General features: G+C 69.9%; 55 protein-coding genes (2 of these 55 running past the window's edge). 29 read left to right on the forward strand and 26 right to left on the reverse strand.

Translation table 11 applies throughout. From position 1 onward, the window contains the following. The 3 genes in view from ACFORO_RS31045 to soxR are tightly spaced (at most 46 nt apart) and all read right to left on the reverse strand, a layout consistent with a single transcriptional unit that may run on beyond the window. On the reverse strand, positions 1-27 hold the 5' end (the start) of the coding sequence (locus ACFORO_RS31045) for a hypothetical protein (RefSeq protein ID WP_377872766.1). It extends 192 nt beyond the left edge of the window; the window shows 27 of its 219 coding nt (coding positions 1-27); the start codon lies at positions 25-27; the stop codon falls past the left edge of the window. A 35-nt stretch (positions 28-62) separates the two neighbouring features. Then, complete coding sequence (locus ACFORO_RS31050; RefSeq protein ID WP_354737656.1) at positions 63-611, reverse strand: RNA 2'-phosphotransferase; 549 nt, start codon at positions 609-611, stop codon at positions 63-65. A 46-nt stretch (positions 612-657) separates the two neighbouring features. After that, on the reverse strand, positions 658-1,119 hold the full coding sequence (gene soxR / locus ACFORO_RS31055; RefSeq protein ID WP_354737654.1) for a redox-sensitive transcriptional activator SoxR: 462 nt from the start codon (positions 1,117-1,119) through the stop codon (positions 658-660). Positions 1,120-1,173: 54 nt separating this feature from the next. On the opposite strand from soxR, the gene ACFORO_RS31060 reads away from it, so the two are divergent. Then, positions 1,174-1,872, forward strand: a complete 699-nt coding sequence (locus ACFORO_RS31060) for a thiamine pyrophosphate-dependent enzyme (protein ID WP_377872765.1) — start codon at positions 1,174-1,176, stop codon at positions 1,870-1,872. Beyond that, entirely contained in the window at positions 1,872-2,762 is an 891-nt protein-coding gene (locus ACFORO_RS31065) for a transketolase family protein (protein ID WP_377872764.1), read from the forward strand. Before ACFORO_RS31060 ends, ACFORO_RS31065 begins: the two co-directional genes overlap by 1 nt. A 33-nt stretch (positions 2,763-2,795) precedes the next feature. Here the strand turns inward: ACFORO_RS31065 and ACFORO_RS31070 are convergent, their stop codons facing one another. Continuing rightward, entirely contained in the window at positions 2,796-2,981 is a 186-nt protein-coding gene (locus ACFORO_RS31070; protein WP_377872763.1) for a hypothetical protein, read from the reverse strand. 131 nt (positions 2,982-3,112) lie between these two features. On the opposite strand from ACFORO_RS31070, the gene hisH reads away from it, so the two are divergent. Together hisH and priA are read left to right on the forward strand one after the other, a co-directional pair. Further along, a complete protein-coding gene (gene hisH, locus ACFORO_RS31075) occupies positions 3,113-3,736 on the forward strand; it encodes an imidazole glycerol phosphate synthase subunit HisH (RefSeq protein WP_377872807.1) in 624 nt (207 codons plus the stop codon). Between the two features lie 152 nt (positions 3,737-3,888). Further along, positions 3,889-4,620: a bifunctional 1-(5-phosphoribosyl)-5-((5-phosphoribosylamino)methylideneamino)imidazole-4-carboxamide isomerase/phosphoribosylanthranilate isomerase PriA gene (gene priA, locus ACFORO_RS31080; protein WP_116202272.1), complete on the forward strand. Its 732-nt coding sequence runs from the start codon at positions 3,889-3,891 to the stop codon at positions 4,618-4,620. Between the two features lie 29 nt (positions 4,621-4,649). Here the strand turns inward: priA and ACFORO_RS31085 are convergent, their stop codons facing one another. Beyond that, positions 4,650-4,967 (reverse strand): YdeI/OmpD-associated family protein, encoded by a 318-nt coding sequence (locus ACFORO_RS31085; RefSeq protein WP_377872762.1) that lies wholly within the window; start codon positions 4,965-4,967, stop codon positions 4,650-4,652. Continuing rightward, on the reverse strand, positions 4,961-5,389 hold the full coding sequence (locus ACFORO_RS31090) for a VOC family protein (protein WP_377872761.1): 429 nt from the start codon (positions 5,387-5,389) through the stop codon (positions 4,961-4,963). The genes ACFORO_RS31085 and ACFORO_RS31090 overlap by 7 nt, the downstream gene beginning before the upstream one ends. An 88-nt stretch (positions 5,390-5,477) precedes the next feature. Between ACFORO_RS31090 and ACFORO_RS31095 the strand changes: the two genes are divergently transcribed. Beyond that, the gene (locus ACFORO_RS31095; protein ID WP_377872760.1) at positions 5,478-6,404 is read left to right on the forward strand and encodes a helix-turn-helix transcriptional regulator; all 927 of its coding nucleotides are present in this window, start codon (positions 5,478-5,480) and stop codon (positions 6,402-6,404) included. 86 nt (positions 6,405-6,490) lie between these two features. After that, positions 6,491-6,835, forward strand: a complete 345-nt coding sequence (locus ACFORO_RS31100) for a DUF1330 domain-containing protein (protein ID WP_377872759.1) — start codon at positions 6,491-6,493, stop codon at positions 6,833-6,835. 1 nt (position 6,836) lies between these two features. On the opposite strand, the gene ACFORO_RS31105 is transcribed toward ACFORO_RS31100, so the two are convergent. Genes ACFORO_RS31105 through ACFORO_RS31120 form a run of 4 tightly spaced genes read right to left on the reverse strand, consistent with a single transcriptional unit; the run spans position 6,837 to position 9,180 of the window. Continuing rightward, on the reverse strand, positions 6,837-7,220 hold the full coding sequence (locus ACFORO_RS31105; protein ID WP_377872758.1) for a PPOX class F420-dependent oxidoreductase: 384 nt from the start codon (positions 7,218-7,220) through the stop codon (positions 6,837-6,839). A 19-nt stretch (positions 7,221-7,239) separates the two neighbouring features. After that, positions 7,240-7,677: a hypothetical protein gene (locus ACFORO_RS31110; protein WP_377872757.1), complete on the reverse strand. Its 438-nt coding sequence runs from the start codon at positions 7,675-7,677 to the stop codon at positions 7,240-7,242. Between the two features lie 16 nt (positions 7,678-7,693). Beyond that, on the reverse strand, positions 7,694-8,668 hold the full coding sequence (locus tag ACFORO_RS31115) for a hypothetical protein (RefSeq protein WP_377872756.1): 975 nt from the start codon (positions 8,666-8,668) through the stop codon (positions 7,694-7,696). Then, positions 8,665-9,180 carry a SigE family RNA polymerase sigma factor gene (locus tag ACFORO_RS31120; protein ID WP_354737632.1) on the reverse strand — a complete coding sequence of 172 codons (516 nt, stop codon included), beginning with the start codon at positions 9,178-9,180 and terminating at the stop codon, positions 8,665-8,667. The genes ACFORO_RS31115 and ACFORO_RS31120 overlap by 4 nt, the downstream gene beginning before the upstream one ends. 98 nt (positions 9,181-9,278) lie before the next feature. On the opposite strand from ACFORO_RS31120, the gene hisF reads away from it, so the two are divergent. Genes hisF through ACFORO_RS31135 form a run of 3 tightly spaced genes read left to right on the forward strand, consistent with a single transcriptional unit; the run spans position 9,279 to position 10,767 of the window. After that, positions 9,279-10,052 (forward strand): imidazole glycerol phosphate synthase subunit HisF, encoded by a 774-nt coding sequence (hisF, locus tag ACFORO_RS31125; protein WP_377872755.1) that lies wholly within the window; start codon positions 9,279-9,281, stop codon positions 10,050-10,052. After that, on the forward strand, positions 10,049-10,405 hold the full coding sequence (gene hisI, locus ACFORO_RS31130; RefSeq protein WP_377872754.1) for a phosphoribosyl-AMP cyclohydrolase: 357 nt from the start codon (positions 10,049-10,051) through the stop codon (positions 10,403-10,405). The genes hisF and hisI overlap by 4 nt, the downstream gene beginning before the upstream one ends. Further along, positions 10,405-10,767 (forward strand): DUF1304 domain-containing protein, encoded by a 363-nt coding sequence (locus tag ACFORO_RS31135; protein ID WP_354737626.1) that lies wholly within the window; start codon positions 10,405-10,407, stop codon positions 10,765-10,767. The genes hisI and ACFORO_RS31135 overlap by 1 nt, the downstream gene beginning before the upstream one ends. On the opposite strand, the gene ACFORO_RS31140 is transcribed toward ACFORO_RS31135, so the two are convergent. Next, entirely contained in the window at positions 10,764-11,369 is a 606-nt protein-coding gene (locus tag ACFORO_RS31140) for a TetR/AcrR family transcriptional regulator (protein ID WP_377872753.1), read from the reverse strand. The two genes, ACFORO_RS31135 and ACFORO_RS31140, sit on opposite strands and share 4 nt — an antisense overlap. Positions 11,370-11,465: 96 nt before the next feature. Here ACFORO_RS31140 and ACFORO_RS31145 point away from each other — a divergent pair, with 96 nt between their 5' ends. The 7 genes from ACFORO_RS31145 to ACFORO_RS31175 all read left to right on the forward strand — a co-directional run bounded on the left by ACFORO_RS31145 (position 11,466) and on the right by ACFORO_RS31175 (position 17,970). Further along, positions 11,466-13,028 carry an anthranilate synthase component I gene (locus ACFORO_RS31145; protein ID WP_354737622.1) on the forward strand — a complete coding sequence of 521 codons (1,563 nt, stop codon included), beginning with the start codon at positions 11,466-11,468 and terminating at the stop codon, positions 13,026-13,028. Between the two features lie 190 nt (positions 13,029-13,218). After that, positions 13,219-13,737, forward strand: a complete 519-nt coding sequence (locus ACFORO_RS31150) for a Trp biosynthesis-associated membrane protein (protein ID WP_377872806.1) — start codon at positions 13,219-13,221, stop codon at positions 13,735-13,737. A gap of 120 nt (positions 13,738-13,857) precedes the next feature. After that, positions 13,858-14,667: an indole-3-glycerol phosphate synthase TrpC gene (trpC, locus tag ACFORO_RS31155; protein WP_377872752.1), complete on the forward strand. Its 810-nt coding sequence runs from the start codon at positions 13,858-13,860 to the stop codon at positions 14,665-14,667. After that, complete coding sequence (gene trpB / locus ACFORO_RS31160) at positions 14,664-15,881, forward strand: tryptophan synthase subunit beta (protein ID WP_377872751.1); 1,218 nt, start codon at positions 14,664-14,666, stop codon at positions 15,879-15,881. The genes trpC and trpB overlap by 4 nt, the downstream gene beginning before the upstream one ends. Beyond that, complete coding sequence (gene trpA, locus ACFORO_RS31165; RefSeq protein WP_377872750.1) at positions 15,878-16,669, forward strand: tryptophan synthase subunit alpha; 792 nt, start codon at positions 15,878-15,880, stop codon at positions 16,667-16,669. The genes trpB and trpA overlap by 4 nt, the downstream gene beginning before the upstream one ends. Before the next feature lie 50 nt (positions 16,670-16,719). Next, positions 16,720-17,262, forward strand: a complete 543-nt coding sequence (locus ACFORO_RS31170; RefSeq protein ID WP_377872749.1) for a Uma2 family endonuclease — start codon at positions 16,720-16,722, stop codon at positions 17,260-17,262. 48 nt (positions 17,263-17,310) lie between these two features. Further along, a complete protein-coding gene (locus tag ACFORO_RS31175) occupies positions 17,311-17,970 on the forward strand; it encodes a peptidoglycan recognition protein family protein (protein ID WP_344268106.1) in 660 nt (219 codons plus the stop codon). Between the two features lie 6 nt (positions 17,971-17,976). Here the strand turns inward: ACFORO_RS31175 and ACFORO_RS31180 are convergent, their stop codons facing one another. After that, positions 17,977-19,284 (reverse strand): glutamine synthetase, encoded by a 1,308-nt coding sequence (locus ACFORO_RS31180; protein WP_377872805.1) that lies wholly within the window; start codon positions 19,282-19,284, stop codon positions 17,977-17,979. Positions 19,285-19,521: 237 nt separating this feature from the next. Between ACFORO_RS31180 and ACFORO_RS31185 the strand changes: the two genes are divergently transcribed. The 4 genes from ACFORO_RS31185 to lgt all read left to right on the forward strand — a co-directional run bounded on the left by ACFORO_RS31185 (position 19,522) and on the right by lgt (position 24,351). Next, positions 19,522-20,937 carry an APC family permease gene (locus ACFORO_RS31185; RefSeq protein ID WP_377872748.1) on the forward strand — a complete coding sequence of 472 codons (1,416 nt, stop codon included), beginning with the start codon at positions 19,522-19,524 and terminating at the stop codon, positions 20,935-20,937. Continuing rightward, the gene (locus tag ACFORO_RS31190) at positions 20,934-22,070 is read left to right on the forward strand and encodes an amidohydrolase family protein (RefSeq protein WP_377872747.1); all 1,137 of its coding nucleotides are present in this window, start codon (positions 20,934-20,936) and stop codon (positions 22,068-22,070) included. The genes ACFORO_RS31185 and ACFORO_RS31190 overlap by 4 nt, the downstream gene beginning before the upstream one ends. Then, positions 22,067-23,239: a M20 metallopeptidase family protein gene (locus tag ACFORO_RS31195; RefSeq protein WP_377872746.1), complete on the forward strand. Its 1,173-nt coding sequence runs from the start codon at positions 22,067-22,069 to the stop codon at positions 23,237-23,239. Before ACFORO_RS31190 ends, ACFORO_RS31195 begins: the two co-directional genes overlap by 4 nt. 95 nt (positions 23,240-23,334) lie before the next feature. Next, complete coding sequence (gene lgt / locus ACFORO_RS31200; RefSeq protein WP_377872745.1) at positions 23,335-24,351, forward strand: prolipoprotein diacylglyceryl transferase; 1,017 nt, start codon at positions 23,335-23,337, stop codon at positions 24,349-24,351. 146 nt (positions 24,352-24,497) lie between these two features. Here lgt and ACFORO_RS31205 read toward each other — a convergent pair whose 3' ends face one another. The 3 genes from ACFORO_RS31205 to ACFORO_RS31215 are packed head-to-tail and all read right to left on the reverse strand — an operon-like array spanning position 24,498 to position 27,526. Then, positions 24,498-25,304 carry a hypothetical protein gene (locus tag ACFORO_RS31205; protein WP_377872744.1) on the reverse strand — a complete coding sequence of 269 codons (807 nt, stop codon included), beginning with the start codon at positions 25,302-25,304 and terminating at the stop codon, positions 24,498-24,500. Between the two features lie 15 nt (positions 25,305-25,319). Next, positions 25,320-27,143 carry a hypothetical protein gene (locus ACFORO_RS31210; RefSeq protein ID WP_377872743.1) on the reverse strand — a complete coding sequence of 608 codons (1,824 nt, stop codon included), beginning with the start codon at positions 27,141-27,143 and terminating at the stop codon, positions 25,320-25,322. Positions 27,144-27,184: 41 nt separating this feature from the next. After that, positions 27,185-27,526, reverse strand: coding sequence for a hypothetical protein (locus ACFORO_RS31215; protein WP_344268093.1), 342 nt, complete (start codon positions 27,524-27,526; stop codon positions 27,185-27,187). 398 nt (positions 27,527-27,924) lie between these two features. Here ACFORO_RS31215 and gltB point away from each other — a divergent pair, with 398 nt between their 5' ends. The 3 genes from gltB to ACFORO_RS31230 all read left to right on the forward strand — a co-directional run bounded on the left by gltB (position 27,925) and on the right by ACFORO_RS31230 (position 34,403). Beyond that, positions 27,925-32,466: a glutamate synthase large subunit gene (gltB, locus tag ACFORO_RS31220; protein ID WP_377872742.1), complete on the forward strand. Its 4,542-nt coding sequence runs from the start codon at positions 27,925-27,927 to the stop codon at positions 32,464-32,466. Continuing rightward, positions 32,459-33,967: a glutamate synthase subunit beta gene (locus ACFORO_RS31225; protein WP_377872741.1), complete on the forward strand. Its 1,509-nt coding sequence runs from the start codon at positions 32,459-32,461 to the stop codon at positions 33,965-33,967. Before gltB ends, ACFORO_RS31225 begins: the two co-directional genes overlap by 8 nt. A 64-nt stretch (positions 33,968-34,031) precedes the next feature. After that, complete coding sequence (locus ACFORO_RS31230; protein ID WP_377872740.1) at positions 34,032-34,403, forward strand: MerR family transcriptional regulator; 372 nt, start codon at positions 34,032-34,034, stop codon at positions 34,401-34,403. Here ACFORO_RS31230 and ACFORO_RS31235 read toward each other — a convergent pair. Further along, positions 34,400-35,287, reverse strand: coding sequence for an NADP-dependent oxidoreductase (locus ACFORO_RS31235; protein ID WP_377872739.1), 888 nt, complete (start codon positions 35,285-35,287; stop codon positions 34,400-34,402). The genes ACFORO_RS31230 and ACFORO_RS31235 overlap by 4 nt on opposite strands. Positions 35,288-35,413: 126 nt before the next feature. Between ACFORO_RS31235 and ACFORO_RS31240 the strand changes: the two genes are divergently transcribed. Continuing rightward, entirely contained in the window at positions 35,414-38,599 is a 3,186-nt protein-coding gene (locus ACFORO_RS31240) for an ATP-binding protein (protein ID WP_377872738.1), read from the forward strand. A gap of 52 nt (positions 38,600-38,651) precedes the next feature. Further along, a complete protein-coding gene (locus tag ACFORO_RS31245) occupies positions 38,652-40,043 on the forward strand; it encodes a class II 3-deoxy-7-phosphoheptulonate synthase (RefSeq protein ID WP_354747996.1) in 1,392 nt (463 codons plus the stop codon). Between the two features lie 352 nt (positions 40,044-40,395). Here ACFORO_RS31245 and ACFORO_RS31250 read toward each other — a convergent pair whose 3' ends face one another. The 6 genes from ACFORO_RS31250 to pknB all read right to left on the reverse strand — a co-directional run bounded on the left by ACFORO_RS31250 (position 40,396) and on the right by pknB (position 47,340). Beyond that, a complete protein-coding gene (locus ACFORO_RS31250) occupies positions 40,396-41,310 on the reverse strand; it encodes a transposase family protein (RefSeq protein ID WP_377872737.1) in 915 nt (304 codons plus the stop codon). A gap of 176 nt (positions 41,311-41,486) precedes the next feature. Next, on the reverse strand, positions 41,487-42,767 hold the full coding sequence (locus ACFORO_RS31255) for a wax ester/triacylglycerol synthase domain-containing protein (RefSeq protein WP_377872736.1): 1,281 nt from the start codon (positions 42,765-42,767) through the stop codon (positions 41,487-41,489). A gap of 117 nt (positions 42,768-42,884) precedes the next feature. Further along, positions 42,885-43,568, reverse strand: a complete 684-nt coding sequence (locus tag ACFORO_RS31260; protein WP_354747992.1) for a hypothetical protein — start codon at positions 43,566-43,568, stop codon at positions 42,885-42,887. Continuing rightward, positions 43,568-45,043, reverse strand: coding sequence for an SPFH domain-containing protein (locus tag ACFORO_RS31265; protein ID WP_354747990.1), 1,476 nt, complete (start codon positions 45,041-45,043; stop codon positions 43,568-43,570). The genes ACFORO_RS31260 and ACFORO_RS31265 overlap by 1 nt, the downstream gene beginning before the upstream one ends. Before the next feature lie 66 nt (positions 45,044-45,109). Next, positions 45,110-45,319 carry a hypothetical protein gene (locus ACFORO_RS31270; protein ID WP_037809693.1) on the reverse strand — a complete coding sequence of 70 codons (210 nt, stop codon included), beginning with the start codon at positions 45,317-45,319 and terminating at the stop codon, positions 45,110-45,112. Further along, the gene (gene pknB / locus ACFORO_RS31275; RefSeq protein WP_377872735.1) at positions 45,316-47,340 is read right to left on the reverse strand and encodes a Stk1 family PASTA domain-containing Ser/Thr kinase; all 2,025 of its coding nucleotides are present in this window, start codon (positions 47,338-47,340) and stop codon (positions 45,316-45,318) included. The genes ACFORO_RS31270 and pknB overlap by 4 nt, the downstream gene beginning before the upstream one ends. 92 nt (positions 47,341-47,432) lie before the next feature. On the opposite strand from pknB, the gene ACFORO_RS31280 reads away from it, so the two are divergent. From ACFORO_RS31280 to ACFORO_RS31290, 3 genes are all read left to right on the forward strand, one after another. Then, positions 47,433-47,801, forward strand: coding sequence for an Rv2175c family DNA-binding protein (locus ACFORO_RS31280; protein WP_344268071.1), 369 nt, complete (start codon positions 47,433-47,435; stop codon positions 47,799-47,801). 151 nt (positions 47,802-47,952) lie between these two features. Then, positions 47,953-50,121: a hypothetical protein gene (locus tag ACFORO_RS31285; protein ID WP_377896687.1), complete on the forward strand. Its 2,169-nt coding sequence runs from the start codon at positions 47,953-47,955 to the stop codon at positions 50,119-50,121. Continuing rightward, positions 50,118-51,233 (forward strand): S53 family peptidase, encoded by a 1,116-nt coding sequence (locus ACFORO_RS31290; protein WP_377872733.1) that lies wholly within the window; start codon positions 50,118-50,120, stop codon positions 51,231-51,233. The genes ACFORO_RS31285 and ACFORO_RS31290 overlap by 4 nt, the downstream gene beginning before the upstream one ends. Here ACFORO_RS31290 and ACFORO_RS31295 read toward each other — a convergent pair. Beyond that, entirely contained in the window at positions 51,211-52,362 is a 1,152-nt protein-coding gene (locus ACFORO_RS31295; protein WP_377872732.1) for an MFS transporter, read from the reverse strand. The genes ACFORO_RS31290 and ACFORO_RS31295 overlap by 23 nt on opposite strands. Positions 52,363-52,384: 22 nt before the next feature. Here ACFORO_RS31295 and ACFORO_RS31300 point away from each other — a divergent pair, with 22 nt between their 5' ends. Then, the gene (locus tag ACFORO_RS31300; RefSeq protein ID WP_377872731.1) at positions 52,385-52,933 is read left to right on the forward strand and encodes a CGNR zinc finger domain-containing protein; all 549 of its coding nucleotides are present in this window, start codon (positions 52,385-52,387) and stop codon (positions 52,931-52,933) included. 60 nt (positions 52,934-52,993) lie between these two features. Here the strand turns inward: ACFORO_RS31300 and ACFORO_RS31305 are convergent, their stop codons facing one another. The 3 genes in view from ACFORO_RS31305 to ACFORO_RS31315 are tightly spaced (each overlapping or abutting the next) and all read right to left on the reverse strand, a layout consistent with a single transcriptional unit that may run on beyond the window. Continuing rightward, positions 52,994-53,911 carry a phytoene/squalene synthase family protein gene (locus tag ACFORO_RS31305; RefSeq protein ID WP_377872730.1) on the reverse strand — a complete coding sequence of 306 codons (918 nt, stop codon included), beginning with the start codon at positions 53,909-53,911 and terminating at the stop codon, positions 52,994-52,996. Further along, a complete protein-coding gene (crtI, locus tag ACFORO_RS31310) occupies positions 53,908-55,383 on the reverse strand; it encodes a phytoene desaturase family protein (protein WP_377872729.1) in 1,476 nt (491 codons plus the stop codon). The genes ACFORO_RS31305 and crtI overlap by 4 nt, the downstream gene beginning before the upstream one ends. Beyond that, on the reverse strand, positions 55,383-55,416 hold the final stretch of the coding sequence (locus ACFORO_RS31315; RefSeq protein WP_377872728.1) for a polyprenyl synthetase family protein. 1,058 nt of this gene lie beyond the right edge of the window; 34 of the gene's 1,092 nt are visible here — the last part of the coding sequence; its start codon lies beyond the right edge, outside the window — the gene reads right to left on this strand; its stop codon occupies positions 55,383-55,385. The genes crtI and ACFORO_RS31315 overlap by 1 nt, the downstream gene beginning before the upstream one ends.

The raw sequence follows: 55,416 nt of genomic DNA on the forward strand, positions 1-55,416 counted from the left end.
GCACTGGACGATCGTGTAATCCGGCATGGCCACCTCCTCAGGCGCGACAGGGTCAGTATGCGCTACTCGGACACCGTCAGAAACTCTGCCGGGACCGCCGAAGTAAGCCACACCCCGTTGTCACTCACCTGAAACGCGTGCCCGCGCGCGGCCATCTCCCCGGCCGCGACCGTCAGCACCACCGGTTTCCCGTGTCGCGACCCGACTTTCCACGCCGTTTCGCGGGTTGCCGACAAATGCACCGCGTGCCGTTTCATCGGCCGCAGACCCTCCGTCCAGATCGACGGCAGGAACCGCGTCGCCGTGCCGTGGAAGAGGGTTTCCGGTGGCACAGCGTCGGACAGGTCCAGATCCACGCGGACGCTGTGCCCCTGGCTGGCGCGGATCAACGTCCCCGTTTCGTCAAAGGAGAACCGCTGTTTCGCGCAGTTCGCGACGACCTCGTCCAGTTCCGCGCGGCTCACCGGGAACCGGTGCCGGGCCAGCGCCGCGAGCAGTTCGGCGACCGGGACCCAGCCGCCGGGGGACAAGGTCAAACCGAGTCCGCCGGGATCGTGGCGCAGGTGCCGGGACAGTCGTTTCGATACCCGGGTTCGATATTTCTCGTTCATTTCAACCCGCAGTAACCCACACCGACGCCCTGGCGCGCAACGGAATTCAGATGCCGCCCTCCAGGACCGGGCGCAACTTGCTGGCACCGGGGCCGAAGCGGGAGAGTTCGTCCTCCGCGTTGTACAGGCCGCAGCTGCGCAGCGACAGGCATCCGCAGCCGACGCATCCGGTCAGCCGGTCCCGCAGCCGTTGCAGCGCGTCGATCCGGGCGTCGAGTTCGGTCTGCCATTCGCGCGACAGCCGCGCCCAGTCCGCCTTCGTGGGGGCGTGGTCCGCGGGGAGCGTCTCCAGCGCCGCGCTGATGTCTTCGAGCGACAGCCCGACCCGCTGCGCGGCGCGGATGAACGCGATCCGCCGCAGCACCGAGCGCGCGTAGCGGCGCTGGTTGCCCGCCGAGCGCTCGGACGTGATCAGGCCGCGCTCCTCGTAGAACCGCAGCGCCGTGTGCGGGACCCCGCTGCGTTCCGCGACCTGCCCGATGCTCAGCTTGTCCGCCAACCTCGTCATTGCTTCAGGTTAGCCCTTGACCTTCAGTTTGGTCGAGGTTGCATTGTCGAGACCATGACCACGACGACGCACGAGCCGGGCTACGCGGACCTGCCCCGGCTGATCTCGCTGATGACCGGCGACGACAAACACCACGCGGCCGCGGAGTCCACAGTGGACGTCCTGTGGGTGCTGTTCGACCGCGTCCTGCGCCTCGGCCCGGAGACCGCCCGCCGGCCCGGGCGCGACCGGTTCCTGCTGTCCAAAGGGCACGGGCCGATGGCGTACTACGCGGTGCTCGTCGCGAAGGGCTGGCTGGGCGAGGACGAACTCGCCGACTGGAGTTCGGCGCGCTCGCGGCTCGGCCACCATCCCGACCGCGTCCGCGTGCCCGGCGTCGAGATCTCCAGCGGCTCGCTCGGGCACGGCCTGCCGATCGCCATCGGCGCCGCGCTCGGCCTGCGCGCCCGCCGGTTCAGCTCGCGCATCGTCACGCTGATCGGCGACGCCGAACTCGACGAGGGCTCCAACCACGAGGCGATCGTCGTCGCCGCGCGGCTCGGGCTCGACAAGCTGACCACCGTGGTCGTGGACAACCAGTCCTCGAGCCACGGCTGGCCGGGCGGCATCGCGCGCCGCTTCGAAACGGAAGGCTGGGCCGTGCGAACGGTGTCCGGCCGCGACCACGAAGCGCTGTACGACGCGTTCACCACCCCTCATCCCGGACGGCCGCTCGCGGTCGTCGCCGTCGTGGAACCGAAAGGCGCGCACTGATGCCGAACATGCGGGACACCTTCCTGTCCACCGCGGAAGAAATCGTCAACACCGACCCGGACGTGGCCGTCGTCCTCGCCGACATCTCGGCCGCGGCGCTCGCCGAGGCCGCGCGACGGCATCCGGACCGGGTGATCAACGTCGGGATCCGCGAGCAGTTGCTCGTGAGCACCGGCGCGGGCCTCGCGCTCGCCGGGCTGCGGCCGATCGTCCACACCTTCAACGCGTTCCTCGTGGAGCGCGCGTTCGAACAGATCAAATTGGACCTCAGCCACCAGGAACTCGGCGCGGTGCTGGTGTCCTACGGCGCTTCCTACGACATGCCGATGGAAGGGCGCACGCATCAGGCTCCCGGCGACGTCGCGCTGATCGATTCCCTGCCCGGCTGGTACGTCCACGTTCCCGGCCATCCCGAGGAAGCGCGGCGGCTGCTGCTCGATTCGGTGCCCGGGGACAGCCGGACGTACCTGCGGCTGTCCGCGCAGGAGAATTCCGCGCCGCACCTCGGGGTCGGTCTGCAGACGATCCGCACGGGCACGCGCGGCGTGGTGATCGCGGTCGGCCCGATGCTGGACCGGGTGCTGGAAGCGACCGAGGGCATGGACGTGACGGTGCTCTACACCTCGACGGTGCGTCCGTTCGACGCCGAGGGACTTCGTGCCGCGGTGACCGACGTCGCCGATGTGGCGTTGGTGGAGCCGTATCTCAAGGGGACGTCCGCGCATTGCGTCGCCGACGCGCTGGCCGACCGGCCGCACCGGCTGCTGAACCTCGGCACCCGCCGGGACACCGAGATCCGGATCTACGGCACGCTCGCCGACCACGATCTCGTGCACGGGCTCGACGCCGGTTCGATCGCGTTGTCCCTCAAGGAATTTTTCACCGGATAAGGCGGGACTCCGGCAGCGGGCAACCGCTCGCGGTCACCAGCCGGTGTCGGCGCGCCGCACGGGGTTCGCCGTGCGCGCGGCCGGCCGGCGCGCCAGGTCGATCTCCGCACGGGTCTTCTGCGGCGGGATGGTCAGCTCCCTGAACTGCGGGAACGGCACGCTGTCGATGTCTTCCCGCCACGCTTGGAACATCCGGCACAGCAGATCGGACTCGGACATCTCGTCCTCTTTCCGGGTCCGGGGGCACCGGCGGCGCCCACGCATAGCGTGATGGGTACCCGATCGGGGCGAGAACGAAACGGCCTCGGAACGAAATTCTCCAGGGGACTAGGCTCGGACGCGTGTCTCGTGTGGTGATCCTCGATTACGGTTCCGGAAACCTCCGCTCCGCCGAGCGCGCCGTCGCGCGCGCGGGCGCCGAGGTGGAGGTCACCGCCGACCCGCACGCCGCGGTCGAAGCCGACGGCCTCGTGGTGCCCGGCGTCGGCGCGTTCTCCGCGTGCATGAGCGGGCTGCTGGGCGTGCACGGGCACCGGATCATCGGCAAACGGCTGGCGGGCGGACGTCCGGTGCTGGGCATCTGCGTCGGCATGCAGATCCTGTTCTCGCGCGGCGTCGAGCACGGCGAGGAGACCGAGGGCACCGGCGAGTGGCCGGGCACGGTCGAGCGCCTGCACGCCGACGTGCTCCCGCACATGGGCTGGAACACCGTCCGCGCGCCCGCCGATTCGCAGCTGTTCGCCGGGATCGACCCGGAGGAACGGTTCTATTTCGTGCACTCCTACGCCGCGCGGAAGTGGGAGCTGGACTCCGGCCTCGCCGGCCAGCAGCCCAAGGTGACCTGGGCCAACCACGGCGAGGATTTCGTCGCCGCGGTGGAGAACGGTCCGCTGTGGGCGACCCAGTTCCACCCGGAGAAGTCCGGCGACGCGGGGGCGCGGCTGCTGCGCAACTGGCTCGGCACGCTGGCGTAAGAGGTCGGGAACTCCGCTGCGGCAGAAAGGATGTGCCGCTGCTCACGTTGTCGGCACAGGCCGCACGCCGTACCGCCCAGATCGCCGGTGCCGTCGGGGCGAGCGCATATCCCCCGGACGGTGCGCCCGACCCCGCCGCATAGTCTGTGCGCGTGACTTTCACGCTCCTTCCCGCAGTTGATGTTGCCGACGGCCAGGCGGTCCGACTCGTCCAGGGCGAGGCGGGCACCGAAACCTCCTACGGCAGCCCGCTCGAAGCGGCCCTGCAGTGGCAGCGCGACGGCGCCGAGTGGATCCATCTGGTGGACCTCGACGCGGCGTTCGGCAAGGGCAGCAACCGCGAGCTGCTCGCCGACGTCGTCAAGCGGCTCGACGTGCAGGTGGAGCTCTCCGGCGGCATCCGCGACGACGCGTCGCTCGAGGCGGCGCTCGCCACCGGCGCGCGCCGGGTCAACCTCGGCACCGCGGCGCTCGAGGACCCGGACTGGACGGCGAAGGTCGTCTCCGAATACGGCGACCGCGTCGCGATCGGGCTCGACGTGCGGATCACCGAGGCCGGGCACCGGCTGTCCGCGCGCGGCTGGACGTCCGACGGCGGAGACCTGTGGGAGGTCCTGGAGCGGCTCGACCGCGACGGGGCCAGCCGGTACGTCGTCACCGACGTGAGCAAGGACGGCACGCTGCGCGGCCCGAACCTGGAGCTGCTGCGCGAGGTCACCGCCCGCACCGACGCCCCGGTGATCGCCTCCGGCGGAGTGTCCAGTGTGGACGATCTGCGCGCGCTGGCCGGGCTTGCTTCGGACGGCGTCGAGGGCTCGATCGTCGGGAAGGCGCTGTACGCGGGCGCTTTCACCCTGCCGGAGGCTCTCGCCGCGGTTCGCTGACGGCGGGAATTGGTGCTGGGCAACGGAAATCACGCGGCCCGGTCGAGCGCGAGCTGTCCGGCGGGCCGCATCCGGCCTTCCCTCCGGAGCAGTTCCGCGCGGGCGAGGTTTCGTGCTGACCAAGGGCTTTTCGGCCGTCGCGGCGTGTACCGCTGGGTGTAGGTGGAGCTGTCGCGGCGGCGGGTCAGGCCGTCGATCCAGCCGTGGCAGAGCGCTTCTTGGAGCGCCTGCTCGTAGGTGAGGCCGGGCGCGCCCTTCTTCGCCAGCACCACCCACACCTCGGCGGCCGAATCGTGGTGCTCGGCCAGCCAGTCCCGCCACGACGCGGCGTCGCTGAAGATCAGCATGCCCGCACCAGCGTTTCCCGGACGGAGACGTAGTGCGGGTTGTACATCAGCCCGAGGACGTTGCCCCACGGGTCGATCACCGACGCGGTGATGAACCCGGTGCCGCGGTCGCGCGGGGTGTCGTGGACCTTCGCGCCCATCGCGACGACTCGCTCCAGCGTCGCCGCGACGTCCTCGACGTGCCAGAAAACGACCGCGCCCGCGGGCTGGCCGACGGTCGCGAGGTCAGCGGTCCGGGAGAGTTCGCTGGTGGCGTACGAGCTGTGCACGATGCCGAATTCGTGCTGGTAATCGCCGATGCGCCATTCCAGGTACGCCGGGGTGTCCAGGTACGGCGCGACGCCGAGAAGGTCGGTGTACCAGCGCTTCGCCGCCTCGAAATCGGGGGAGTAGAAGGTGACGGTGCTGAGTCCTCGAAGCATGTCTGATTCCTTGTCTGCTCGGTGATGGAACTAGCTTCTCTCTAAAAGTGCTCATCTTCTGAGCACTTTTAGAGAGAGAATCAAAACCATGCGAGCTGACCGTCTTGTCGCTGCCGTCCTGCTGCTGCAGGCTCGCGGCCGGGTGACCGCTGCCGAGCTGGCCGACGACCTGGAGATCTCCGTGGCGACCGCCCGCCGCGACCTGGAAGCATTGTCGGCGGCCGGGATCCCGGTCTACCCGCAGCCCGGACGCGGCGGCGGATGGTCGCTCGTCGGCGGGGCGCGCACCGATCTCAGCGGGCTGACCGCGGCCGAGTCCCAGGCGTTGTTCCTGATGCTGGGCCCGGCGGCGTCCGGCGGCCCGGAGTTGTCGTCCGCGTTGCGCAAGCTCGTCCGTGCGCTGCCCGCCACGTTCCGAGCTGATGCCGAAGCCGCCGCGCGAGCCGTCGTGTCCGATCCTGCGGGCTGGGGCGAGCGGGATCGCGAGCCGCCCGCGCTCGTCCAGTCGCTGCAGCAGGCCGTCGTGGGGCGGCGGAAGGTGCGGTTCGACTACAGCGGCAAAGGGCGGCTAGTCGATCCTTACGGCCTCGCCGACAAGGACGGGGTTTGGTATCTCATCGCCGGAACCGTTGCGGGACAACGGACTTTCCGCGTCGACCGGATCTCGGCGGCGGAAACCACGGACCTGCCTTCGCCGCTGCCGGACGACTTCGATCTCCGGGAACAGTGGGCGCGGGTCGTGGCGGAGATGGAGCAGCGGCGTTCGCTCGTGTCCGCGACGGTGCTGATCGACGCGCGGTACTTGTCCGTGCTGCGGACGCATTTCGGGCGGCACTGCGAGGTCGTCGGGGAGCAGGACGGGCGGGTTCGGGTGAAGGTGGCGGCGCACTGGGCGCGCTCGGTCGCGGAGCAGCTGGCGGGGTGGGGCGACCTGGCCGAGGTGGTGGGACCGGAGTCGGTCCGTGCCGAACTCGCCCGCATCGGACGGGAGCTGACGGCCCGCTACGGGAGCTGATCGATTACCCGCGAGGTAATCGACTCCGTGCCCCGGAGCGGACAGGATTGGCTGGCAGCCAACGAAATCGACCCGAGGAGCCGGACATGAACGCCTACGCCATCGCCCACCTGCGCCAGCCCGGAACCGTGGACCCCGAGGTCTACGAGTACATGGAGCTGATCCAGGCGACGCTCGACCCGTTCGAGGGCCGTTTCCTGATCCACGGCGGACGCACCCGCGTGCTGGAAGGCAGCTGGCCGGGCGGGACCGTCATGATCGAATTCCCGGACTTCGCCGCCGCTGAGGCGTGGTACGCGTCGGCGGACTACCGCAAGATCCTCCGCCTGCGCACCGACCACCTGGTGGGGGAGGTGATCCTGGTCGAGGGGTGCGGGCCGGACCACGATTCGGCCGCGATGGGCGCCCGGCTCCGCGCGGAGGCCCGGTGACTCACTCGGCGAGTTTGATCCCGATCCCGATGGTCCGCTCGGGTCCGCCGCGGAGGCGGCTGAAGAACATCGTGACCCGCCCGACGAGGCCGTAGTCCCGGGCGATCACGCCGCGGACGCGGTCGCTGTCGGCGGCGTCGAGCAACCGCGCTGTTCCGTTCACTTCGGCACCGTGCACCCGGCGGCCGCGGACGTCGCACGCCTGCAGCCGGACCTCGCCGTTGTTGCGGATCCGCTTGACCTTGCCCGCGGTGCGTTCGGAGAACAGCACCAGCTCGTCGCCGTCGCGGGAGACCCACACCGGGGTCGGGACCGCGCGGCCGTCGCGGCGGAAAGTGGTCAGCACGACGTACTTCTCGGCGCCGAGACGCTCCAGTTCGGACATAGCTCCACGGTAGACGGCGTCAGAGTCCTTGGCAGCGGTCGACAGGCTGCGGCCCGCCGGGCGGCGTCGTCGGCACGGAGACCGACGTGCCGTGATCGGCCACCTTGTGCATCACCACGTGGGTCGCCGCGACATAGCCCCAGGTGAACAGAATGACCAGAGCCGCGCAAATGCCGAGAGCCGCCTTTCGCACTCCGATTCGCCCGAGGAGCGCCGAGATTCCGGCTCCGGCGAGCAGGAACAGCACCAGGGAACTCACCTGCCACAGCGTCACGCCCAAGCCCGACCACGGCACGAGATTCCGCAACCGGCAGGTCAGCTGCTCGCCCGCGGTCAGCTGGGCCAGATAGTTGGCACCGACGCACCAGGCCACCAGAACGGCGATGATCGCCGCGCCGATCCCGACGGCGGTCGCTATCCGCGAGAACGTGCTCCGAGACTCCCCCAAGTCGGACATGCGTTCACGGTAGCGGTCAGCGGGTGCCGAGCCAGGCGTAATCCGGTGCCGAATCGAGCACGATCCCGTCCGCCACCGCGACGAGCTGTTCGCGCGGCAACCGGCCGGAGGCAGTCAGCCAGCGTCCGGCCGACAACCGCACGGTGACCTGCGCGTCGGCCGGTCCGGAGGCGGGCACGTAAGCCCCGGGCAAGCCGCGCACTCGCACCGGTCCGGACCCGCCGAGAGCCGGGGACCCGCTGCCGACCGTCACGCGCACCTTGCCCGCCGGGCCGCCGGCGTCGAGCACGGTCGTCGCGTTGCCCGAGTCGCTGCCGCGCACCGTCGTGGCTTCTTCGCGCATACCCGCGGGCAGCGGTCCGAACCGCGCCTCGCCGCGGACCAGCACGGGTTCCTGGGTGACCGAATCGGCCACTTGCTCAGCCGCCGCACGCGCGTCCGGGACGCCTTCCACCTTCGCGGTCAGCACGTGGCGGTCGTCCGGCATCCAGGTCAGCGTCGCGATCGTGTCGCTCGGCCCGGTCACCATGGCGACCCGTCCGTGCACCACGACCTGGTCCTTCAACGCCGAGATGCGCAGCGCGGTCTGCGCCCATTCCGGATCGGCCGTGGAGTGCGCCGCGATTTCCACCCGGCTCGCCCCGGCCTGCCATTGCCGCACCTGCGCGGTGTTTCCGGGCCCGCCTGAGCGGTACTGCTCGGTGAAGCCGTCCGGCAGCCAGCCCGGCGTGTACGCGAGCACCGGCCGTCCGGCGGCGGGCGTGAGCTGCGCGGGCACATCGGTGACGGCGTTGACCACCAGCGGCACCCCGGCGGCGACCGCGATCACCGCGGCGGCCGCGGCGGCGAGCGCGAGGCGAGGACGGCGCCGGTGCTGGCGTTGCCGGGCCCGCGCGAGCGCGTTGAGGACCTCATTGCCGTCCGGCGCCTGCTCCGCGAGCCGTTCGAGGCTGTCGCGCACCAGCGTCTCGGTCTCGTTCGACGGGGTCATTCTCCTGCTCCGGTGGTGAGGACGGACGGCAACGAGGGCATACCGGCGCGCAGTGTCGCCAGTGCGCGCGAGATTTGGCTGCGCACGGTCGAGACGCCGCAGCGGAGGAAGTCGGCGATTTCGGCGTCGGTGTAGTTCTCGTAGTAGCGGAGCACGACCGCGGCGCGCTGTTTCCGCGGCAGCGTGGCCAGCAAGGCGAGCATTTCGTCGCGTTCGTCGTAGGCGGTGCTGGGATCGGCGGTCGGCGGTCCCAGGGAATCGAGCACCGAATGGTTCGACGGGACCACGCGGCGGGCGGCGCGGCGGCGCCACGAGAGGTACTCGTTGGTGATCATCCGGCGGACGTAGGTGGGCGGCGAATCGATCTTCGACCAGCGCTGCTGGGCGCGCAGGAGCACGTCTTGGACGATGTCCTGCGCCAGATGCGGGTCGTCGGCGAGGACGGTCGCGTAGCGCAGCAGCCCGTCGAGGCGTTCCGCCACGAAATCGTCGAAACCGATGGTCACGATCATGAGACGCGCGAGGGTGCGGTTTTGATGCATCGGATCCGAAAATTAGTGACGAAGCCGTCGCGGCGGGCTTGGGTGAGCGGCCGACTAGGCTGGAGCACATGGCTGTGGCGGTTCGGGTGATTCCCTGTCTCGACGTCGACGCGGGCCGGGTCGTGAAGGGCGTCAACTTCGCCGACCTGCGCGACGCGGGCGACCCGGTGGAGCTCGCGCGCCGGTACGACGCCGAGGGCGCGGACGAGCTGACCTTCCTCGACGTCACCGCGTCCTCAGGCGACCGCGAAACCACCTTCGACGTGGTCCGCCGCACCGCCGAGCAGATCTTCATCCCGCTCACCGTCGGCGGCGGCGTGCGCTCGACCGACGACGTCAACCGGCTCCTGCGCACCGGTGCGGACAAGGTCAGCATCAACACGGCCGCCATCGCGCGCCCGGAGCTGCTGCACGAGGCGTCGCGCCGGTTCGGGGCACAATGCGTCGTGCTGTCCGTCGACGCGCGGCGCGTGCCCGAAGGCGGCGAACCGACGGCGTCCGGCTTCGAGGTCACCACGCACGGCGGCCGGCGCGGCACCGGAATCGACGCGGTGGAATGGGCCGCGCGCGGCGAGGAGCTCGGCGTGGGCGAGATCCTGCTCAACTCGATGGACGCGGACGGCACCAAAACCGGCTTCGACCTCGAACTGATCGACCTGGTCCGCAAAGCGGTGCGAGTCCCGGTGATCGCCAGCGGCGGCGCGGGCGCGACCGAACACTTCCTGCCCGCCGTGGAAGCCGGCGCCGACGCGGTGCTGGCGGCGAGTGTATTCCACTTCGGACAGTTGACGATCGGCGACGTGAAGGGCGCACTGCGCACCGGCGGGGTGGTCGTGCGATGAGCCTCTCGCCGGAACTTTCCGCCCGGCTGAAGTGGAACGCCGACGGACTGATCGCCGCGGTCGTGGTGGACCACGCGACGTCGGACGTGCTGATGATGGCGTGGATGAACGACGACGCGCTGGACTCCACGCTCACCACGCGCCGCGGGACGTACTGGTCGCGCAGCCGGCAGGAGCTGTGGGTGAAGGGCGAGACCTCGGGCCACGTCCAGCACGTGCGAGAGGTCCGCGTCGACTGCGACGGCGACACGGTGCTGGTGCGGGTGGACCAGACCGGCCCGGCTTGCCACACCGGGACGCACACCTGCTTCGACACCGGCGAACGGCTGCTGCTCGCGGACGAGAGCGCGTGATGACCGTCGTCGCGAACGTGCTGATCGGGCTCGTCGCCCTGATCCACCTGTACATCGTCGTGCTGGAGATGGCCCTGTGGACCACGCCGCGGGCGCGCGCGGCGTTCGGCACCACCGAGGAATTCGCCCGCGAGAGCAAGACGCTGGCGGCGAACCAGGGGCTGTACAACGGTTTCCTCGCCGCCGCGCTGATCTGGGGGCTGATCGCCGCTGACCCGGCGGGCTTCCAGCTGAAGCTGTACGGCCTGGCGTGCGTGATCGTGGCCGGTCTCTACGGCGCCGCGACGGCGTCGAAGCGGATTCTGTTCGTGCAGGTGCTGCCGGGTGGGCTCGCGCTGGTCTTTTTGCTGCTGTCGCGCTAGTCGATATCCCCGGTGAGATAACGCTGCAACGTCGGCGCCACTGCGGTAATCAATGTGTCCACCTCCGCCTCCACCATCGGCGGGAACCGGGCCACGTACCGGACCAGCCCCATCCCCACCAGCTGCGACGCGCACAACGCCACCCGCAGCTCCCGCCGGTCAACGCCGGTCTCGCTCAGCAGCGTGGTGAAAAACTGCGAAAAGAACTCCCGCAGCACCGTGCTCGCCGCCTCATGGCTGGCGATGCTGCGGATCAGCGCCTGGAACGTGTCGCCGCCGACGCCGTCCCAGCGGGTCAGAAAAGTGTGCGCGATCCGGGCCCCCAGCTCGTCGACCGGGCCGTCGCGCAGGACCGTGACCAGTTCCGCCGGTTCGAACGGCAGTTTCAGCACCGCTTGCGCGAACAGGCCTTCCTTGCCGCCGAACCAGTGGTTGACCATGGCCGCGTCGACGCCGGCGCGCGCGGCGATGGAGCGGACCGTCGCGCGTTCGTAGCCGTTCTCGGCGAATACCGCGCGGGCGGCTTCGAGCAGGACCGCGCGGGTGTCCTGACCAGCGGGGCGGCGGCCGCGGCGGCGGGCGGTAGTGTCTTCGGTGCTCACCAGTCCATCTTGACCGGTCGCCGCCTCGAATTCAACAGTCATTGAATTGAGAGCCCGCTGACCGGCGGACGCGGCCGTAGCGGCACAATGAGACGCATGGTCAGCTCAGCAGCCACGTCCACGGCCGGGCCCGGCCCGGTCAGCCCGTCCCGCGCCGACTTCCGCGCGCTGGCCGAAAGCCGCCGCGTGATCCCCGTGGTGCGCCGGGTGCTCGCCGACGGCGAGACCCCGCTGGGGATCTACCGCAAGCTCGCCGCCGACCGGCCCGGCACCTTCCTCTTCGAATCGGCCGAGAACGGGAAATCGTGGTCGCGCTGGTCGTTCATCGGCGTGCGCAGCCCGGCGGCGCTCACCGTCTCGGGCGGCAAAGCGGTCTGGACCGGCACCCCGCCGGACAACCTGCCCACCGAGGGCGACCCGCTGCAGGTGCTGCGCGCGACCGTCGAGGCGCTGCACACCGAACCGCTGCCCGGCCTGCCCCCGCTGACCGGCGGAATGGTCGGCTACCTCGGCTACGATTCCGTGCGCTGGCTGGAAAAGCTGCCCGAGCTGGCCGAACGGGACCTCGACATCCCCGAGCTGACCATGCTGCTCGCCACCGACCTCGCCGCGTTCGACCACCACGAGGGCACCGTCACGCTGATCGCCAACGCGGTCAACTGGGACGACTCGGCCGAGCGCGTGGACGCCGCGTACGACGACGCGCTGGCCCGGCTGTCCGCGATGACCGAGCAGCTGCGGGTGCCCGCGCCGCCGACCGTCGCGACGTTCGACCGGCCGGTGCCCGAGTTCCGCCGCCACCGCGCCAAGGAGGACTTCCACGCGGCCGTCGACAAGGCGGTCGAGGCGATCAAGGCCGGCGAAGCGTTCCAGGTCGTGCCGTCGCAACGGTTCGAGATCGAGACCGGAGCCGACGCGCTCGACGTGTACCGCGTGCTCCGCACCTCCAACCCGAGCCCGTACATGTACCTGCTGCGGCTGGAGGGCTTCGACATCGTCGGCTCCAGCCCGGAATCGCTGGTGACGGTCCGCGACGGCCGCGCCACCACGCATCCCATCGCGGGCACCCGCTGGCGAGGCGCGGATCCGGAGGAGGACGCGCAGCTGGCCAAGGACCTGCTCGCGGACGAGAAGGAACGCGCCGAGCACCTGATGCTCGTCGACCTCGGCCGCAACGACCTCGGCAAGGTCTGCAAGCCGGGCACCGTGCACGTGGTCGACTTCTTCCAGATCGAGCGCTACAGCCACGTCATGCACATCGTGTCCACGGTGACCGGCGAGCTGAAGGACGACGCCACAGCGTTCGACGCGGTCACCGCCTGCTTCCCGGCGGGCACGCTGTCCGGCGCGCCGAAGGTGCGCGCGATGCAGCTGATCGAGGAGCTGGAACCGGTGCGCCGAGCGCTGTACGGCGGCGTCGTCGGCTACCTGGACTTCGCGGGCGACGCGGACACCGCGATCGCCATCCGCACGGCGCTGATGCTCGACGGGACGGCTTACGTCCAGGCGGGCGGCGGCGTGGTCGCGGACTCGGTCCCGGACTACGAGGACACCGAATCGCTCAACAAGGCCCGCACCGTGCTGTCCGCGATCGCCGCGGCGGGCACGATGATCCCGGCGGGCGAGCTGGACCCGGCCGAGGACGCGGCCGGTGTCTGAGCGGTCCGGGGAGGCGGAACCACGGCGCGGCGGCGCCGAGGCGCGAGAGGACGCGGTCCGCCCGGCGGATGTCGGTGAAAAATCTTCTGGCGCGGGGAAAACCGCTGCCGAAGCGTCCTCGGACAGCGGGAAATCGCCGACGGCGCCCGAACCCGCCGCGGCGTCCGCCCGCCGTCCACTGTGGACGATCATCCTCGCCCTCCTGCTCGGCGCGCTGGCCCTCTGGGGCGCGTCCCGGATGGTGTGGTTCGCCGAATTCCGCGACGAGGGCGTGCGCGGCACCGTGCTGTACACCGAACCCGGCGAACAGCGCTCCACCGCGCTCGTGCCGCTCGCGATCCTCGCGCTCGCGGGCGTCGCCGGGGCCATCGCCACCGGCGGCTGGCTGCGCCGCGTGCTCGGGATCGTGCTGGTGCTCGCCGGTGCGGCGGGCGTCTGGAGCGGCGTCGACGGGATCGAGTTCGGCGGGTTCGCGCCCGGGCTGCCGGGCACGGAAATCGTGCTCGGCCACCTGATCGCGGTGCTGGGCGGAATTCTTGTCGCACTCGGCGGGTTGGCAGCGATCAAGTGGGCGGGAGCCGCGCGCAAGCTCGGCGCCCGTTACGCCGCACCGGGGGCCAAGGCGGCGCGGAAGGATCCGGACACCGAGCTGTGGGAGGCGCTGTCGGAGGGCGACGACCCGACCGACGGCGGGGATTCGCGGCGCTGAGCAACCCGGAACCGGCCGGTCCTCGAGCGGGGGTTAGCATCGTTTCGGCGGGAAGGGGAAGGTTTTTGTGAGCGAGCTTGCGAGTGGACCCAGGAGTGCGGCAGCGGGTAGGGGCGTCCGATGAGCGTGCTCGAAGACATCGTCGCCGGCGTGCGCGAGGATCTCGCGCAGCGGGAATCCGCCCTGCCGTTCGACGAACTGAAGGCCAGGGCGGCCAAGGCCGTCCCGCCGCGTGACGTGATGGCGGCGCTGCGCGAATCCGGCATCGGCGTCATCGCCGAGGTGAAGCGGCGCAGCCCGTCCAAGGGCGAGCTGGCCACGATTCCCGATCCGGCCGCGCTGGCGCGGGACTACGAGGACGCCGGCGCGCGCGTGATCAGCGTGCTCACCGAGCAGCGCCGCTTCGGCGGCTCGCTCGCCGACCTCGACGCGGTGCGCGCCGCGGTCGACATTCCCGTGCTGCGCAAGGACTTCGTCGTCAGCCCGTACCAGGTGCACGAGGCCCGGCTGCACGGCGCGGACATGGTCCTGCTGATCGTCGCCGCGCTGGAGCAGAACGCGCTCGCCGCGCTGCTCGACCGCGTCGAATCGCTCGGCATGACCGCGCTCGTGGAGATCCACAACGCCGAGGAGGCCGACCGCGCGCTCGAAGCGGGCGCGAAGGTCATCGGCGTCAACGCGCGCAACCTGCACACCCTCGAAGTGGACCGCGACGTGTTCTCCCGCCTCGCGCCCGGCCTGCCGATGGACGTGTTCAAGGTCGCCGAGTCCGGCGTCCGCGGCCCGGGCGACCTGATGTCGTACGCCGGCCACGGAGCGGACGCGGTGCTCGTCGGCGAGGGCCTGGTGGCCTCCGGCGACCCGAAGGGCGCGGTCGTCAAGCTCGTCACCGCCGGTTCGCACCCCGCCTGCCCGAGGCCCTCGCGGTGACCGACCGCGGCAAGCACGACCCGGACGAGCGCGGCTACTACGGCCCGTACGGCGGCCGGTTCATGCCGGAAGCGCTGATCGGCGTGGTCGACGAGGTCGCGGCGGAGTACGAGAAGGCCCGCCACGACCCCGGGTTCACCACTGAGCTGAACCGGCTGCTCGCCGAGTACGCGGGCCGTCCGTCGCTGCTCACCGAGGCCAAGCGCTTCGGCGAGCACGCCGGCGGCGCGCGGGTGTTCCTCAAGCGCGAGGACCTCAACCACACCGGTTCGCACAAGATCAACAACGTGCTGGGCCAGGCGCTGCTCACCGTCCGGATGGGCAAGAAGCGCGTCATCGCGGAGACCGGCGCGGGCCAGCACGGCGTCGCTACGGCCACCGCGTGCGCGCTGCTCGGCCTCGACTGCGTCGTGTACATGGGCGAGGTCGACACCGAGCGCCAGTCGCTGAACGTCGCGCGGATGAAGCTGCTCGGCGCCGAGGTCATCCCGGTGAAAACCGGGTCGCGGACGCTGAAGGACGCGATCAACGAGGCGCTGCGCGACTGGGTCACCAACGCCGACACCACGCACTACCTCTTCGGCACCGCCGCCGGCCCGTACCCGTTCCCGATGATGGTGCGCAACTTCCACCACGTCATCGGCGAGGAGGCGCGGGCGCAGATCCTGGAGAAGGCGGGCCGGCTGCCGGACGTCGTCGCGGCGTGCGTCGGCGGCGGGTCCAACGCCATCGGCATCTTCTCCGGCTTCTACGACGACCCGTCGGTGCGGCTGGTCGGCCTGGAGCCGGGCGGCGAGGGCATCGAGGGCAACCGGCACGGCGCGACGCTCACCAAGGGCACCCCGGGCAACCTGCACGGCGCGATGTCGTACCTGCTGCAGGACGAGGACGGCCAGACGGTCGAATCGCATTCGATCTCCGCCGGGCTCGACTACCCGGGAGTCGGCCCGGAACACGCGTGGCTCAAGGACTCCGGCCGCGCCGAATACCGCCCGGTCACCGACGCGGCCGCGATGGACGCCTTCCGGCTGCTGTCGCGCACCGAGGGCATCATCCCGGCGATCGAATCGGCGCACGCGCTGGCCGGGGCCCTGGAACTGGGCCGCGAGCTGGGCCCGGACGGGCTGATCGTGGTCAACCTTTCCGGCCGGGGCGACAAGGACATGGACACCGCGGCCCAGTGGTTCGGGCTCGTGGACGGGGAGGGCAAGTGAGCGGCCTCGACGAGCTGTTCGCGGCGACGCGGGCGGAACACCGGGCCGCGCTGGTCGGCTACCTTCCCGCCGGGTTCCCGTCCGTGGACGGCTCGAAAGACCTGCTGGCCGCCACCGTCGACGGCGGCGCAGACCTGGTCGAGGTCGGCGTCCCGTACTCCGACCCGGTCATGGACGGCCCCACCATCCAGGCGGCCGCCGAGGCGGCGCTGGCCAGCGGTTTCCGGCTGAAGCAGCTGTTCGAGGTCGTGGAATCGGTGTCGGCGCGCGGCGGTCGCGCGGTGGTGATGACGTACTGGAACCCGGTGCACCGCTACGGGGTCGACGCGTTCGCGCGCGACCTGGCGTCCGCCGGTGGCCTGGGCCTGATCACGCCGGATTTGATTCCGGACGAGGCCGACGAGTGGATGGCCGCGTCCGCCGAGCACGGGTTGGACCGGATTTTCCTGGTCGCGCCGTCGTCGTCGGAGGAACGCCTGGCGAAGACCACGGCGGCCTCGTCGGGTTTCGTGTACGCGACCGCGGTGATGGGCGTGACGGGTGCCCGCGACGCGGTGGGTGTGCACGCGGAGGACCTGGTGCGCCGGACTCGCGAGCACACCGAGCTGCCGATCGGGGTGGGCCTCGGGGTCCGTTCGCGGGAGCAGGCCGCGCAGGTGGCCGGGTTCGCCGACGCGGTGATCGTCGGATCCGCGCTGGTCACGGCTGCGGCGGACGGTCCGGACGGGGTGGCGAAGCTGGCTTCGGAGCTGGCGCAGGGCGTGCGCGAGGCGGTTGCTCCGGCCTGATCTCGGGTCGGTCGCCGGAAACTGTCGGTGGTCATTCGTACTCTCTCGGTATGCAGACCAACGACATCAACCCGGGTGAGGCTCCGGGGTTGGCGGAAGTACTCGCCCTGCCGAACGAACAGCTCCTCGGCAACCGGATCGAAGGAGTCGACGGGACCCTCGTGATGGGTCCGGCTCCGACAGCGCTGCACCAGCAGTGGCTCCAGCGATTGCAGCTCGCAGTGGTGCCAGCCTTGCCCAAAGGCACTGCGCTGCTCCCCGGCGTCGCGGTCCGCTGCGGTGAAAGCCGGTTGCTGATCCCGGACTTCGTGATCGTCACCTGCCCGGACGTGGCCACGACCTGGTATCCGGCGTCCGAGGTGCTGCTGGCCGCGGAGATCGAATCGCCGTCCACCAGGGTGCAGGACCGGATCTTCAAGAAAGCCCTCTACGCCGAAGCGCTCATCCCGTACTACCTGCTCGTCGACCCGGAGCAGGAAGCCGCCACCGTGTACGCGCTCTCCGAAGGCGATTACCTGCCGCACGCGAAGAGCGAGGGCGGGGTGCTCACCCTGGCCGAACCGTTCCCCGCGGAGCTGAACCTGCGCGCCTGAGCGGCCGGTTGTACGCATCGTGTACGCCGTCCGCGCACAGTGCGGCGCATGGCTTTCGACATCGGACAGGTTCCCCGGAGGACGTTCCTGCGCGGGGCGGCCGGCGTGAGCGCTGCCGCGGCGGCGGGGCTCGTGCTGCCCGGCCTCGCGCACGCCGCGGCGGCGCCGCGCATCTACAGCTGTGCGGAGTGGGGTGCGCGCCCGCCCGCGGATCCGCTCACCACGCTCGACCATCCGGCCAATCGCGTGCTCATCCACCACATCGACTGCCCCAACAGCACCGACTACTCGCTCGAGCACGCGTTCCAGGTCGCGCGCAACGACCAGGCCGACCACATCGACAACAACGGCTGGTCCGACACCGGCCAGCACTTCACCGTCTCCCGCGGCGGCTACCGTCTCGAAGGCCGCCACGGCAGCCTGGACGCGTTGCGCAGCGGGAAGAAGATCGTCCGCGCGGCGCATTGCCCCGGCCAGAACGACAACGCGATCGGCATCGAGAACGAGGGCACCTACATGCAGGTCGCCCCGCCGAAGGCGCAGTTCGATTCGCTGGTGGTGTTCGTGGCGTACGTGTGCCGCCAGTACGGCATCCCGGTCAAGGAAATCAAGGGACACCGCGACTTCTACAACACCGACTGCCCTGGCGACAAGCTGTACGCGATGCTGCCCGAACTGCAGTCCCGGGTGGCGGCCTTGCTGCGTTGAACCGGGTCAGTGCAGGAAACGCATCACCCGGCACAACTCCGCCGGTTCCAGCGACCCCAGCTCGGCCACTTCGGCACGACGCACGTCCGCCAACGTCGTGGCCAGCTGGGGTCCGAACGCGTCCGGCAGCGCGTCGTCGGCCTCGAACGCGGCGATCGCCTCCGACAGCGATTGCGGCAGCCGGGCGACTCCAGCCGCTGCGGCGTCCGAGGGGGAGAGCGAGCCAGGGTCCACGCTGACCGGTTCTGGCAAGCGTGCCGCAGCGTCGATGCCTGCCTTACCGGCGAAAAGCAGTCCCGCCACCACCAGATACGGGTTCGCGGTGAGGTCGAAGCACTTCACCTCCAGGTTCGCCGCTGTGTCGCGCTGTCCGGCCGCGCCGCGGATCAGGCGTAGCGGTGCTTCGCGGTTTTCCAGTCCCCACGCGGTAAACACACCTGCCCAGTGGTGCGGTTCCAGTCGCAGGTAGCTGACCACCGACGGTGCGCCGACGGTCAGCAGCGCGGGCAACCGGCGGAAAATGCCCGCACCGAAGGATTCCGCGGTCGAGGTCAGTCCGAACGCCCCGGTCCCGCCCGCGCACAGATTCCGTTCGCCGTCCCAGAGGCTCAGGTGCACGTGTCCGCCATTGCCGACGCCGCCGGGTTCGAACTTCGGGGTGAACGACGCGCGCAGCCCGTGCGCGGCGGTCACCGTCCGCACGGTTTCCTTTGTCAGCACGGCTAAATCGGCCGCACGTACTGGATCCGTCGCGGCGATCGACAGCTCGAACTGGCCTGCCGCGTATTCCGGGTGGATCTGCTCCACCTTCACGCCACACTTGTCCAAAGTGGACACTATTGCGCGGAGATACTCGTGGTTCGCGCTCAGCCGGGAGTAGCCGTAGGCCGGGCCGGGCAGCGGAACCCCGTCCGCGTCCGTCGTGATCCACTCCAGTTCGAAGGCCATCCGCGCGGTCAGGCCGCGGTCGGCGAGCTGTGCCACGGCGGCCGCGGCGAGACCCCGGGTGTCCTGCGGGTGCTGGTGCCCGTCCTGGTCGTATCGCCACGCCGGGGCCCACGCCCAGCCGGGCTGGGCGGCGAGGACAGTGAGCGCGTCGAGGTCGGGGTGCAGTCGCAGGTCGCCGACTGGGCCGAGGGAATGCTCGCCGTCAGCGATGCTGTCGGTGCCGAGGAAGAAGTCGAACGAGTTCGACGCGCCGACGCCCCACGCCGCGACCGTCGCCAGCCTCGCCACCGGAACCGCCTTGACCCGCGAAATCCCGGAGTTGTCCACGAAACTCAGCGCGACGAGCTCGACGCCCGCCTGCTCCATCCGACCGGCTGCCGCCGCGCCGAGTTCGGCGAGCCGGTCGCGGTCGAGGTTGGCCGAAGACGAGAAGGGGGACGACAAGGTTTGCTCCTTCAACGCTGGATGAGAGGTTCAGCCGATCGAGGTTGACGGGAAACGAGGCGCTCTTCCGCACCGCACGAGAGAGTTCAGCCGGTCGGCGCTCGCTCTCCGCACCGCTCGGAAGGTTCACTGTGTACTCCTCGGGAAAGGAGCGCGTCCGTGTCCGGAGACCGTCCCGAATTGCGGCGCACCCTGTCGGTCTGGCAGGCCGTCGGGCTGTCCGTCGCGCTCATGGCACCCAGCATGGCCGCGAACATCAATCCACAGCAAACAGCGACGGCCGCCGGACGCGCGGTTCCGCTGGCGTTCCTGCTCTCGGCGGCGGGGGTGCTGCTGGTCGCGTACGGCTTCGTCCAGCTCTGCCGCCATTATCAGCACGCGGGATCGGTCTACGCGTTCGTCGGCGCGACCCTCGGTCCGCGCGCGGGCGTCGTGTCCGGCATCGGGCTGCTCGGCACTTACACCTTCTACGCCGTGGTCACCAGTTCCGCCGCGGGCGTGCTGGGCACGGCGTTCCTGACCCAGGTCGGGATCTGGCCGCACCCGCCGTCGTGGGGGCCGTTCGTGCTGACCGCCGTCGCGCTGCTCGGCAGCTGGCTCCTCGCGGTCGCCCCGGCCCGTCGCGGCACCAGCACGTTGCTCGCCGTCGAAGGCGCGACCATCGCGCTCATCCTGCTGGTCACCGTGGTCATCCTGGTCCGGCTGATCGCCGGAGACGCGCCCAGCGGACGGTTCACGCCGCAGGTTTTCGTACCGGACACCGGAGTCTCCGGCATTTTCCTCGGCGCGGTGTTCGGTTTCCTGTCGTTCGCCGGTTTCGAGGCCGCCGCGACGCTCGGCGAGGAAACCCGCGACCCGCGCCGCAACATCCCGCGCGCGATCCTCGGCACGGCCATCTTCGGCGGCGCCTACTTCGTGCTCGTGACCGCCGTCGAGATGATGGCCTTCGGCGGCGACGCCACGGCGTTCCACAATTCCCCGTCGCTGCTGGGCGATCTCGGCAGCCGCTTCGTCGGCCCATGGGTCGGCGACGTCATCAGCGCGGGTGCCGCGATCAGCGCGTTCGGCTGTTGCCTCGCCTGCGTCGTCGGCGGCTCGCGACTGCTGTTCGCCCTCGGCCGCGACGCGTTCGACGGGCGCGGCATCGGCCGGATCTCCGCCAAAGGCACTCCCGCCATCGCCGTGACCGTGGTTGCTCTCGCGGCGGCCCTGATCATCTTGGTGTGCGCGGTGTTCTTCGGTGCCACCGCCGACGACACCTTCGCCTGGGCAGGATCCATCGGCACTTTGATCCTGTTAGTCATCTACCTGCTCACCACGCTCGGCGCGATCCTCCTGCTGTTCGTGCGACGGCGGATGCGCGTTCCGTGGTGGCACTTGGCCTTCCCGATCGGCGCGCTGGTTCTGCTCGGCTACACCGTGTACGTCAACGTCGTGCCGTATCCGACCGAAGGCCCCGCGCGGTGGTTCCCGGTCGTGGCGGGTGGGGTGCTCGTGCTGGCTGTCGTCGTGGTCGCCTCGGCGCCCGGATTCGCCCGTAGGGTGGGGGAGAGGCTCGCTGAAGGAGAGGCATGACCGGACTGCTCGATTTCGTCGCGGACCTGCCGCTGGTCGACCATCACTGTCACGGCGTCCGCACCGGCGGCGTCGACCGCGACGGGTTCGAGCGGATGCTCACCGAGGCGGACACCGTGTCGCCGCTGGGGACGTCGCTGTTCGACTCGCTGATCGGCCTGTCCGTGCGCGAACGCTGCGCGCCGATCCTCGACCTGCCGAAACACGCCCCGGCCGACGACTATCTCGCCCGCCGCGCCGAATTGGGCGCGGCGGAGGTCAACCGGCGGTTCCTTCGCGGCACGGGCAGCACGGATTACTTGCTGGACGGTGGTTTCCTGCCCGAATCCCTCACCACCACGAAGGACTTCGCCGAACTGGCCGACGCCCGCGCGCACGACATCGTCCGGCTGGAGCAGGTCGCGGAAGATGTCATCCGCGAGAGCAGCGCCGCCAGTTTCGCCGACGACTTTGCCGCCGAACTCGACCGCCGCAGGACGAACGCGGTCGGCGTGAAGTCCATCGCGGCGTACCGGGTCGGGCTGGAGCTGTCGGGTGAACGCCCGGCCCCGGCCGAGGTCGAAGCCGCCGCCGGACGCTGGCTGGCCCGGATCGAGGCGGGCGAACCGGTCCGGCTGGCCGACGAGGTCCTGCACCGCCACCTGATCTGGTCCGGGATCGACCGGCGGCTCCCGGTGCAATTCCACGTCGGCTACGGAGATTCCGACGTCGACCTCCACCGCTGCGATCCCTTGCGGCTCACCGGTTTGCTGCGCGCGACCCGCGACGCGGGCGTCCCGGTCCTGCTGCTGCACAATTATCCGTTCCACCGCAACGCCGCCTACCTCGCGCAGGTCTTCGAGCACGTCTTCGTCGACGTCGGCCTCATCACGCACAACGCGGGCTTCCGCGCGCCCGCCATCCTGGCCGAGACGCTGGAGCTGGCGCCGTTCGGGAAACTGCTGTTCTCCACCGACGCGTTCGGCCTGGCCGAGCTGTATCACCTGGGCACCGCGCTGTTCCGGCAAGGACTGTCCGACTTCCTGCGCACCGCCCTCGCCGCGGACGCACTGTCCGAAGTGGACGCGATCCGGCTGGCCCGCTTGGCCGGGCATGAGAACGCGGCCAGGATCTACGGGCTGGAGCGGGCATGAACGATCTGGTCGAGGCCTGGCGCGCGGCGCTAGCAGAGGAACTGCCTGCCGCGGTTGAACTGCGGCACCGGATTCACGCCGATCCGCGTGTGTCCGGCGACGAGGACGACACCGCCCGGCTTGTGGCTGCCGCGCTAGGCGAGGGCGAGCAGGTCGCGAAGACCGGGCGGCTCATCGAGATCTCCGCACCCCACCCGGGCCCAGCCGTAGCCCTGCGCGCCGAGCTGGACGCTCTGCCGGTAGTCGAGCGCACCGGCGTCGAATGGGCCGCGAAGACCGGCTTGATGCACGCCTGCGGCCACGACGTCCACCTCGCCGCCCTGACCGCGGTCTGCCGGGCGGCGCGGCGCGTCGAGCTCCCGCGTCCGCTGTTCGCGATCCTGCAGCCGCGCGAGGAAACGTCTCCGTCCGGAGCGCTCGACCTGGTCGAATCGGGCATTCTGGAAGAGCGCGGTATCGACACGGTGATCGGCGCGCACGTCCAGCCGCGGCTGCCGTACGGCGTCGTCTCGGCCGCGCCCGGGCCGGTGAACGCGTCCACCGACGAGTTCGAGGTCGTGGTGCACGGCCAAGGCGGCCACGCCGGATATCCGCACCTGCTGCGCGACCCGGTGCTGGCGCTCAGCCAACTGGTGGTGAGCCTGCAGCAGGTAGCGAGCCGCCGGATCGACCCGATGCACGGCGCGGTCTGCACGATCGGGAGGCTCAGCGCGGGCACGGCGGCAAATGTCGTGCCGAACACGGCGTCGGCCTTCGGTTCGCTGCGGCTGATGCGCGCGAGCGACCGCGAACGCGCGCTGGCGGCGCTCGACGAGGTCGTGCACGCCACCGCCCGCGCGTACGGCTGCACTGCAGACCTCCGGATCAGCCCGTGCGAGCCCGTCCTGGTCAACGATCCAGCGCTGGCCGCGGCCGCGCGGATCTGGCTCGAACGCGCGGACGTAGACGTCGACGTCGATTTCCGGTCCTTCGGCGCGGACGATTTCGCGCATTACTGCGGCGACGGCGTCCGCGGCCTGATGCTGTTCGTCGGCCTCGGCGAGACCGCGGGCGCGCCCAGCCTGCACGGCGAAACGTTCCTGCCCGAGGACGCCGCGGTCGGCCAGGTCGCGGACGCGCTGCTGGCCGGATACCTGGCCGCGGCGTCCGACCCGCAGTACACAGTGTGACCCTGGACGGCCGTGACCGGGCTGTGACCGGGTCTTGACTAAGGGTTCCGCGGCACCCGGACCACGACCGGAGCCCGACGCGCTACGGTGGCCGCGTGTACTCCGCAGCGTTCCTGGCCACGATCCCGAGCCCCGACCAAGGCGTCTGGCACCTGGGCCCGATCCCGATCCGGGCGTACGCGCTCTGCATCATCGCCGGCATCATCGTCGCGATCTGGTGGGGCGAGCGGCGCTGGGAGGCCCGGGGCGGCACGAAGGGCACCGTGCTCGACATGGCGGTGTTCGCGGTGCCGTTCGGCCTGGTCGGCGGCAGGCTCTACCACGTCATCACCGACCCCGAGCTGTACTTCACCGAGGGCAAGAACCCCTGGAACGCCTTCGCCATCTGGGACGGCGGCCTCGGCATCTGGGGCGCGGTCGCGCTCGGCGCGGTCGGCGCGCTGATCGCCTGCCGGCGCCGCGGGATCCCGCTGCCCGCGATGGCCGACGCGATCGCGCCCGGCATCATCGTCGCGCAGGCGATCGGGCGGCTCGGCAACTACTTCAACCAGGAGCTGTACGGCGGGCACACCGACCTGCCGTGGGGCCTGGAGATCTACCAGCGCTTCGACCCGGCCACCGGAGCCCCGGACGCCCTCGGCGGCGTCGCGACCGGGCACATCCCGCTGCCGGAAAGCCCGGTGCATCCGACGTTCCTGTACGAGCTGGTCTGGAACCTGCTCATCGCGCTGCTCGTGGTGTGGGCGGACCGCAAGTTCAAGCTCGGCCACGGCCGCGCGTTCGCGCTCTACGTCGCGGGCTACACCGTCGGCCGCTGCGGGACCGAACTGCTGCGCTCCGACCACGCCAACCACATCCTCGGCCTGCGGGTCAACGTGTGGGTGTCGATCCTGCTGTTCGTCGGCGCGATGGCCTACTTCGTCGTCGCGGCCAAGCGTGGCCCGCGCGAGGCCCCGGAGACGTTGCGCAGCAAGGGAGACGAACGGGACGCCGCCGTCGAGTCCACTTCGGACGACGCGGGCGAGAAGCCGGAACCGGACGAGAAGGCTTCGGAGGACACTGTGGACGCGGGCTCCTCCTCCGGGGAGAACGGCAAGTCCGAGAAGTCCTGAGCATCGCGACGGAAACGAGGCCCTCGCCCGGGTTGGGCGGGGGCCTCGTTTCGTGCGTGGTGGGCTGAGGTCCGTGAGGGGAACCCTGAGGGAATCAGAGTCCCTCAGGGTTCCCCTCACGGACTTCGGCGAGAGCGGAGCGGGGTTCAGCTGAGGAACGAACCGCCGAAGTAGTCGTCGTCATCGCCGGAGTCCTGACGTCGGGCACGGCGGCCCGGAGACGGCGGCGGCTGGGGCGCGGACCGCTTCGGCCGGTCGCCTCGGTCGGCGAGGGGATCGGCGAAATCGTCCTCCGGCTGCGGTTCCGGCGCGCGATGCCGAGGCGGAGCGGGAGGAGCGGGTGGTTCTTCCTTCGGCGGAGCCGGAGCCGGGGGAGGCGGCGGCGTCCGGTCGGCGAGCGGATTCTCGTTCGAGTACTCCGCGGGACCCGGCGCGGGCGGGGCCGGGGGCTGCGGGCGGCCGCTGCTCGCCAGCGGGTCCGCGGCGGAGAACCCGGCGGGCTTGTCCGGCGTGTCCTGATACGTCGCGCGTCCGTTGTCCGACAACGGGTTCCCGGCGCCGCCGGTGCGCGCCTCGAGGATTTCTTCGGGGGACTGGCCCTCCTCCAGTTCCTCGAGGATGTCCTTGGCCTCGCTGAGCTTTTCGTCGGCGAGAGCGCGGACCTCGGGGTCGGCGAAGGCCCGGCCCGCGGCGACGTCCTCCCAGGTGAATTCGCCCGCGTCGACCTTTTGCTTGACCAGGCGCAGCTGGGCGGGCGCGTCCGGACGCGAGGCGGCTTTCTTGATCGCCTCGATCCGCTCCGGGGTGTCGGTTTTCGGCAGCGGGCGGAGCTTGATCTTCTCCAAGTCCTTCAGCAGCTGCTGGGACTTGCGGACCGTCCGGTCGAGCGCGGCCTCGGCCTCCCGCAGCTCAGGCGTCTTCCACGAATCGTCCGCGGTCGCGGGTTGGGACATCTCGGCAGTTCCTCCTTAGTCGATGCGGCCGTGGATCCGGCCGCTCGCCGAGCGACGGGGCGGATGGGACGGCGGGTGGTTCGCGGGCGGGTGATTCGGTTGCGCCGGCGGGTGGTTCGGTTGCTGCGGAGGCTGGTGGTTCTGCTGGTGCTGCGGGGGCTGGTGCTGCTGTCCGTTCGGCTCGGACCGCTGGTCCTGCCCTCGGTCGCCCGAGCCCTGCGGCCGGTCGCCTTCGTCGCCGGAGCGGCGGTTGCCCTCGTCGCCGGACCGGTGGTCGCCGCCCTCGTCCCCGGAGTCGCCTTCGCGCGAGCGCCGGTTCTCCGCGTGCGCCTCACGCGACTCGTTGACGCCGTCCTTGCCCGCTTGCACGGCGTCCTTGGCGTCCTGGCCGATGCCCTTGGCGTTGTCCTTGATGTCGCCGACGTCGCCGCCGATGTTCTTCGCGATGTCGACGAGGTCGCCGATGCTGCCGACGTCCTTGATCTTCTGCAGCTGCGACCCGATGTCCTTGATCGAGTTCCAGATGTCCTGGACCTTCGTGATGATGTCCTGGATCATCTCGATGATCGAGATCAGGGCGTTGATCAGCGGCAGCAGTTCGCTGAACGCGGTGATCGCGTCGGCGATCCAGCCCGCGATCGGGACGCACGCCTCCGCGGCCATCACCAGCAGCCGGTCGATCAGGCTCTTCAACAGGTCCAGCGCCTTGGCCGCGAGCTTCTTCGACGTGTCCGACAGCAGGTCGAAACCCTTGGCGATCAGCGACGCGATCCCGGCCTCGGCGGCGAGCCCGGCCCGCCACCCGGCCTGCACGTAAGCCTTGTGCTCCAAGGAAGCCATGCCGTGCCAGGAATCGCTGACGGTCTTCTCGTTGGCGACCATCACCTCGGAGAACGCCTTCATCGCCTCGGAGATGTTGCGCCACGCCTCGGCGTCGGCCGACATCTTCGAGAAGTCGCCGGTGAGCGGTTCGATGAACTGCTGGGTGAGCGTGGTGCCGGTGAACTTCTGATACACCCACTCGACGGCCATCACCTCGACGCCGGCGTCCTTCACCAGCGCCTGGACGTCCTCGCCGGAGGTGTCTTCCGGCGGCTGCAGCAATTCGACGATCGAATCGCCGCGGTCGAAGTCGCCGGTGCCGCCGGGAACCCCGCCTGGGTCTCCGCCCGAACCCCCGGTATTGCCCTCGCCGCCGTTGCCGCCGCCTTCGCCGCCCTCGCTGCCGGAGCCGCCCTCGTCGCCCCCTTCGCCGCCCTCGCTGCCGGAGCCGCCTTCGCCGCCCCCGTCGCCGCCTTCACTGCCGGAGCCGCCCTCGTCGCCTCCCCGGCCGCCGCCTTCGTCGCCGCCCTCGTTGCCGCGATCGCGACCCCGGCCGTCGCCGCCTTCGTCGCCGCCGTCCTGGCCGTCGCGACCGTCCCGGCCGTCGCGACCGTCGCGACCGTCCCGGCCGTCGCGGCCATCCCGACCGTCCCGGCCGTTGCCGTCGTCATTGGACTGTCCGTTGTCGTCGCCGTGCCGGCCGCGGTGCCTGCCGTTGCCGTCGTCGCCGGGGTTTCCCCCGGTGCCGCTCGGATGCGTCTGGTCGTCCCCTCCGGACGGACGGCGTCCGTCCGGGCCGGTGCCGCCCGGATGATTCCCGCCCGGGTGGCCAGGCTGATTCCCGCCCGGGTGCGGCTGATTCCCGCCAGGAGGCGGCTGATTGCCGGGGTGCGGCTGGTTGCCCCCGGGATGCGGCTGGTTGCCGCTCGGGCGGGACGGCGGATGCGTCGTCCCCGTTCCCCCGGAGTGGTGGCCGCCGCCGTGGCTGCCGCCATGGCCTCCGCCGTGCCGTGCCATGTCTTGTCCCCCTCGTCAGAACCGTGCGGTGCGGATGCGCATCAGGCCGCGCCGCGGCCGGAGTCGATGCCGTCGAACTGGTCGATGAACTTCTGGAGCAGCTGCGCGGAATTCGCGTCGTGGTGCGCGTAGGCCTGCGCCGCCTGCTTGACCCCGTCGGACAGCGAGGTCAGCCGCGAGTGGCCGAAATCGAGCGTGCCGCCGTAGAGGTTCCCGACCAGCTGCACCACCGGCTGCAGCACCACGAACAGGCCGGTGAAACCGGACGTGTCGCACGCGGTGGAGCGCATGTAGTCGTTGATCTTGCTGATCTTCTCGTGGAGGCTGTCGAGCACCTCGGCGTACTGGTTCATCGTCTCGACGTCGACTTCTATGCCGGACATGAAAGAAACCGCCCTCCCCGTGAGCTATTCGGTTGCCGAACACTATGGCAACCGACGATCACCGGGCGTGGGCGGTTCCCGGAAATTTGTGCGATTACCTGGGAGGATCGGACGAAGGGGACGAAGCGGGCGGATCGACTTCGTCACGTGACAGGTGCGCGGGGCCGCTTCGGGGCTTATGCTTCGCGGACCGAAGCATCTCAGAACCCATCCGGAACTATGTCGTTCCGCGCAGCCGGATCGTTACCGTTCTTCCCCGTTCGGGGAGCTCCGAGGCGCTGCTGGGGTGTTTCCCAGGTGTTAAAGTCGCGCTAACAAGCGGGCCATCGTCGTCCCGTGCGCTCCCCGCGGCCGGTTCGCCGGCCACCGCACGAAACGACGAAGGAGGTCCCTTTTCCATGATCTTCTCCGCCATCCCCGGCAAGCAGGGTCTGTACGACCCGGACACCGAGCAGGATTCCTGCGGCGTCGCCATGGTCGCCGACGTCCAGGGCCGCCGTACGCACGGGATCGTCACCGACGGTCTCGCCGCGCTCACGAATCTCGACCACCGCGGAGCCGCGGGAGCCGAGCCGACGAGCGGCGACGGCGCCGGGATCCTGCTGCAGCTGCCCGACGAACTGCTGCGCGCCGAGGCGGGATTCCCGTTGCCCGCCAGCGGCGGATACGCCGCCGGGATCGCGTTCCTTCCCGCCGAGGACGAGCAGCGCCGCAAGGCGATCGGGCTCACCGAACGGATCGCGGCCGAAGAGGGGCTCAGCGTCCTTGGCTGGCGCGAGGTCCCGGTGGACACCGACGGCGCGGAGATCGGCCCCACCGCGCGTTCGGTGATGCCGCACTTCGCGATGCTGTTCGTGTCGTCGCCGCACGGCGAAACCGGCCTGGAGCTGGACCGGCTGGCCTTCTGCCTGCGCAAGCGCGTCGAGCACGAAAGCCTCGCTTCCGGCTGCGGCACGTACTTCCCGTCGCTGTCCGCGCGCACGATCGTCTACAAAGGCATGCTCACGCCCGAGCAGCTGCCGCGGTTCTTCCCCGATCTGCGCGATTCCCGGCTCGCCAGCGCGATCGCGCTCGTGCACTCCCGGTTCTCCACCAACACTTTCCCGTCGTGGCCGCTCGCGCACCCGTTCCGGTTCGTGGCGCACAACGGCGAGATCAACACGATCCGCGGCAACCGCAACCGCATGCGCGCCCGCGAAGCACTGCTCGACTCGGACCTGCTTCCCGGCGATCTCTCGCGGCTGTACCCGATCTGCTCGGCCGACGCGTCGGACTCGGCGTCCTTCGACGAGGTGCTGGAGCTGCTCCACCTCGCGGGCCGTTCGCTGCCGCACGCGGTGCTGATGATGATCCCGGAGGCGTGGGAGAACCACACCTCGATGGATCCGGAACGGCGGGCCTTCTACCAGTTCCACGCCAGTCTGATGGAACCGTGGGACGGCCCGGCGTGCGTCACCTTCACCGACGGCACGCTCGTCGGCGCGGTGCTCGACCGCAACGGACTGCGCCCGGCGCGCTGGTGGCACACCGCCGACGGCCGCGTCGTGCTGGCCAGCGAGGCCGGAGTCCTTGACGTGGCACCGGAAAACGTCGTCGCGAAGGGCCGGCTGCAGCCCGGCCGGATGTTCCTCGTGGACACCGCGGCGGGCCGGATCGTGGACGACGAAGAGGTCAAGTCCGCGCTGGCGCGCAAGCAGCAGTACAGCGACTGGCTGCACGCCGGGCTGCTCAAGATCGCCGAGCTGCCCGACCGCGACCACGTGGTGCAGAGCCACGATTCGGTGCTGCGCCGCCAGCTCGCTTTCGGCTACACCGAAGAAGAACTGAAGATCCTGCTCGCGCCGATGGCCGCCAACGGGGCCGAGCCGATCGGGTCGATGGGGTCGGACACCCCGGTCGCCGTGCTGTCCAAGCGGTCCCGGCTGCTCTACGACTATTTCAAGCAGAACTTCGCGCAGGTGACCAACCCGCCGCTGGACGCGATCCGCGAGGAGCTCGTCACGTCGATGAGCCGGATCATGGGGCCGGAGCGCAATCTGCTCGCTCCGGGGCCCGCGTCGTGCCGGCACCTGAACCTGCCGTACCCGGTGATCGACAATGACGAGCTGGCCAAGCTCATCCACATCAACGACGACGGCGATCTGCCCGGTTTCGCCTGCAGTGTCCTTTCCGGACTGTACGAAGTGGACGGCGGGGCGGCCGCGCTGGCGGCGGCGATCGAGCGGGTGCGGCGCGACGCGTCCGAGGCGATCGCGGCGGGCGCGCGCACGCTCGTGCTGTCCGACCGCGATTCCGACCACCGGATGGCGCCGATCCCGTCGCTGCTGCTGGTTTCCGCGGTCCACCACCACTTGGTGCGCACCAAGGAACGGCTGCGCGTCGCGCTGGTCGTGGAGACCGGCGACGCCCGCGAGGTGCACCACATCGCGCTGCTGCTGGGCTACGGCGCGGCGGCGGTGAACCCGTACCTGGCCTTCGAAACCATCGAAGACATGATCAGCCAGGGCGCGATCACCGGCATCGAACCGGCGAAGGCGATCCGCAGCTACGTGCAGGCGCTCGTCAAGGGCGTCCTGAAGATCATGTCCAAAATGGGCATTTCCACAGTCGGCGCGTACACCGCGGCGCAGGTGTTCGAATCCCTTGGCCTGAGCCAGGAACTGCTCGACGAGTACTTCACCGGGACGTCGTCGAAGCTCGGCGGCGTCGGGATGGAGGTGCTCGCCGAAGAGGTCGCGGTGCGGCATCGCCGGGCGTACCCGGACAACCCGACCGACCGGGTCCACCGTGGACTCGAAACCGGCGGCGAGTACGCGTACCGCCGCGAGGGCGAGCTGCACCTGTTCACGCCGGAGACGGTGTTCCTGCTGCAGCACGCGTCGAAGACCGGCCGCGACGAGGTGTACCGCGAGTACACCGAAGAGGTGCACCGGCTTTACCGCGAGGGCGGCACGCTGCGCGGGCTGTTCAAGTTCCGCGACGGCGCGCGCGAGCCGATCCCGCTGGACGAGGTCGAGCCCGCGTCGGCGATCCTGCGCCGGTTCAACACCGGGGCGATGTCGTACGGCTCGATTTCGGCCGAGGCGCACGAAACTCTCGCTATCGCGATGAACCGCATCGGCGGCCGGTCCAACACCGGCGAGGGCGGCGAAGACCCGGAGCGGCTGTACGACCCGCAGCGGCGCAGCGCGATCAAGCAGGTCGCGTCGGGCCGTTTCGGTGTCACCAGCGAGTATCTGGTGAACGCGGACGACATCCAGATCAAGATGGCGCAGGGCGCGAAGCCGGGCGAAGGCGGGCAGCTGCCGCCGAACAAGGTGTACCCGTGGATCGCGCGCACGCGGCATTCGACGCCGGGCGTGGGGCTGATTTCCCCGCCGCCGCACCACGACATTTACTCCATTGAGGACTTGGCGCAGCTGATCCACGACCTCAAGAACGCCAACGAGAAGGCCCGCGTCCACGTGAAGCTGGTGTCCTCGCTGGGCGTCGGCACGGTCGCGGCGGGCGTGTCCAAGGCGCACGCGGACGTCGTGCTGATTTCCGGGCACGACGGCGGCACCGGCGCCTCGCCGATGAACTCGCTCAAACACGCCGGGACGCCGTGGGAGATCGGGCTCGCCGAAACGCAGCAGACGTTGCTGCTCAACGGTTTGCGCGACCGCATCACGGTGCAGGTGGACGGTGCGATGAAGACCGGCCGCGACGTCGTGATCGCGGCGCTCCTCGGTGCCGAGGAGTACGGTTTCGCGACGGCGCCGCTGGTGGTCGCGGGCTGCATCATGATGCGCGTCTGTCACCTCGACACCTGTCCGGTCGGCGTTGCCACGCAGAGCCCGGAGCTGCGCAAGCGCTACACCGGGCAAGCCGACCACGTGGTGCGCTACTTCGAGTTCGTCGCCGAAGAAGTGCGGGAAACCCTGGCACAGCTGGGATTCCGGACTCTCGACGAGGCGATCGGCCACGCGGAGATGCTCGACACCGACGAGGCCGTGCAGCACTGGAAGGCCTCCGGGCTCGACCTCGGCCCGGTCTTCGACATGCCCGCGGAAACGCCGTACGGCGGTGCGAAGCGGCGCATGCGCGAGCAGGACCACGGCCTGGCGCACGCGCTCGACCGCACGCTCATCCAGCTCGCCGAGGCGGCGCTGGAAGACGCGCACCCGGTGCGCCTCGAACTGCCGGTGCGCAACGTGAACCGCACGGTCGGCACGCTGCTGGGCTCGGAAATCACGCGCCGCTACGGCGGCGAAGGCCTGCCGGACGGCACCATCCACGTGCTGCTCACCGGTTCGGCCGGGCAGTCGCTCGGCGCGTTCCTGCCGCGCGGCATCACGCTGGAGATGGTCGGCGACGCCAACGACTACGTCGGCAAGGGCCTGTCCGGCGGCCGGATCGTGGTCCGCCCGCATCCGGGGGCGAGCTTCGCCGCCGAACAGCAGACGATCGCGGGCAACACGCTGGCCTACGGCGCGACGTCCGGCGAACTGTTCCTGCGCGGGCAGGTCGGCGAACGGTTCTGCGTCCGCAACTCCGGCGCGACGGTCGTGGCCGAGGGCGTGGGAGACCACGCGTTCGAGTACATGACCGGCGGCCGCGCGGTGGTCCTCGGCCCGACCGGGCGGAACCTGGCGGCCGGGATGTCCGGCGGCAGCGCGTACGTGCTCGATCTGGACCGGGCGAAGGTCAACCAGGACATGGTGGACCTGCTTCCGCCGGCCCCGGAGGATCTGGCCTGGCTCAAGCAGATCGTGCAGCAGCACCACGACCTCACCCGCTCGGCCGTGGCCGCGTCGCTCCTGGGCGACTGGACCCGGCGCGCGGCGGCGTTCACCAAGGTGATGCCGCGCGACTACCAGCGGGTCCTCGATGCGGCGAAGGCAGCGCGGGCTGCCGGCCGCGATGTCGACGAAGCGATCATGGAGGCGGCTCGTGGCTGACCCCACCGGTTTTCTGAAGCACGAACGGCAAGAACCGAAGAAAAAGTCTTACGAGGAAAGGCTTTCCTCGTGGGGCGAGGTCTACGCGGACGTCTCGCCGGACGAGCGCAACGAGCAGGTGCGCACGGAGGCTTCGCGGTGCATGGACTGCGGCATCCCGTTCTGCCACTCCGGCGGTTCCGGTTGTCCGCTGGGCAATTTGATTCCGGAATGGAACGACCTCGTCCGCCGCGGCGACTGGGCGGCGGCCAGCGATCGCTTGCACGCCACCAACAATTTCCCGGAATTCACCGGGAAATTGTGCCCCGCGCCGTGCGAGGCGGGCTGCGTGCTGTCGATCTCGCCGCTGTCCGGCGGACCGGTCGCGATCAAGCGCGTCGAAGAGACGATCGCGGCGCAGTCGTGGGAAGCCGGATACGTGCAGCCGCAGGTGGCCGAGGTGTCCTCGGGCCGCAAGGTGGCCGTCGTCGGCTCGGGTCCGGCCGGGCTCGCCGCGGCACAGCAGCTGACCCGCGCGGGCCACGAGGTCACCGTGTTCGAACGGGACGACCGGCTCGGCGGCCTGCTGCGGTACGGCATTCCCGAGTTCAAAATGGAGAAGAAGGTCCTCGACCGGCGCCTCGCGCAGCTGCGCAAGGAAGGCACGAAGTTCGTCACCGGCTGCGAGGTCGGCGTCGACCTGTCGGTGGAAGACCTGCGCGCGCAGTACGACGCGGTCGTGCTCGCCGTCGGCGCCCTGCGCGGCCGTGACGACCGCACCACGCCGGGCCGATCGCTGCACGGGATCCACCTGGCGATGGAACACCTGGTGCCGGCCAACAAGTCCGTGGAAGGCGACGGCCCGTCCCCGGTCGACGCGGACGGCAAGCACGTCGTGATCATCGGCGGCGGCGACACCGGCGCGGACTCCTACGGCACCGCCACCCGGCAAGGCGCGCTGTCGGTCACCCAGCTCGACCAGTACCCGACGCCGCCGCAAACCCGCGACGACGAACGGTCCCCGTGGCCGACCTGGCCGTACATCCTGCGCACGTACCCGGCGCACGAGGAAGCGGGCGAACGGAAGTTCGCCGTGGCGGTGAAGCGGTTCGTCGACGACGGCAACGGCCGCGTGAAAGCCGTGGAACTGCAGGAAGTCCGCGTGCAGAAGGACCCGGAAACCGGCCGCCGCGAGGTGGTCCCGGTGAACGAAGAGGTCGAAACGCTGCCCGCGGACCTGGTCCTGCTGGCGATCGGCTTCGAAGGCGTCGAGGAAATGCCGCTGCTGGAAGGCCTCGACCTCACGCTGACCCGCCGCGGCACCCTGTCGTGCGGTTCGGACTGGCAGACGGAAACCCCCGGAGTCTTCGTCTGCGGCGACGCCCACCGCGGCGCGTCGCTGGTCGTGTGGGCCATCGCTGAAGGCCGCTCCGTGGCCGCCGCGGTGGACACCTTCCTGACGGGAGCTTCCGACCTGCCCGCCCCCGTGCACCCGACCGCATTGCCGCTCGCGGTGGTGTGATCGGTCCATGGCTCGGGCCCCGGCGCAACGGCGCGCCGGGGCCCGTTTCTTTAAGCTGGGTTCTGTGCGGATCGGCGAACTAGCCCAGCGGACCGGAGTCAGCGCCCGCTCGCTGCGGTACTACGAGCAGCAGGGCCTGGTGCGGAGCACGCGGTCCGCAGGCGGCCAGCGGCACTACCTGGCGACTGAAGTCGAGCGGATCGAACTCATCCGCCGATTGTTCGACGCGGGCTTGAACAGCAAGGTGATCGCCCGGCTGCTGCCCTGCGTGCACAGCGACGACGCGGCCGTCATCGAAGACGCTTTCACCACCATGGTGGGGGAGCGGGACCGGCTGACCGCCGACATCGCCCGCCGCGTCGAGGCCCGGGATGCCCTGGATGTGCTGATCGAGGCGAACACCCGATACCGGCAGGGCGAAGGCGTCTCGTGCTAGATGCTGATGACTAGCTTGCCCGACGCGTGCCGGGATTCGACCAGCGCCAACGCTTCCTGCGCCCGCGTGAGCGGATAAGTCCCGGTGATGTGCGGATCGAGCCGCCCTTCGGCCATCAGCTCAGCGACCCTTTCCAGGCCTGCCCGATCGAGACGACGACGGACGAACTCTCCGCCGAGTTCGGTCACTGACGGGTCTCCGACTGCGATGAGCTTCTTTCCCAACGGCGCGACGGCGCGCAGGGATTCCCCGCCGACCGTGTCGACCACAGCGTCGAACTGGCCCACGACGCTGCCCGCGGTGTAGTCGACGAACACCGCGCCGTACTTTGTCGCGAGCTCTCGCTTGGCCGTGCTGCCCGTGCCCGTCACCGCTAGGCCCCGATTCTTTGCGAGCTGCGCCAATGCGATGCCGACTCCGCCGCCGATCCCGTTAATGAGCAACGACGCGCCCTCCGGCAGGTCGAGTTGGTCAAGCACGTCGAGTGCGGTTGTGCCCGCGACGGGGATGGTCGCCGCCCAAGTCCACGGCAGCGAGTCGGGGATACGGGCGGTGGACTCGCCGAGCAGCAGCGTCGTTTCCGCGTACGTTCCCGCCCCGGTCAACGCGAACCCCGTGACCCGGTCGCCGACCTCGAGCCCCGTCACGTCTTTCCCCGTTTTGAGCACCGTCCCTGCGGCTTCCATCCCGATGACCTGCGGAAACGGCAGGTCCCCATTGAGGTCGGGGACGTTTCCCGACCGCAGCAGATGATCGAGCGGATTCACCCCCGCGGCCGCGACCCGGACCAGAACCTCAGCGGGACCGGGCATCGGATCCGGCCGGTCGAAGAACTCCTGGACCTCGGCCGTACCGAATGCCCGATATCCCAAGGCTGTGCTCATCGCGTACTCCTCTATTACGGTCGGTTCGAGACCGACGCTAGGCGTTGACACCGGTGTCAACATCCATCCGATGTGACCGAGCCGACACGGTTCGTGGGAAGCTGAACCGTCGGAGGGGGACTCCAGATGGACGACGACGTGCGGATCACGAACCAGGTCCTGGGTCCGGTGACAGGCAAGGTCGTGCAGGTGGGCCACGCGGATTCGGTCGCGTACGCCGGCACTCCGCCCGCCCGGTCGCGGTATCTGGAATGGGTGCGGACGAGTGCGCCGCGCGAACTCATCGGTCGCTCGGAAGAACTGGCCGAACTGGCACGCTTCTGCACCGCCGCGGACGGGCTGGATTACGTTTGGTTCCGCGCCGAACCCTGGACGGGTAAATCCGCTCTGATGGCGTCATTCGTGCTGGCCCCGCCTGGCGGGGTGCGAATCGTCTCGTTCTTCGTCACCGCCCGCTCGGCCGGAGACGACACGCGAGAGGCATTCGTCGACGTCGTGCAGGAGCAGTTGGCCGAAATCCTCGGCACGGCGAAGGACCCGAAAGCGCGGAACCTCCCCGCGGTGTTCGCCGATGCCGCCGCACGCTGCCGCACCCGCAGCGAACGACTGGTGCTCGTAGTCGACGGCCTGGACGAGGACCGCAGCGCGGGCGGGCACAGCATCGCGGCTTTGTTGCCGTACCCGTCCGACGGGCTGCGGGTGATCGTCGCAAGCCGCCTCAACCCCGACGTGCCCGCCGACGTCCGATCGGACCATCCGCTGCGCGCCCCGGGAATCGAACGGCTGCTGTCCCCTTCTCCTGCTGCCCGCTTCGCTCGTGGTGACATGGAACGCGAACTGGACGCCCTCCTTTCCAGCGAACCGGATCTGCTCGGCCTGCTCGTAGCCGCCCGCGGCGGCCTCACCGCCCCGGACCTGGCTGAGCTGACCGGGCAGCGGCCCCGCGACGTCGAGCGGATCCTCAACAGCGTCGCGAGCCGGTCGTTCTCGCGCCGCCCGGCGCACTGGCGTTCCGGTGACGCACCCGAGATCTACCTGCTGGGCCACGAAAGCCTCCAGCGCGCGGCGGAAGATGCACTGGGCGTCGCGGCACTCGATCGGTATCGGTCCGCATTGGTCACCTGGGCGCGCGGCTATCGTGATGCGGGTTGGCCGTCGGACACCCCGCAGTTCCTGCTGCGCGGCTACTTCTGGTTGGTGCAGGAGGCAGCCGACGTCGCGGCACTGGCCGACCTGGCCGCCGACCCCCATCGACATCAGCGGCTGTTGGACGTGTCCGGCAGTGACGCGGCGGCACTGGCGGAACTGGACGATGCGAGTGCTGCTGCACTGGGCGCGGCGGAACCGGATCTGGTCCGGGTTATCACGCTGGAGACCTACCGGGAGAACGTCCGTGATCGCAACAGGCGGATACCGGCAAGGCTTCCTGCTGTCTGGGCCGAGCTCGGCGAGGCGGGCCATGCCCTGGCACTGGCAGAGGCCATGACCGACCCCGGCAGTCAGCGGATCGCATTCATCATGCTCGCCGGTGCGCTGGTACGTGCTGGGCAGCTGAACATTGCTCAGCAGCTGTCGGACAATGTGGACGACCAATCCCTTCGTGGTGATCTGCGCGCAGAGATTTCGCTCGTCTTGATCGAGACCGGTCGTCGTACCGAGGCGATCGCGCTCATGGACGGTGACCTCCGCGAGGACCACCGCAAGCAAATCGAGGCGCACCTCGCGATTGCCCGCGCCGATCCTGATTTTGCCCGGGCCGTCCGCCGGACAGCGGAGATCTCGTCGGGCGCCGTGCAGTCCAAGGCATTCGACCGGTTGGGCGAGCTGGTTATGAACGCGCACCCGGAGCTGGCCGAGAAGTTCGTTCAAACAGCGGACGCTCATCCAGGCCGGAGCCTCGGCAGGGAATCGATTGCGGTGGCCTACTCCTTGTGCGAAAGAGGCGAGGCAGCCAGGGCTCGTATGATGCTCGCCCAGCATGACTTGAATAAACACGATCGATTAGGGCTCTTTGTCGATCTGATGGCTGCCGACGACCTGCATGAGGCAGCTGCGGCGTCACGGTTCGACGTGACCGAGGACGACCGATCTGCGGTGCTGGTCGATGCTCTCGCGAAGACAGGGCAGCTGTCCGGGATCCCGGCGGTGCTCGATTCGATCGCCGAATCCAGTCGATACCGGCTCGCAGCCTCCTGGTATCTCGCTGCGCTCGCCGAGCGCGGCGAGTCAGCTCGCGCGGCCGAGCTGGCAACCAGTTTCCGTTCTCGCCAGCCGGCCGTGGATTCTGACAGCGAGATCGCTGCCTTCCTGATGGCCATTACTGACGGACTGCTGCGAGCTGGGGATCGCGTCAGCGCGCGGGACTTCGCTGCCAAGGCGGAGAGGGAGGCTCGTCGGCCCGTCCTCGGCGACTACGTCGTGAACGCGGTCACGGCGCTTGCTCGCGCGGCTGCTGATTCCCGTGACATCAGGAGAGCCGAGAACCTTGCCGCGTTGATTCCCGCCGATCAGTTCATGTGGAACAAGATGGCCGAGTTCGTCGAGTTACTCGCGGCCGAGGGAGACCCTTCGATCGCGGAGAAGGTGATCACCCGGCTCCAGAGTTGCTACCAGGTGCGTAAGCCGATGGTGTCGCTGGCCCGCAGGCTGCGGCGTGCAGGAGATGCGGCTGCGCTCGCGCGACTTGCTGCGCACGTGCATCGCCTGATCGAGCTGCTCGATGAGAACGAGCGTATGAACTGGCGGCACTGTTTGACGATGATGTGTGCGGTAGGCAGGCCCCAGGAGATCACTGACGTGATCGATCGATTCCGGCAAGTCAGCCCGCAGATGCTCGACTATCCGGAAGACAGCGTGGCCGAACTGGCTGCGAGGGGAGAATCGGGTATCGCACTCGAACTGTGCGACCTCGGTGAGGGTGGCTCGCCGACCGCGATGTCCGTCCTCGTCGCTGGGCTGGCAGAAGCCGGTTGGGCAGACGAGGCTGAGTCGATAGTGGAACGGGCCGTGGAAAAGCAGAAGTTTGGAGCGACTCTGCTGAGTGCTTTCGTCCGTGGCGTCGCCCGCTGCGACCTTGAGCGGGCGCTGTCGAAGGCTGCTCAGATCGGCAGTTCATGGTCTCGGTCCAAGCTGCTGGTCGACTTGGCCGCGCACGCCGACCCGAAGCAGCGCAAGCGCATCCTCGCCGAAGCCGCAGCCATACACCACTGGTCCGCCATCGTCCCGGCCCTTGACGCAGACGAACTCTCCGACCTCCTCAACTTAGCCGACCGCTTCGGCTCCCTTTATCACCCGAACGACCCGGACGCGTGACCCTCGACGCCCACCGCCCCGGGCAAAGGCGGCAGACCCTATCCTGAGACGCGTGAACTGGACAGTCGACGTTCCCGTAGACACTCTCCCCGAGCTGCCGCCCCTGCCTCCTGAGCTGCGGGACCGCCTCGACACCGCCTTGTCGCTGCCTGCCGCGCAGCAGCCGGAGTGGCCCGACGTCGCGCTGGCCAAGCGGGTGCGCGGCGTGCTGGAGAGCGTGCCGCCGATCACTGTGCCCGCCGAGATCGACCGGTTGAAGAGCCGGCTCGCCATGGTGGCTCGCGGGGAGGCCTTCCTGCTGCAGGGCGGCGACTGCGCGGAGACGTTCGAGTCCAACACCGAACCGCACATCCGGGCCAATCTGCGCACGCTGCTGCAGATGGCCGTCGTGCTCACCTACGGGGCCAGCCTGCCGGTGGTGAAGGTCGGGCGGATCGCGGGCCAGTACGCGAAGCCGCGCTCGTCCGGCACCGACGCGCTCGGGCTGCCCGTCTACCGGGGCGACATCATCAACTCGCTCGTCGCCAAGCCGGAGCTGCGGGTGCCGGACCCGGGCCGGATGATCCGCGCCTACGCGAACGCCGGCGCCGCGATGAACCTCGTCCGCGCGCTCACCGGGGCCGGCATGGCCGACCTGCACCAGGTGCACGACTGGAACAAGGACTTCGTGTCCTCGTCGCCCGCGGGGGAGCGGTACGAGGCGCTCGCCGCCGAGATCGACCGCGGCCTGCGGTTCATGAACGCCTGCGGCGTCACTGACACCTCGCTGCAGTACACCGAGATCTTCGCCAGCCACGAAGCGCTCCTGCTCGACTACGAGCGCGCGATGCTGCGCCTTGACCAGGCTGACGCGGCGAACCCGAAGCTCTACAACCTGTCCTCGCACTTCCTGTGGATCGGCGAGCGCACCCGGCAGCTCGACGGCGCGCACATCGCGTTCGCCGAGCTGCTGTCGAACCCGATCGGGCTCAAGATCGGCCCGACGACCACGCCCGAGCAGGCGCTGGAGTACGTCGAGCGGCTCGACCCGCGCAACGAACCGGGCCGGCTCACGCTGATCTCCCGGATGGGCAACGGCAAGGTCCGCGAGGTGCTGCCCGCGATCGTGGAGAAGGTCGAATCGTCCGGGCACAAGGTCATCTGGCAGTGCGACCCGATGCACGGGAACACGCACGAGTCGTCCACCGGCTACAAGACCCGGCACTTCGACCGCATCGTCGACGAGGTCCAGGGCTTCTTCGAGGTGCACCACAAGCTCGGCACCTACCCTGGTGGCATCCACGTCGAGCTGACCGGCGAGGACGTCACCGAATGCCTCGGCGGGGCACAGGAAATCTCCGACGTCGACCTCTCCGGCCGCTACGAGACCGCCTGCGACCCCCGGCTCAACACCCAGCAGTCGCTGGAGCTGGCCTTCCTGGTCGCGGAGATGCTGCGCGGCTGACCTCCGCTCGGGAGTGCTGATCCCGGTTGGAGCGGACACCGGACCCGGCACGCGATGCCGAGGTACGTGAGGGGAACCCTGAGGGAATCAGATTCCCTCAGGGTTCCCCTCACGTACCGTTCGCGGGAACGGCGCGCGGCCCATCGGCCAGCGAGTGCTCCGCATCCTCTGGCCAGCACCGCGGCAACGGACCCGCCGCACCCGGCACTGCCGAGAAACCCCAATGTGGCGTTCGGTGCGTGAGATGCACCCAATGTGGCGTTCGGTGCGTTGAGCGCACCCAATGCCACATTGGGGGTTTTTCATCTTGGTTTGTGCTGGTCTTGGTGGGTTGACGGGGTGTGGTAATTCGTCAGGCTGGGGTGGTGTGGGCGGTGTCGCGGGCGTGTTGTTCGTGCTGGGTGAGGACGAGCAGGGCGCGGACGAGGGTGGTGGCGTGGCGTGGCGCCATGCGGAGTTTGTCGAGGATGCGCCAGGTTTTGAGGGCGGCGAAGCCGCCCTCGACCGCGCAGCGCATCGCGTTGAACGCGGAGTTGGCGGTTTTCTGGGCGTCGGTGAGCGGCCGGTTCGTTTCGGCTTTGTAGGGGGTGAGCACGGTCTGCGCGCACGGACCGCCGCAGTCCGGGCAGTCGCGGGTGTCGCGGATGTCTTTGTGCCAGCCCTGGTAGCCCTTGTCCGCGGCCGGGGTCAGGCCGTGGGCGTGGAGGCGGTCGCGCAGCCGGTGGCGGCGGGCGGCGGTGATGTCGGCGGTCTTGCCCGGCAGCACGGCCGAGACCCAGACCAGCCGTCCGTCCTCGTCGGTGAGGCCTTGGACGTTGAGGCCGTGGTGTTTGTGCTTGCCGCTGTAGTGACGGCGGTTGTCTTTGCCGGTGCGGCGGCGGGTGCGGATGAGGGTGCCGTCGGCCAGCACCACCACCGCGCCGCGGGCGGCCAGCCGCCGCAGCACCCGGTCCAGCCGCGGGGCCCGGGCGGCGAGCAGGTCGACGGCTTCCAGCAGCCAGCGGCGGATCGTGGCGGCCGACACCGCGTTGGCGCGGGACAGGTCCAGCAGCCGCTGGTCGTGGCGCAGCATCGCCAGCACCAGCACCGCCTGCTCGGCCGGGGACGCCTTGCGCCAGCGGGACCCGATCGCCCGGCGACGGCGGGAGATCAACCCGGCCAGCATCGCGATCGTGGGCGGCGACACCGGCAACGCACTGCGATACGAGGCCGGGACCTGCTGTGAGACAGTGGGAGCGGAGCCCCCGGACGTTTTTTCTTGAGTCACGACTTGATCAACATCCGGGGGCTCCGCCACGTTCCCGGCCACCGGCAGGCAGCCCGCGAATCCGTTGCCGCGCAACCACCCCCGCCACCGTCAACCCCACCCGACCAGCACCAACAGGATGAAAAAACCCCATTGGGGCGCAAGACCGCGCACAACCCGAAGCCGCAGCGCACCGCTCACGACGCGGCCAGCAACTCCGCCGCCGATTTGGCCACCGCGTCGCGCAGCGATCCGAGATCCGCCACCGCGTCCGCGTTCGCCTGCAGTCCGATGTGGACACTGTCGAGATACGGCGCCACCGCGATGCCCACCGCCTGGTGCGGGGCCAGCGGCACGAACGGGTACACCTGCGTCAGCGGCGCTCCGGCCAGCGCGTGCCGGGCAGGCGGCACCGGGACGGTCGTCACCACCAGGTCGAACAGCAGTGGCGCGGCCAGCCCGGCGGTTCGCGTGCCCAGCCAATGCAGCGCGGCGGGCACCCGATCGGCCAGCAGCGGGAAAGCCCCGGCACCCCGCGAAGGCCCGGCGGCTTTGTTGCGCGTCATCGCGGCGCGCACTTCGGCCAGCCGACGCACCGGATCGTCCATTCCGATCGGCAAATCGCACAAATAGCCGGAAAGCTTGTTCCCGCCCACTTGCTCGGCCGCTCTCCCGCGCACGCTCACGGGAATCAGCGCGCGCACGGAACGTCCCGCCGCGCGAATGCCGCGATTGATAAGCCATTCGCGCAAAGCACCGGACAACACCGCGAGCACGACGTCATTCGTGGTCCCGCCGTGCGTTCGCCGGATCCGGCGAAGATCGGCCGAGGCCAGCCGGGCGAAACCGAGGCGGCGTTCGGCGGTGGCGGGTGCGGCCAGCGGCAGGCACGGCGGACGGGCCGCCCGGACCACCGACGACGCGATTCCCGCTGTCTCCAACGTATCCCGCACCGCCTCCATCGGCGTGCGCGGCTGCGGAATCGCCGGTTCGGGCTCCGGGATCGGCAATCCGTCCAGGAGTCCTACCGTGACGGCGTACGCGCCCGCGCCGTCGGTGAGCGCGTGGTGGAGTTTTAGCAAGATCGCGAAGGTTCCGTCCGGAAAACCTGTCACCACAGTGAGTTCCCACAACGGACGGTGCGGGTCGAGCGGTTCGGCGATCCACCTCGCCGCGAACTCCGGGAGCGGGTCCGGGTCGTACAGCGTGGTCAGCCGGTGGTGGTGAATGTGTTTCACTGCCCGGAAATCCGGGTCGTCCACCCAGGTCGCGGAGCCGGGCGGGAAGAGCCCGGCGCGGATTTTCCGGCGCAGCGGCGGGATATGCGCCGCCCGGCGGGCGAGCAGCGCGGCCAGCCGGTCCGGATCGATCGGCTCCTCCGGTGCGAACACCAGGGCCACGCCCATCTGCATTGGCGCGGTTTCCCTGGAGAGGCAAAGAAAAGCGACATCGAGCGAGCTGAGCGGGGCAGGCGCCATGGTCCACCTTCCAACGTCCGGCGTCGAGTGCGAATGTCGAGGGCGAATGTCACGACACTACTCGGGTATGACCGGCGGACGGCCGTTATGTTTCGGGGACGCTAATTCCCGCGGATTTCACTCGCCCGGGGCACGGCGCGGCTGCCGTTGCGGCAGTCCGGGGCCGGCGGAGTCGTTGACCTCGGCGGCGATCTGGCGCATCGCGACGCCGTTGCCCGGCCGTTTCGGCAGCCCTGGCCACAGTTCGCTGGCCTCGTGCGCCGCCGCGCGCAGCCGCCCGCCGTCGAGTTTGGTGTGCGTTTCCGGGATCTCGCGGTCGAGCCACTGCACGATCAGCTTCACCGGGCCGGCGCTGGGCAGCGGCCACACGAAGACCGGCTGCTCGTAGTGGAACTCCGACCCGCCGCCGTCCTCGACGCGCAGCACCGGTTCGTGCGGTTCGCCCGCGCTCGGCACCGAAACGGTTTCGGAGCTGGCCCGGCCGCCGTCCGGGAACAGCACGCCGACCAGCAGCGAGTTGTAGTCCGGGATGCGCCGGTGGCCGATCAGCGGCGCGCCGTCCATGCGGTCGCGCGAGTACACCGCGATCCGCAGCGTCATCGCCTCCGGCCACACCTCGACCGCGCGCAGCGCCACGATGGTGCGCTCGGACCGGCCCAGCGGCGTCGCCCACGGCACCAGCGCGGGCACGATGTGGTCGGCGGGCGGGCCCGTCCACGGACGGCCCTCGTAGCCGAACAGCTCCTGCTCCCGGACCGGGAACAGGGGTCGCTCGCGAGGACCGTCCGTGAAGAAGCTCATCAGTCCTCGCGGGGGGCGACGCTGCCGTCGGAACCGGACTGCTTGGGGCCCATGGCGTCCATCAGCTGGCGGGCGAGGCCGAGGCCCGTGCCGCCGAGGGAGAGCGCCTTGGTGAACATGTCCGACATCCCGTCCGCGCCGTTCAGGACCACCATGTGGTCGACATTGCTGAAGGCCTGCGCGCCGGCTTCGACGATCTCCGGCCAGCGCTCGGCCAGCTGTTGTGCTACCACAGCCTCCTGGTTCTCCGCCAGTGCGGCCGCTCGCGCCTTGATCGCCTCGGCCTCGGCGAGCCCCTTCGCTTTCGCCGCTTCGGCTTCGGCCAGACCCTTGGCTTTCGCCGCGTCCGCGTCCGCGAGGCCCTTCGCCTTGGCCGCCGCGGCTTCGGCCTCGCCAGTGGCCTTCGTCGCGCTCGCGCTGGCTTCCGCCCGGGCCTTCGTCGCCTGCGCTTCGGCGTCCGCCGCGGTCTTGACCCGGGTCGCGTCCGCGCCCGCTCGCAGTTCGGTTTCCTTCGCCTGTGCTTGCGCGCGGGCGATTTGCGCGTCGCGTTCCGCGTCGGCCGTGGTGCGCGTTTCGTACGCCTTCGCGTCGGCCGGTTTCCGCACCTGCGACTGCAGCCGCTGCTCGGACAGCGCCGCTTCCAGTTCGGCCGCCTTGGTCTCCTGGACCACGACCTCCTGGCGCGCCGTCGCCTCGGCCAGCGGACCGGACTGGCTCGCCTTCGCCTTGGCCTGGTCCACCTCGGCCTGGTACCCGGCCTGCTGGATCTGGCTTTCCCGGATCGCGCCCGCCTTGCGCGCGGCGGAGACCTGCTCGGCCTCGGTGGCCTCCTGGTCGCGCTGCGCCTCGGCGATCCGCGCGGCGGCGGCGATCGCGGCCGCGTGCGGTTTGCCGAGGTTGACGATGTAGCCGGACTCGTCGTCGATCTCCTGGATCTGCAGCGAGTCCACGATCAGCCCGAGCTTGATCATCTCGGTCGCCGACGACTGGCGGACCTCGCCGGTCAGCGCGTCGCGGTTGTGGATCATCTCCTCGATGGTCAGCCCGCCCACGATCGAGCGCAGATGCCCGGAGAACAGCTCGTGGATGGTGTCGTTCATGCCCTTCTGCTGGTCGAGGAACCGGCGGGCGGCGTTCGCGATCGAGGCGAAATCGTCGCCGACCTTGTAGATCACGACCGCGCGCACGGTCACCGGAAGACCCTGTTTCGTCACGCACGAGACCTGCAGGTTCACCCCCCGGGTGTCCAGCGACAGCCTGCGCGCGGTCTGGAAGCCCGGCAGCACGTTCACGCCGCGGCCGGTGATGATCTTGAACCCGAGGCTGTCGGCCGTTTCGGTGCGCTCGACCCGGACGCCCCAGCCGGAGATGATGAGCGCCTCGTTCGGCTCCGCCACCTTGTACAGGATCCGCAGGAGCCCGAACAGCAGGATCACGGCCACGACCGCGATCACCACGATGACCCAGATTTCCATAGCCCTCGCCGCACTTTCCGTATTCAGCTGGCACGGCGCTCAGGCGCCGTCAGCACTGCGACGCGGTCAAGCGCGCAACGGTTGCCACCTTTCCACGTAGACCGTGCGCGGAGGCTCGAAATCGACCACCAGAACGGGTGTTCCGACGGCGAACGTGGTGTCCGGCTCGGCCGGGTAGGCGTAAAAGGCCTCGGTGCCGCCGCGGACGCTGAGCAGCACCTCGCCGATCAGCCCCGGCCCGACGGTGCCGGTCACCCGACCGCGGCTGCCGATCATCCGCCGAACCCCCGGATCTTGACCTTGGTGCCCTTGGGCACGAACGAGCCGGGGGCCGGGTCCTGCTGCAGGACGAAGTCGAAGCCGCCGCCGTGCCCGTGGCCGTTGCCGTCGCCGCCCTTGCGGTCGACGTCGAGCCCGGCCTGCTTGAGCATGTCCGCGGCCTGGTCGAACGTGCGGTACCGGACGTCCGGGACCTGCACCGCGTTCGAAACGTAGACCTTGACCTTCTTGGTCCCCGCCGAGCCCGCGCCCGGGTCGGTGCGCGTGACCGCGCCCGCGGGCACGGTCTGCGAGAACTCCTCGCCGCCGTCCTGCGGCTGGAATCCGGCCTGCTGGAGGATCTGGAACGCCTCGGCCTTGGACCGCCCGGTGACGTCCGGGACCGGCGGAAGCGGCTCCGGGCCCTTGGACAGCACCAGCGTCACCTGGCCGCCGATGTCCACCGGCGTGCCCGCCGCCGGGCTCACGCTCACGACGGTGCCCTGCGGCGCGGTGTCGCTGTACTCCGGCGTGCCCTGGACGACGGTGAGCTTCTGCTCCTGGATCGCCTTCGTGGCGGTGTCGAGCGCGGTGCCGACCTGGATGTTCGGCACCTTCGGCTTGCCCTTCGACACCACCACGGACACGGTGGCGTCCTGGTCGAGCGTGGTGCCCGGGGCCGGGTCCACCTTGATCACCTTGTTGGCGTCGACGGTGTTGTCGAACTCCTGGCTGTAGCGCGGGTTCAGCTTCGCCGCGCGCAGCTGGTCGCCCGCCTCGGCCTGGGTCAGCCCGGCGAGCTTCGGCACCGTCGTGGTCGTGACCTTGGAATCGCTGAGGATGAACGCGAACGCGCCGATCAGCCCGCCGAGCACCAGCACCCCGGCGATCGCCAGCGCGATCAGCTTGCGCTTGTCGCGCGGTTTCCGCGGCTCAGCGGGAGCGGGAGCCGGCGGCCCGGCGTGCGGCGGCCCCGCCGGGGGAGGCGCGGCGGGCACGGCGCGGGTCATGGCGCGCGTGCCGCGCGGCCCGGAGACCGGCATGGTCTGCTGGCCCAGCGGAACGTTCTGCTGGACCGCCGGGATGTTCGGGAGCGTGCGTTCGACGTCCGACACCCGGTCGCCGTCCGGCGGCGGGGGCACCGGCACCGCGACCGGCTGCAGCCCCAGCTCGGCGCGCGCGGCCTGCAGCTGCGCCAGGAACTCGCCGGCGTCGGCCGGGCGCTGCTCCGGGTCGCGGCGGGTGGCGCGCAGGATCAGGTCGTCGAGCACCGGCGGCAGGTCCGGGCGCAGTTCGCTCGGGCGGGGCACGTCGTCGTTCACGTGCCGGTAGGCGACCGAGATCGCCGTGTCGCCGGTGTAGGGCAGCCGGCCGGTGAGCATTTCGTACAGCAGGATGCCCGCCGAATAGACGTCGCTGCGGGCCGTGGTGTCGCCGGTGGCGACCTGTTCGGGGGCCAGGTAGCCCACGGTGCCGAGGATGACGCTCGAGCTCGTGGTGCCCGCGCTGGCCACCGCGCGGACCAGGCCGAAGTCGCCGACCTTGACCACGCCGCCCGCGAGCTGCCCGCTGCGGCCGATGAGCACGTTCTCGGGCTTGACGTCGCGGTGGACCAGCCCGGCGGCGTGCGCGGCGGCCAGCGCGGCCAGCACCGGCTCCGCGACGCTCAGCGCGAGCGAGACGTCCAGCTGGCCCTGCTCGTCCAGCAGGTCGCGCAGCGTGCCGCCGTTGACCAGCTCCATCACCAGGAACGCGAGACCGGTGTCCTGGCCCGCCGGGGTGTCGAAGCCCTGGTCGTGCACGGCGACCACGTTCGGGTGGTGCAGCTGGGCGGCCGAACGCGCTTCGCGCACGAACCGGTCGACGAACGACCGGTCGTCGGCGAAGCGCGGGTCCATGATCTTGATCGCCACCGCCCGGTCGAGGCGGGTGTCGAGGCCCCGGTAGACGGCCGACATCCCGCCCCTGGCCAGCAGCTGGTCAACGCGGTACCGGCGTTCGAGCAGGGTGCCGACGAGGCTGGGCTGGGTGCGCGTCACGGTGGGCAATCGTACGGAAGGGCGCGCGCGGCGGGGCGGGTCACCCGTGCGTAGCAGTGGGCCGGACGGGGGAATGTGGCACAGTGTCACCTGTGAGTGGGATTCCTGTCGCCGACGACATCCTCGACACCGAGGTCGCGGTCAAGCCGTTGCCGGAGGTGGCGGCCGCATTGGGGGTGTCGGCCAACAAGGTTCGCCAGATGCTGCGGGACGGCGAGCTGATCGCTGTCCGGCGCAAGGGCGAACTCTGCGTGCCCGCCGCCTTCTTCGTGAAGGACGGCATCGTCAAGGGGCTGGGCGGCACGATCACCGTGCTCGCCGACTCCGGCTTCAGCCGTACCGAGATGCTCCGCTGGCTCTTCACTGCCGACGACACGCTCCCGGGCAGCACGCCGATCAACGCGCTGCGCACGAGCCACGGGACCGAGGTCAAGCGGCGCGCGCAGGCGATGGCGTTCTAGTCCCTTCCCGCATTGCTCCGGAAGGGCTGACAACAATCGCCCTTCCGGACAGAAACCGCGTTGGTCGTTGACGCGGTCAATTGGTCCAGTCCATCCTCGGGAACCGTCCTGAAAATCCTGCTCTGCCGCATGCTGGAGAGGAGCATCGGGCATGGGAGGACGGGTTTCCGGAAGACGCCGCGCGGTCGTGTCGATCGCGCTGGTGCTGGGCAGTTCCGCTTTGCCGGCACCACCCGCGGCGGCCGCGCCCTTCACAGCGGCGGCACCGCGAGCGCGAGAAGTGACCTTGCCGACAGGGGACCGGCTGACGGTTTTCCCGGGGCCGAACGGCGGCACGAATTACGCCTTTTCGTCGCCGCCGCGCACCACTTTCCAGTCGTATCAAACCGACGGCGGTGACCGTTATGTCATTCCGGGCGAGGCCGTTCCGTTTCTCGGGCGGCTGGACAAATCGCTCTTCGACGTCACCGCGCTGGCCCGGCTGCAGTCCGGGAAGACGCCGCTTGAGCTGACGTTCCCCGCTGGCTCGGCCCCGACGGCGTTGCCCGGCATCACGCTCGCCTCGTCCGCCGGGAACACCGCGACCGGATACCTCGCTTCGGCCACGGAATTCGCCGCTGACCTGCACCGACGCCTCGCGGAGGACGCCGCCGCCGGTCGTCCGGCAGGCAGCAGCGCGCTGCCCGCGACGATCCGGCTGGCCGGCGCTCCCCGCGAACAGCAGCCGCGGTATCCGATGAAAATCCTCGAACTCCGGCTCCTCGACCTGCAGGGCCGCTCGGTCAACGGAATCGTGTCGCTGATCAACACCGATTCCGCGGCCAAGCTGCTGCGGCATGTCGACGTCGACGGCGTCACCCGGATCGCGGTTCCCGAAGGGCATTACACCGCGTCCTCGACCTTCTCCGACTTCGACAGCACGGGGAGCGTGATCGCCACGCGGACCTCGTGGGTCGAGGGGTTCACAGTCGGCGATTCGCCGGACGCGCAGACCCTCACCGTGGAGGAGAAGTACGCGACCGCCGAGGTGAAGGTGGCTCCGTCGAAGTCGACCACGCAGGCTTCGCTCACCACCAACTTCTTCCGCGAGGACGCGACCGGCCGCGGATTCGCCGTCGGCATCTCGGGCAGCACGACCAAGCAGTACGTGCGGCCGGTGCCGAAGCCCGCTCAGGGCTTGCTGCACTACGTCGTGCAGTGGGCAGGCAAACCGCCCAAGCCCGAGGACCGGTACCGCGTCGACCTTTCGTTCGCCAGCGACGGCATCGCCGAGAACCAGTCGTTTTCCACAAAGGACAGTGAACTCGCGACGGTCGAGGACCGGATGTACGCCGATCCCGCCGACACCATGCCGGTCGCGATCGACAGCGGCCCGGTGGACCCGGTGATCCTGCGGCACGGCCTCGGCGCGAGCGGCTTCTTCATTCCCGCCCCCGGCGTCCTGACCGACTACCTCGGCACCACGCACACCACGGAATGGGTGCAGTACGAGCAAAAAGGCTCGTCGTACACGCTCATGACCGCCGATCCGCGTACCTACCGGCCGGGCAGCACCACGACCGTCGACTGGTCGCGCGGCCCGCTGACCGCCGGTCTCGGGCAGTGGAAGCGGGACCGGCTGTGCGAGGCCTGTTATTCCGGCGGCATGGTTTCGGTTGCCATCCCGGAATTGCGCGACAGCGAACCGGACCACACCGCGATCCCGTTGTTCTACGCCCCGCAACTGCACTTCTCCTTGTACCGCAACGATCAGCAACTGTTCGATCAGGACGGTGCCTACGGCGCGTCGGTCGAAGTGCCGAAGACGCCAGCGACTTTACGAGGCGTGCTGGACGTCGACCGGACCGCGATCCCTGGCGTCGGCCAGGCCGGAAAACTGCGCACTGAACTGACGCTGCAGTACGACCCGGCCGCGGCTGGCCCCGCACTGCCGTCCCCGCATCGTTGCCAGGCAGTCGATCCGACGCAGCCGTGCCGGATTCTCGGCGCGCTGACGGTGGATTACCGGCTGGATTCCGATCTCTCCACGACGTCGTCCTCGCCGCTGCAGGTGCTTGAACTGCACGTCGGCCACGCCGCTTACAGCGGTGCCGGATCGCATTCGCCGATCACCTCGGCGACCGTTTCGGTTTCTGTCGACAACGGAACCACTTGGCAGCCCGCGCAGGTCTTCGGATTGTTCGGCGAATACGTCGCCATGTGGTGGAATCCGCCAGCCGGGACGTCGCCGTCGCTGAAGGTGACCGCGCAGGACCTGGCGGGCAATGCGATCACGCAGACGATCAGCAACGCCTACACCGTCGGGAAGGCTGAGCGATGAAACGCATCCTCGCTGTGCTGCTTCTCCTCGGCGCGCTCATCCCGTCCGTCGCGTCCGCCTCCCCGCGTGACATCTGCGGTCCCGCCGCGCCCGGATTCGCCCGCTGCTACGCCAAAGTGGACAGTCGCGCTGCCTTGCGCGCCACCGGATACAGCCCCGCTGACCTGCGTTCCGCCTACCGCCTGCCCGGCACTGGCGGCGCGAACGAGACGATCGCCATCGTCGACGCTGGCGACGCCCCGACCGCCGAAGCGGACCTGGCGGTATATCGACAAACCTACGGCCTCCCGGCCTGCACCACAGCGAACGGCTGCTTCCGCAAAGTCAACCAGCACGGCGACGCTGCTCCACTCCCGCCGCGACAGGGCGACTGGCCAGTGGAGATCGCTTTGGACCTGGACATGGCGTCCGCTGCCTGTTCCCAGTGCAAAATCCTGCTGGTGGAAGGCGACGACGCGTCCTTCGACGCACTTGGCACCTCGGTGGACACGGCCGTGAAACTGGGCGCGACGATTGTGTCGAACAGCTACGGCGCACCGGAAAGCCATTGGTCCGGCGATTTCGCCGCGCACTACCGGCACCCCGGCGTGGCGATCGTCGCGTCGAGCGGTGACGGCGGATTCGCGGCACCGAGCGCGCCCGCGGTGTACACGAGCGTCGTCGCGGTCGGCGGCACCTCACTGTCCAAAGCGGACAATCCGCGCGGCTGGACCGAATCGGTGTGGAAGGGCGCGTCGAGCGGATGTTCGGCCTGGGTCCCGAAACCCGCGTGGCAGAAGGACCCGAACTGCCCAGGCCGGACCGTTGCGGATGTGGCCGCGGTAGCCGATCCCGTCACCGGACCCGCCGTGTACGAGACCACAGTCCTCCACGGCTGGACGGTAGTCGGCGGCACCAGTGCGTCTGCTCCGTTCATCGCGGGAGTCATCGCATTGGCCGGACACCATGATCAGTATCCGGACGCTTCGCGGCTGTACGCTGGGAAACTCAACGACGTCGTCGGCGGAGACAATGTCGTATTCGAGGAATGCGGAGACTACCTCTGCACCGGCGTCCCCGGATACGACGGCCCGACTGGCAATGGAACGCCTAATGGACTAGCTGCTTTCTGACCGTCCACAACGGATGCGCGACCGCCGCGACCACCTGCATCCCCGCCGCCGCAACCAATCCGACGGCGGGGGAGCAGGCGGCTAACGGCCCGGCAGCGGCGTTCCCCAGCGCTATCCCGGCGATCTTGACACTGGCCGCGGTGGTGAACACCTGCGCCCGCATTTCCGGCGGCGCTTCCCGATGCCGAACCGCGAACAACGACGCGAGCTGCGGCCCTTCGCCAATCCCGGTGAGTGCCACGGCAATCACCAATAGCGGCGCGTTCGGTGCCACCGCCGCCCCCGCGAGCCCAATCCCGATCGCGACCGTGCTCAGCTGCACCGCACGATCCGGCGAATACGACCGCCGCGAGAGAACCGCATTCGCCAGCAACGACGCGACCGACAAGCCGACGAGCAACAACGTCCCGTACCCCGCGCTGCCAAGCCGTTGCTCGCCGATCAACGGATAGCAGACGAACGCCATCCCGATCCCGACGCACGACAACGTCGAGGTAGCGGTCGACTGGCGCAGCGCAGGATTCCGGACAAGAACCGTTGCTGCTGCAAAGAATCGAGGCCGCTGCTTTTCACGGTTGCGGGGGAGCCGCCACGCGAACGGCGCCGCGATCAACGCCAGCGCCCCAGCCACGACCATCGCAACCGGAGCCCCCGCCGCCGTGGCGAGCACTCCCGCGAGCCCCGGCCCGACGAGCGCCGCCGCGGTGAACGTCATCGCGTCGAGCGTGCTCGCCCTGCCGAGTTTCTGTGCGGGCACCAATGCGGGGACCTGCGCCGTCCACCCGCCCCCGATCGCCGGTGCCAGCAACCCGCTCGCCACCGCAATCCCCATCACCAGCGCAAACGGCACCGCCCCGAACAGCGCGGTGATCGCAGCCAACCCCGCCGCGTACCCGATCAGCCCGACCGCGAGGATCCGGCCCGGCGTGGGCGACCGGTCCAGGAGCGCGCCCAGCACCGGCCCGCCCACCGCCGCCGCGACAGTGAGCCCGGCCAGCAGCGTCGACCCCGCGACCGCCCCCGAAGCGCCCACGCCGAGCAGCAGTACCGCCGGGCCGGACAGTTCGTCACCAGTGCGCGCAGCCGTCGCCCCGGTGAGATAGGCCGCGAATCTGTAACGGCTTGTCACCCGCGAGATGTTACAGTGGCTCATGCCTGGAACGCAGCCGGATTTCGCGGGCCGCTCCGCCCGGGACGCGGTCCGCCGTGCCGTAGCGCTGCTCGATGTGCTGCTAGCGGCGGATCCTTCGCCGGATTCGGTAGCCGCAGTGCTGGTCGAGCACGGCGAACCGCAACCCCGGCTTTCCGCGCGCGACGTGGCCGAGTTGCGTGCCGCCGCGCTGGAACTGCGGGAGGTCTTCGCCGCCCCCGACGCCGCTTCGGCCGCCGAGGTGCTGAACGCCCTGTTCGCCGCCTACGCCGGACCCCCGCGCCTCACCGCACACGACGACGACTTCGGCTGGCACCTGCACGTCGACTCGTCCGACGACGGCCCGTGGGGAGCCTGGCTGATCACGTCCTCCGCACTGGCCTTGGCCAACCTGCTGGCCGACCGCCAAAGCGTCCCCGGCGGCCTGTGCGCGTCGCCGTCGTGCGGGAAACCCTTCGCGCATCTGGGCGGGGGAAGCCCGCGCCGGTACTGCTCTTCCCGTTGCGCCACAAGGGAACGCGTGGCCGCCCACCGCGCCCGGCTGACCTGAGCGTCATGGAGACTCTGCCATGGCTGCGCTCGTACGACGCCAGCGCCGAACCAACCCGCGTTATCGAGACCTGGAAGTAATTGCGCGCCGTACCAACGCAGGTACCGCGACCGCGACCCGCCGCCCCTTGCCGACGACCGCGCGCCGGTTCAGCACGGCGTAGTCCATCGCCTCGATCTCGTCCAAAATTCCTTCGTACAACGTGACAGCCGTCCGCACGCAAGGCCGAGATTCCGGTCGCAGCAATGGAATTCCCGCCTCAGCCCGCCGATACACCGCCCGGGTCCGCGAAACCGCCACCGCAAGCGCCGCCCGTACCCGAGGATCCGGCCGCCCACTCCGCCGCGCGTCCAGCAACACCGCCCGATCCACCCCGAACGCCGCCAGTTCCTCCGTAGGCAGATACAACCGCCCACGGTCGAGATCCTCGCCGACGTCCCGCAGGAAATTGGTCAGCTGAAACGCTTCCCCCAACGCCGCCGCGCTAAGCGAAGCCTCCTCCATCGGAACGACAGTCCCGAACACCGGCAACATCTGCAGCCCGATCACACAAGCCGAACCGTAGATGTACTCGCCGAGATCGGCGTAAGTCGCGTACTCGGAAACCGTCAGATCCATCCGCATGGAATGCAGAAACGCATCCACCAAAGCACGCCGGATGTCGTAGCGAGACACCGTATCCGCGAGTGCGGCCAGCACCGGATCGCCCGGGACGCTTCCGTCGTAAACCTCGTCGACGAGCCCGGCCACCTTGTCCAGCGCGACCGCCGGATCGGTGCCGGGCTCGGGGTTGTCGACCAGTTCGTCGGCCATCCGCGCGAAGCCGTACAGCGCGTGCGCGGCCGGCCGGGCCCGCGCCGGAAGCAGCCGCGTGGCAAGGAAAAACGTGCGGCCGTGATGGGCATTGATGCGCCGGCATTCCGTATAGGCAGAACGCAGCGCGGGTTCGACGATGCCGGCCGCGTCGAGTTCGCTCACCGGCCGGTGATCCTTTCCGCGGCGAGCCGTCCGGAGATCAGCACCGGCGGGATGCCGACGCCCGGCGTCGTCCCGCACCCGGCGAGCACCACGTTTTCCGCCGCCCGCACCAGGTTCGCGGGCCGGAACGGGCCGGTCTGCGGGAAGGTGTGCGCGAGCGAGAACGGTGTCCCGGCGGCCAAACCGCGCGCCGCCCAGTCGGCCGGAGTGAGCTGTTCGTCCACAATGTAGGTTTCGCGGAACCCGGTGAGCCCGCGCGATTCCAGCGTGCGCACCAGTTCTTCGCGGTAAGCCGGGCCGACGCGCGACCAGTCGATCGGGCCGGTGTTCAGGTTCGGGGCCGGGGCGAGCACGGAGACGATCTCGCCGCCGTCGCCAGCGAGCGACGGCTCGGTCGCGGTCGGGCGCGTGACCAGCAGCGACGGATCGCTCATCAGCTTGCCCTCGCGGACAATCTCAGCGAAGGTCCGCTCCCACGCCTGGCCGAAGAAGATCGTGTGGTGGTCCAGTTCCGGCCACGAACGGTCCGCGTGCCCATGCAGCACGAAGGCCGACGGCGAGTACTTCAACGGCAGCACACGCCGCGGACGCGCGCCGATCAGCCGGTACGCCGCCGAAAGCTCTGTCGCGAGCACCACGGCGTCACACTCAATGCGCTCGCCCGAACGCGTGCGTACAGCGCGTACGCGCGACGACACCCGCTCAAGCCACGCAGCTTCCGTACCGAACCGCAGTTCGGCTCCAGCGCGCGTCGCAGCGTCGGACATCGCGCGGGCGATCGCGCCCATGCCGCCCCGCGGGTAGTACACGCCGCCGACAGTGTCCATGTACGCGATGACCCCGTACGCGCCGAGCGCACGCGTCGGGTCGAGACCTGCGTACAGCGCCTGAAACGAAAAGAGCCGCCGTACGCGCTCGTCGCGCAAGAAGCTGGCGACACGCGGGCCTAACCGGCCGAAGCCGCCCAACGCCGCGAGCTTCACGAGTTCCGGACGGACAAGGTCCAGCGGCGAGTCGAAGTTCGCGCCGATGAAGTGGTCCTTCTGCGCCGCGTACAGGTCAGTGAGCCACCGTCGCAGCCGCCGGTAACCGTCCGCCTCGGCCGGACCGGCGAACGAACGGATCTCGGCTTCCATCGCGTCGCCGTCGGTGTGCACGGCGAGCGAGCTGCCGTCGGCGAAACGAGCCCGGTATGCCGGATCGAGCCTGGTCAGCGGCACGGTGTCGGCCAGCGATTCGCCGACCGCGTGCAGCGCTTCGTCCACCAGCTCCGGCATGGTCAGCACGCTGGCCCCGGTGTCGACCGCGTTCGCGCCGAAGTCCTGCTGCCCGGCCCGTCCGCCGGGCGTCTTCCGCTGCTCCAGCAGCGTCACCCGCCGTCCCGCGCCGAGCAGGTGCAACGTGGCCGAGAGCCCGGCCAGCCCCGCGCCGACGACCACCACGTGGTCGGCGTGCCCGTTCACCGTCCGCATCAGAAGTTCCGCTGGGTAGCCAGCCGGATCAGT

This window comes from Amycolatopsis halotolerans, from assembly GCF_042647905.1.
GTDB lineage: Bacteria > Actinomycetota > Actinomycetes > Mycobacteriales > Pseudonocardiaceae > Amycolatopsis > Amycolatopsis halotolerans.

Excerpts from the sequence above, each read along its gene's own strand:
- ACFORO_RS31065 (WP_377872764.1), top strand. The coding sequence starts at position 1,872 with ATGCCGAACATGCGGGACACCTTCCTGTCCACCGCGGAAGAAATCGTC.
- ACFORO_RS31235 (WP_377872739.1), bottom strand. The coding sequence starts at position 35,287 with ATGAGCACAGCCTTGGGATATCGGGCATTCGGTACGGCCGAGGTCCAG.
- ACFORO_RS31085 (WP_377872762.1), bottom strand. The coding sequence starts at position 4,967 with ATGCTGATCTTCAGCGACGCCGCGTCGTGGCGGGACTGGCTGGCCGAG.
- ACFORO_RS31170 (WP_377872749.1), top strand. The coding sequence starts at position 16,720 with ATGCAGACCAACGACATCAACCCGGGTGAGGCTCCGGGGTTGGCGGAA.
- ACFORO_RS31060 (WP_377872765.1), top strand. The coding sequence starts at position 1,174 with ATGACCACGACGACGCACGAGCCGGGCTACGCGGACCTGCCCCGGCTG.
- ACFORO_RS31180 (WP_377872805.1), bottom strand. The coding sequence starts at position 19,284 with ATGGAGCAGGCGGGCGTCGAGCTCGTCGCGCTGAGTTTCGTGGACAAC.
- crtI (WP_377872729.1), bottom strand. The coding sequence starts at position 55,383 with ATGCGGACGGTGAACGGGCACGCCGACCACGTGGTGGTCGTCGGCGCG.
- ACFORO_RS31090 (WP_377872761.1), bottom strand. The coding sequence starts at position 5,389 with ATGCTTCGAGGACTCAGCACCGTCACCTTCTACTCCCCCGATTTCGAG.
- ACFORO_RS31095 (WP_377872760.1), top strand. The coding sequence starts at position 5,478 with ATGCGAGCTGACCGTCTTGTCGCTGCCGTCCTGCTGCTGCAGGCTCGC.
- ACFORO_RS31070 (WP_377872763.1), bottom strand. The coding sequence starts at position 2,981 with ATGTCCGAGTCCGATCTGCTGTGCCGGATGTTCCAAGCGTGGCGGGAA.
- ACFORO_RS31120 (WP_354737632.1), bottom strand. The coding sequence starts at position 9,180 with ATGATCGTGACCATCGGTTTCGACGATTTCGTGGCGGAACGCCTCGAC.
- hisF (WP_377872755.1), top strand. The coding sequence starts at position 9,279 with ATGGCTGTGGCGGTTCGGGTGATTCCCTGTCTCGACGTCGACGCGGGC.
- ACFORO_RS31260 (WP_354747992.1), bottom strand. The coding sequence starts at position 43,568 with ATGAGCTTCTTCACGGACGGTCCTCGCGAGCGACCCCTGTTCCCGGTC.
- ACFORO_RS31110 (WP_377872757.1), bottom strand. The coding sequence starts at position 7,677 with ATGTCCGACTTGGGGGAGTCTCGGAGCACGTTCTCGCGGATAGCGACC.
- hisI (WP_377872754.1), top strand. The coding sequence starts at position 10,049 with ATGAGCCTCTCGCCGGAACTTTCCGCCCGGCTGAAGTGGAACGCCGAC.
- ACFORO_RS31135 (WP_354737626.1), top strand. The coding sequence starts at position 10,405 with ATGACCGTCGTCGCGAACGTGCTGATCGGGCTCGTCGCCCTGATCCAC.
- ACFORO_RS31145 (WP_354737622.1), top strand. The coding sequence starts at position 11,466 with ATGGTCAGCTCAGCAGCCACGTCCACGGCCGGGCCCGGCCCGGTCAGC.
- ACFORO_RS31190 (WP_377872747.1), top strand. The coding sequence starts at position 20,934 with ATGACCGGACTGCTCGATTTCGTCGCGGACCTGCCGCTGGTCGACCAT.
- ACFORO_RS31270 (WP_037809693.1), bottom strand. The coding sequence starts at position 45,319 with ATGATCGGCAGCCGCGGTCGGGTGACCGGCACCGTCGGGCCGGGGCTG.
- ACFORO_RS31175 (WP_344268106.1), top strand. The coding sequence starts at position 17,311 with ATGGCTTTCGACATCGGACAGGTTCCCCGGAGGACGTTCCTGCGCGGG.
- ACFORO_RS31285 (WP_377896687.1), top strand. The coding sequence starts at position 47,953 with ATGGGAGGACGGGTTTCCGGAAGACGCCGCGCGGTCGTGTCGATCGCG.
- gltB (WP_377872742.1), top strand. The coding sequence starts at position 27,925 with ATGATCTTCTCCGCCATCCCCGGCAAGCAGGGTCTGTACGACCCGGAC.
- ACFORO_RS31255 (WP_377872736.1), bottom strand. The coding sequence starts at position 42,767 with ATGGCGCCTGCCCCGCTCAGCTCGCTCGATGTCGCTTTTCTTTGCCTC.
- ACFORO_RS31215 (WP_344268093.1), bottom strand. The coding sequence starts at position 27,526 with ATGTCCGGCATAGAAGTCGACGTCGAGACGATGAACCAGTACGCCGAG.
- trpC (WP_377872752.1), top strand. The coding sequence starts at position 13,858 with ATGAGCGTGCTCGAAGACATCGTCGCCGGCGTGCGCGAGGATCTCGCG.
- ACFORO_RS31050 (WP_354737656.1), bottom strand. The coding sequence starts at position 611 with ATGAACGAGAAATATCGAACCCGGGTATCGAAACGACTGTCCCGGCAC.
- ACFORO_RS31195 (WP_377872746.1), top strand. The coding sequence starts at position 22,067 with ATGAACGATCTGGTCGAGGCCTGGCGCGCGGCGCTAGCAGAGGAACTG.
- ACFORO_RS31205 (WP_377872744.1), bottom strand. The coding sequence starts at position 25,304 with ATGTCCCAACCCGCGACCGCGGACGATTCGTGGAAGACGCCTGAGCTG.
- ACFORO_RS31100 (WP_377872759.1), top strand. The coding sequence starts at position 6,491 with ATGAACGCCTACGCCATCGCCCACCTGCGCCAGCCCGGAACCGTGGAC.
- soxR (WP_354737654.1), bottom strand. The coding sequence starts at position 1,119 with ATGACGAGGTTGGCGGACAAGCTGAGCATCGGGCAGGTCGCGGAACGC.
- ACFORO_RS31240 (WP_377872738.1), top strand. The coding sequence starts at position 35,414 with ATGGACGACGACGTGCGGATCACGAACCAGGTCCTGGGTCCGGTGACA.
- ACFORO_RS31265 (WP_354747990.1), bottom strand. The coding sequence starts at position 45,043 with ATGGAAATCTGGGTCATCGTGGTGATCGCGGTCGTGGCCGTGATCCTG.
- ACFORO_RS31210 (WP_377872743.1), bottom strand. The coding sequence starts at position 27,143 with ATGGCACGGCACGGCGGAGGCCATGGCGGCAGCCACGGCGGCGGCCAC.
- ACFORO_RS31300 (WP_377872731.1), top strand. The coding sequence starts at position 52,385 with ATGCCTGGAACGCAGCCGGATTTCGCGGGCCGCTCCGCCCGGGACGCG.
- ACFORO_RS31105 (WP_377872758.1), bottom strand. The coding sequence starts at position 7,220 with ATGTCCGAACTGGAGCGTCTCGGCGCCGAGAAGTACGTCGTGCTGACC.
- ACFORO_RS31290 (WP_377872733.1), top strand. The coding sequence starts at position 50,118 with ATGAAACGCATCCTCGCTGTGCTGCTTCTCCTCGGCGCGCTCATCCCG.
- ACFORO_RS31115 (WP_377872756.1), bottom strand. The coding sequence starts at position 8,668 with ATGACCCCGTCGAACGAGACCGAGACGCTGGTGCGCGACAGCCTCGAA.